General features: G+C 59.2%; 58 protein-coding genes (1 of these 58 cut by a window edge). 39 read left to right on the plus strand and 19 right to left on the minus strand.

Features of this window, described 5'->3' with window-relative positions; translation table 11 throughout:
* On the minus strand, positions 1-582 hold the 5' portion of the coding sequence (locus MMG91_RS12400; RefSeq protein ID WP_310659747.1) for an NAD(P)-dependent oxidoreductase. Its footprint begins 315 nt before the window's first position; only the first 582 of its 897 coding nucleotides appear in the window; it begins with the start codon at positions 580-582; its stop codon lies off the left edge, out of view.
* Between the two features lie 197 nt (positions 583-779).
* On the opposite strand from MMG91_RS12400, the gene MMG91_RS12405 reads away from it, so the two are divergent.
* Complete coding sequence (locus MMG91_RS12405; protein WP_305504959.1) at positions 780-2,975, plus strand: hypothetical protein; 2,196 nt, start codon at positions 780-782, stop codon at positions 2,973-2,975.
* A 214-nt stretch (positions 2,976-3,189) separates the two neighbouring features.
* Here the strand turns inward: MMG91_RS12405 and MMG91_RS12410 are convergent, their stop codons facing one another.
* Entirely contained in the window at positions 3,190-3,495 is a 306-nt protein-coding gene (locus MMG91_RS12410) for a DUF2288 domain-containing protein (protein WP_310659783.1), read from the minus strand.
* A 350-nt stretch (positions 3,496-3,845) separates the two neighbouring features.
* Between MMG91_RS12410 and MMG91_RS12415 the strand changes: the two genes are divergently transcribed.
* The 9 genes from MMG91_RS12415 (at position 3,846) to MMG91_RS12455 (ending at position 11,572) form a co-directional block, all read left to right on the plus strand.
* The gene (locus MMG91_RS12415; protein WP_310659748.1) at positions 3,846-4,970 is read left to right on the plus strand and encodes a branched-chain amino acid ABC transporter substrate-binding protein; all 1,125 of its coding nucleotides are present in this window, start codon (positions 3,846-3,848) and stop codon (positions 4,968-4,970) included.
* Positions 4,971-5,203: 233 nt separating this feature from the next.
* Positions 5,204-6,127, plus strand: a complete 924-nt coding sequence (gene livH, locus MMG91_RS12420; RefSeq protein ID WP_030128345.1) for a high-affinity branched-chain amino acid ABC transporter permease LivH — start codon at positions 5,204-5,206, stop codon at positions 6,125-6,127.
* Positions 6,124-7,380, plus strand: coding sequence for a high-affinity branched-chain amino acid ABC transporter permease LivM (locus MMG91_RS12425; protein ID WP_310659749.1), 1,257 nt, complete (start codon positions 6,124-6,126; stop codon positions 7,378-7,380). Before livH ends, MMG91_RS12425 begins: the two co-directional genes overlap by 4 nt.
* Positions 7,377-8,144, plus strand: coding sequence for a high-affinity branched-chain amino acid ABC transporter ATP-binding protein LivG (livG, locus tag MMG91_RS12430; RefSeq protein ID WP_310659750.1), 768 nt, complete (start codon positions 7,377-7,379; stop codon positions 8,142-8,144). The genes MMG91_RS12425 and livG overlap by 4 nt, the downstream gene beginning before the upstream one ends.
* Complete coding sequence (locus tag MMG91_RS12435) at positions 8,145-8,846, plus strand: ABC transporter ATP-binding protein (RefSeq protein ID WP_095054074.1); 702 nt, start codon at positions 8,145-8,147, stop codon at positions 8,844-8,846.
* 300 nt (positions 8,847-9,146) lie between these two features.
* The gene (locus MMG91_RS12440; protein WP_305423084.1) at positions 9,147-9,452 is read left to right on the plus strand and encodes a DUF2282 domain-containing protein; all 306 of its coding nucleotides are present in this window, start codon (positions 9,147-9,149) and stop codon (positions 9,450-9,452) included.
* 25 nt (positions 9,453-9,477) lie between these two features.
* A complete protein-coding gene (locus MMG91_RS12445) occupies positions 9,478-10,332 on the plus strand; it encodes a DUF692 domain-containing protein (protein ID WP_310659751.1) in 855 nt (284 codons plus the stop codon).
* Positions 10,329-11,090, plus strand: coding sequence for a DNA-binding domain-containing protein (locus MMG91_RS12450; RefSeq protein WP_310659752.1), 762 nt, complete (start codon positions 10,329-10,331; stop codon positions 11,088-11,090). Before MMG91_RS12445 ends, MMG91_RS12450 begins: the two co-directional genes overlap by 4 nt.
* Positions 11,087-11,572: a DoxX family protein gene (locus MMG91_RS12455; protein WP_310659753.1), complete on the plus strand. Its 486-nt coding sequence runs from the start codon at positions 11,087-11,089 to the stop codon at positions 11,570-11,572. Before MMG91_RS12450 ends, MMG91_RS12455 begins: the two co-directional genes overlap by 4 nt.
* A 55-nt stretch (positions 11,573-11,627) precedes the next feature.
* Here the strand turns inward: MMG91_RS12455 and MMG91_RS12460 are convergent, their stop codons facing one another.
* Positions 11,628-12,542, minus strand: a complete 915-nt coding sequence (locus tag MMG91_RS12460) for a LysR family transcriptional regulator (protein WP_310659754.1) — start codon at positions 12,540-12,542, stop codon at positions 11,628-11,630.
* Positions 12,543-12,648: 106 nt separating this feature from the next.
* Between MMG91_RS12460 and MMG91_RS12465 the strand changes: the two genes are divergently transcribed.
* From MMG91_RS12465 to MMG91_RS12475, 3 genes are all read left to right on the plus strand, one after another.
* On the plus strand, positions 12,649-13,248 hold the full coding sequence (locus MMG91_RS12465; protein ID WP_038979242.1) for a short chain dehydrogenase: 600 nt from the start codon (positions 12,649-12,651) through the stop codon (positions 13,246-13,248).
* A 94-nt stretch (positions 13,249-13,342) separates the two neighbouring features.
* Positions 13,343-14,008, plus strand: coding sequence for a hypothetical protein (locus MMG91_RS12470; protein ID WP_310659755.1), 666 nt, complete (start codon positions 13,343-13,345; stop codon positions 14,006-14,008).
* A 95-nt stretch (positions 14,009-14,103) separates the two neighbouring features.
* A complete protein-coding gene (locus tag MMG91_RS12475) occupies positions 14,104-15,717 on the plus strand; it encodes an NAD(P)/FAD-dependent oxidoreductase (RefSeq protein WP_305448476.1) in 1,614 nt (537 codons plus the stop codon).
* A 119-nt stretch (positions 15,718-15,836) separates the two neighbouring features.
* Here MMG91_RS12475 and MMG91_RS12480 read toward each other — a convergent pair whose 3' ends face one another.
* A complete protein-coding gene (locus MMG91_RS12480) occupies positions 15,837-16,934 on the minus strand; it encodes a PLP-dependent cysteine synthase family protein (RefSeq protein ID WP_310659784.1) in 1,098 nt (365 codons plus the stop codon).
* Positions 16,935-17,182: 248 nt separating this feature from the next.
* Between MMG91_RS12480 and nhaA the strand changes: the two genes are divergently transcribed.
* From nhaA to MMG91_RS12510, 6 genes are all read left to right on the plus strand, one after another.
* Positions 17,183-18,370, plus strand: a complete 1,188-nt coding sequence (nhaA, locus tag MMG91_RS12485; RefSeq protein WP_310659756.1) for a Na+/H+ antiporter NhaA — start codon at positions 17,183-17,185, stop codon at positions 18,368-18,370.
* A gap of 121 nt (positions 18,371-18,491) precedes the next feature.
* Entirely contained in the window at positions 18,492-19,709 is a 1,218-nt protein-coding gene (locus MMG91_RS12490) for an S-type pyocin domain-containing protein (protein ID WP_310659757.1), read from the plus strand.
* A gap of 7 nt (positions 19,710-19,716) precedes the next feature.
* Positions 19,717-19,971: a colicin E3-like toxin immunity protein gene (locus MMG91_RS12495; protein ID WP_310659758.1), complete on the plus strand. Its 255-nt coding sequence runs from the start codon at positions 19,717-19,719 to the stop codon at positions 19,969-19,971.
* 27 nt (positions 19,972-19,998) lie between these two features.
* Positions 19,999-20,259: a pyocin S6 family toxin immunity protein gene (locus tag MMG91_RS12500; protein ID WP_405046534.1), complete on the plus strand. Its 261-nt coding sequence runs from the start codon at positions 19,999-20,001 to the stop codon at positions 20,257-20,259.
* 80 nt (positions 20,260-20,339) lie between these two features.
* Positions 20,340-20,738, plus strand: coding sequence for a hypothetical protein (locus tag MMG91_RS12505; protein WP_310659759.1), 399 nt, complete (start codon positions 20,340-20,342; stop codon positions 20,736-20,738).
* 218 nt (positions 20,739-20,956) lie between these two features.
* The gene (locus MMG91_RS12510; RefSeq protein WP_095632402.1) at positions 20,957-21,181 is read left to right on the plus strand and encodes a hypothetical protein; all 225 of its coding nucleotides are present in this window, start codon (positions 20,957-20,959) and stop codon (positions 21,179-21,181) included.
* A gap of 120 nt (positions 21,182-21,301) precedes the next feature.
* On the opposite strand, the gene MMG91_RS12515 is transcribed toward MMG91_RS12510, so the two are convergent.
* A complete protein-coding gene (locus MMG91_RS12515) occupies positions 21,302-21,766 on the minus strand; it encodes a glycine zipper 2TM domain-containing protein (protein ID WP_305448472.1) in 465 nt (154 codons plus the stop codon).
* A 169-nt stretch (positions 21,767-21,935) separates the two neighbouring features.
* Here MMG91_RS12515 and MMG91_RS12520 point away from each other — a divergent pair, with 169 nt between their 5' ends.
* Positions 21,936-22,172, plus strand: coding sequence for a hypothetical protein (locus MMG91_RS12520; RefSeq protein WP_310659760.1), 237 nt, complete (start codon positions 21,936-21,938; stop codon positions 22,170-22,172).
* Between the two features lie 5 nt (positions 22,173-22,177).
* Here the strand turns inward: MMG91_RS12520 and pdxH are convergent, their stop codons facing one another.
* From pdxH to dinG, 5 genes are all read right to left on the minus strand, one after another.
* Positions 22,178-22,825 carry a pyridoxamine 5'-phosphate oxidase gene (gene pdxH / locus MMG91_RS12525; RefSeq protein ID WP_123719781.1) on the minus strand — a complete coding sequence of 216 codons (648 nt, stop codon included), beginning with the start codon at positions 22,823-22,825 and terminating at the stop codon, positions 22,178-22,180.
* A gap of 24 nt (positions 22,826-22,849) precedes the next feature.
* The gene (locus MMG91_RS12530) at positions 22,850-23,947 is read right to left on the minus strand and encodes an OmpA family protein (RefSeq protein WP_310659761.1); all 1,098 of its coding nucleotides are present in this window, start codon (positions 23,945-23,947) and stop codon (positions 22,850-22,852) included.
* 112 nt (positions 23,948-24,059) lie between these two features.
* Positions 24,060-25,205, minus strand: a complete 1,146-nt coding sequence (locus MMG91_RS12535; protein ID WP_310659762.1) for a serine hydrolase domain-containing protein — start codon at positions 25,203-25,205, stop codon at positions 24,060-24,062.
* 226 nt (positions 25,206-25,431) lie between these two features.
* Positions 25,432-27,954, minus strand: coding sequence for a beta-agarase (locus MMG91_RS12540; protein ID WP_310659763.1), 2,523 nt, complete (start codon positions 27,952-27,954; stop codon positions 25,432-25,434).
* Between the two features lie 96 nt (positions 27,955-28,050).
* Positions 28,051-30,195, minus strand: coding sequence for an ATP-dependent DNA helicase DinG (dinG, locus tag MMG91_RS12545; protein WP_305504940.1), 2,145 nt, complete (start codon positions 30,193-30,195; stop codon positions 28,051-28,053).
* A 99-nt stretch (positions 30,196-30,294) separates the two neighbouring features.
* Here dinG and MMG91_RS12550 point away from each other — a divergent pair, with 99 nt between their 5' ends.
* Positions 30,295-30,753 carry a CopD family protein gene (locus tag MMG91_RS12550; protein ID WP_305448465.1) on the plus strand — a complete coding sequence of 153 codons (459 nt, stop codon included), beginning with the start codon at positions 30,295-30,297 and terminating at the stop codon, positions 30,751-30,753.
* A gap of 39 nt (positions 30,754-30,792) precedes the next feature.
* Here the strand turns inward: MMG91_RS12550 and MMG91_RS12555 are convergent, their stop codons facing one another.
* The 4 genes from MMG91_RS12555 to MMG91_RS12570 all read right to left on the minus strand — a co-directional run bounded on the left by MMG91_RS12555 (position 30,793) and on the right by MMG91_RS12570 (position 33,470).
* Positions 30,793-31,551 (minus strand): collagen-like protein, encoded by a 759-nt coding sequence (locus MMG91_RS12555; protein ID WP_310659764.1) that lies wholly within the window; start codon positions 31,549-31,551, stop codon positions 30,793-30,795.
* A complete protein-coding gene (locus MMG91_RS12560; RefSeq protein WP_310659765.1) occupies positions 31,544-31,822 on the minus strand; it encodes a DUF1145 domain-containing protein in 279 nt (92 codons plus the stop codon). The genes MMG91_RS12555 and MMG91_RS12560 overlap by 8 nt, the downstream gene beginning before the upstream one ends.
* 148 nt (positions 31,823-31,970) lie before the next feature.
* A complete protein-coding gene (locus MMG91_RS12565; RefSeq protein WP_310659766.1) occupies positions 31,971-32,684 on the minus strand; it encodes an OmpA family protein in 714 nt (237 codons plus the stop codon).
* Between the two features lie 90 nt (positions 32,685-32,774).
* Positions 32,775-33,470: an OmpA family protein gene (locus MMG91_RS12570; RefSeq protein ID WP_305504936.1), complete on the minus strand. Its 696-nt coding sequence runs from the start codon at positions 33,468-33,470 to the stop codon at positions 32,775-32,777.
* Between the two features lie 201 nt (positions 33,471-33,671).
* Here MMG91_RS12570 and MMG91_RS12575 point away from each other — a divergent pair, with 201 nt between their 5' ends.
* The 4 genes from MMG91_RS12575 (at position 33,672) to MMG91_RS12590 (ending at position 35,461) form a co-directional block, all read left to right on the plus strand.
* A complete protein-coding gene (locus tag MMG91_RS12575) occupies positions 33,672-34,169 on the plus strand; it encodes a DUF6231 family protein (protein WP_305504935.1) in 498 nt (165 codons plus the stop codon).
* 4 nt (positions 34,170-34,173) lie between these two features.
* Entirely contained in the window at positions 34,174-34,650 is a 477-nt protein-coding gene (locus MMG91_RS12580) for a YchJ family protein (protein WP_305448460.1), read from the plus strand.
* A gap of 110 nt (positions 34,651-34,760) precedes the next feature.
* Positions 34,761-35,246, plus strand: coding sequence for an LEA type 2 family protein (locus MMG91_RS12585; protein ID WP_310659767.1), 486 nt, complete (start codon positions 34,761-34,763; stop codon positions 35,244-35,246).
* Between the two features lie 5 nt (positions 35,247-35,251).
* Positions 35,252-35,461, plus strand: coding sequence for an SEC-C metal-binding domain-containing protein (locus MMG91_RS12590; protein WP_007906737.1), 210 nt, complete (start codon positions 35,252-35,254; stop codon positions 35,459-35,461).
* 200 nt (positions 35,462-35,661) lie between these two features.
* Here MMG91_RS12590 and MMG91_RS12595 read toward each other — a convergent pair whose 3' ends face one another.
* The gene (locus MMG91_RS12595; RefSeq protein WP_310659768.1) at positions 35,662-36,219 is read right to left on the minus strand and encodes a cysteine hydrolase family protein; all 558 of its coding nucleotides are present in this window, start codon (positions 36,217-36,219) and stop codon (positions 35,662-35,664) included.
* A gap of 147 nt (positions 36,220-36,366) precedes the next feature.
* On the opposite strand from MMG91_RS12595, the gene MMG91_RS12600 reads away from it, so the two are divergent.
* The 9 genes from MMG91_RS12600 to MMG91_RS12640 all read left to right on the plus strand — a co-directional run bounded on the left by MMG91_RS12600 (position 36,367) and on the right by MMG91_RS12640 (position 47,081).
* Entirely contained in the window at positions 36,367-37,011 is a 645-nt protein-coding gene (locus MMG91_RS12600; protein ID WP_305504933.1) for a glutathione binding-like protein, read from the plus strand.
* 219 nt (positions 37,012-37,230) lie between these two features.
* On the plus strand, positions 37,231-39,681 hold the full coding sequence (locus MMG91_RS12605; RefSeq protein ID WP_310659769.1) for a penicillin acylase family protein: 2,451 nt from the start codon (positions 37,231-37,233) through the stop codon (positions 39,679-39,681).
* A 191-nt stretch (positions 39,682-39,872) separates the two neighbouring features.
* The gene (locus MMG91_RS12610; protein WP_305504931.1) at positions 39,873-40,904 is read left to right on the plus strand and encodes a ligase-associated DNA damage response exonuclease; all 1,032 of its coding nucleotides are present in this window, start codon (positions 39,873-39,875) and stop codon (positions 40,902-40,904) included.
* Positions 40,901-42,589, plus strand: coding sequence for an ATP-dependent DNA ligase (locus MMG91_RS12615; RefSeq protein ID WP_310659770.1), 1,689 nt, complete (start codon positions 40,901-40,903; stop codon positions 42,587-42,589). Before MMG91_RS12610 ends, MMG91_RS12615 begins: the two co-directional genes overlap by 4 nt.
* A 308-nt stretch (positions 42,590-42,897) precedes the next feature.
* On the plus strand, positions 42,898-43,680 hold the full coding sequence (locus tag MMG91_RS12620) for a transporter substrate-binding domain-containing protein (RefSeq protein WP_310659771.1): 783 nt from the start codon (positions 42,898-42,900) through the stop codon (positions 43,678-43,680).
* A gap of 56 nt (positions 43,681-43,736) precedes the next feature.
* Complete coding sequence (locus MMG91_RS12625; RefSeq protein WP_305448454.1) at positions 43,737-44,465, plus strand: ABC transporter permease; 729 nt, start codon at positions 43,737-43,739, stop codon at positions 44,463-44,465.
* Positions 44,462-45,172 (plus strand): ABC transporter permease, encoded by a 711-nt coding sequence (locus tag MMG91_RS12630; protein ID WP_305448453.1) that lies wholly within the window; start codon positions 44,462-44,464, stop codon positions 45,170-45,172. The genes MMG91_RS12625 and MMG91_RS12630 overlap by 4 nt, the downstream gene beginning before the upstream one ends.
* 12 nt (positions 45,173-45,184) lie before the next feature.
* Complete coding sequence (locus MMG91_RS12635) at positions 45,185-46,303, plus strand: succinylglutamate desuccinylase/aspartoacylase family protein (protein ID WP_305448452.1); 1,119 nt, start codon at positions 45,185-45,187, stop codon at positions 46,301-46,303.
* A gap of 13 nt (positions 46,304-46,316) precedes the next feature.
* Positions 46,317-47,081 (plus strand): ATP-binding cassette domain-containing protein, encoded by a 765-nt coding sequence (locus MMG91_RS12640; RefSeq protein WP_310659772.1) that lies wholly within the window; start codon positions 46,317-46,319, stop codon positions 47,079-47,081.
* Positions 47,082-47,210: 129 nt separating this feature from the next.
* Here the strand turns inward: MMG91_RS12640 and MMG91_RS12645 are convergent, their stop codons facing one another.
* Both MMG91_RS12645 and dcd read right to left on the minus strand, forming a co-directional pair.
* Entirely contained in the window at positions 47,211-47,420 is a 210-nt protein-coding gene (locus MMG91_RS12645) for a hypothetical protein (protein ID WP_310659773.1), read from the minus strand.
* A gap of 107 nt (positions 47,421-47,527) precedes the next feature.
* Positions 47,528-48,094, minus strand: a complete 567-nt coding sequence (gene dcd / locus MMG91_RS12650) for a dCTP deaminase (protein ID WP_007904652.1) — start codon at positions 48,092-48,094, stop codon at positions 47,528-47,530.
* 354 nt (positions 48,095-48,448) lie between these two features.
* On the opposite strand from dcd, the gene MMG91_RS12655 reads away from it, so the two are divergent.
* The gene (locus tag MMG91_RS12655; RefSeq protein WP_002554837.1) at positions 48,449-48,658 is read left to right on the plus strand and encodes a cold-shock protein; all 210 of its coding nucleotides are present in this window, start codon (positions 48,449-48,451) and stop codon (positions 48,656-48,658) included.
* Between the two features lie 166 nt (positions 48,659-48,824).
* On the opposite strand, the gene MMG91_RS12660 is transcribed toward MMG91_RS12655, so the two are convergent.
* A complete protein-coding gene (locus MMG91_RS12660; RefSeq protein ID WP_310659774.1) occupies positions 48,825-49,832 on the minus strand; it encodes a DUF481 domain-containing protein in 1,008 nt (335 codons plus the stop codon).
* Positions 49,833-49,999: 167 nt separating this feature from the next.
* Between MMG91_RS12660 and MMG91_RS12665 the strand changes: the two genes are divergently transcribed.
* From MMG91_RS12665 to MMG91_RS12680, 4 genes are all read left to right on the plus strand, one after another.
* The gene (locus MMG91_RS12665; protein WP_310659775.1) at positions 50,000-50,353 is read left to right on the plus strand and encodes an MGMT family protein; all 354 of its coding nucleotides are present in this window, start codon (positions 50,000-50,002) and stop codon (positions 50,351-50,353) included.
* A gap of 44 nt (positions 50,354-50,397) precedes the next feature.
* On the plus strand, positions 50,398-51,957 hold the full coding sequence (locus tag MMG91_RS12670; protein ID WP_310659776.1) for an AmpG family muropeptide MFS transporter: 1,560 nt from the start codon (positions 50,398-50,400) through the stop codon (positions 51,955-51,957).
* Between the two features lie 142 nt (positions 51,958-52,099).
* Positions 52,100-53,815, plus strand: a complete 1,716-nt coding sequence (locus tag MMG91_RS12675; protein WP_305504924.1) for a proline--tRNA ligase — start codon at positions 52,100-52,102, stop codon at positions 53,813-53,815.
* A gap of 17 nt (positions 53,816-53,832) precedes the next feature.
* Entirely contained in the window at positions 53,833-54,786 is a 954-nt protein-coding gene (locus MMG91_RS12680) for a hypothetical protein (protein WP_305448446.1), read from the plus strand.
* A 130-nt stretch (positions 54,787-54,916) separates the two neighbouring features.
* Here MMG91_RS12680 and dinB read toward each other — a convergent pair whose 3' ends face one another.
* The gene (gene dinB / locus MMG91_RS12685; protein WP_305448445.1) at positions 54,917-55,978 is read right to left on the minus strand and encodes a DNA polymerase IV; all 1,062 of its coding nucleotides are present in this window, start codon (positions 55,976-55,978) and stop codon (positions 54,917-54,919) included.
* Positions 55,979-56,311 lie beyond the last annotated feature (333 nt).

Below are 56,311 nucleotides of genomic sequence, written 5' to 3' on the forward strand. Positions count from 1 at the left end.
CACCACTTCGGCAATGACCAAGGCATTGCACGCCACGATCATCTGATTGCAGGCCTTAGTCACCTGCCCCGCACCGACGGCGCCCATGTGGGTCACGCGCTGGCCAAGGGTCAACAACACCGGCCGCACGCGCGCAAGGTCTGCCGCTTCGCCACCGACCATGATCGCCAGGCTGCCGGCCTCGGCACCGACCACCCCGCCGGACACCGGCGCATCGAGCCAACTCATGCCGGCTTTACTCGCCAATGCAGTCGCCATTTCCCGCGTCGCGGTGGGTTCCAGGCTGGAAAAATCCACCAGCAGCTGGCTGCTTTTCGCACCCTCGGCAACGCCCGCCGCGCCAAACACCACCTCACGTACAACAGCCGTGTCAGCCAGACACAGCATCACCACATCAGCGTACTGACACAGTTCGGCCGGTGTCGCCACTTGCCGCGCGCCGGCCTCGACCAGCACTGCGCACTTGGCCGGGTTGCGGTTCCACACCGTCAATGGATAACCCGCCGCCAACAGGCGTCGGCACATTGGCAAACCCATCAGGCCGATTCCGGCAAACCCCAGCGAAGGTAATGCTGCCATCATTTAGCCTCCTTTTGATTAAAGATCATCGAATATTGGCCGATTCATCATGATTAAGGAAAGGATTCCCCCCAGCGACTCTCAGGCCCAGACCCTGACGCTTGGGCCACATTCGCGCAGCAAAAAGACGCGAGATCCCATTCCGTGATGACTCGATGACACTTGTCGCCGAGCCGACCAGTCCAGGTATATGGCGCACAATGACTTCTAAAAATAACCCGGCCACCGCGGTATCCGACCTGACCCTGAGCCCCGCGGCGAACAGCCCCTCATCGTCGAAGCCATTGACCCCGTCACGTCCGCTGGCGACTCAGCAATACCTGTACTTCACCGAAACCAATACCGACCGCATCCTCGACAACCTCGACGGCCTGCGCGATATGGTGTTCCCGCGCCCACCACACCTGGAAGGCGATAACGAACAGCACAGCGATCAGGAATTCCCGTCGGTGTGCCTGATCGGCTTGGGCCGCTGTGGTTCGAACATCGCGCTGGACGTGGCGGAACTGGTGTACAACGCCCGCAAGTTCTACCTCAACGAATTCAACAACGAAGACCGTCTGTCGCCGGACAAACGCTATGCCGAAAAGGGCTACAGCCCGGCGCAGTGGATTCGTAACAACCTGCGCCTGGGTTCGAACAAGGCCAGCAAACCGGTGTTCCTGGTCGAACCGCTGGTGATGCTCGGCGACCTGGACAAAGACATCGCCGGTCGCATCCGCTTCTCGCGCAAGGGCGAAAAAAGCGGCTTTTTGCGCGACTACAGCAAAATGAAAATCATGGACTTGTCGGAAGTCCACGCCGGTGGCGCCGGTAACGCGCCGATCCTCGGCCAATACCTGGCCAAGATCATCCTGAACAAGGACACCCAACGCTTCTCCAGCCCTGACTGGAAGATGATTCACTCGTACCTGATCGACAGCTGCGGGATAAAGGCCAACCAGTCGCGCCTGTATTTCTCGATCTTCAGTGCCGGCGGCGGTACCGGTTCGGGCATGGCCTCGGAATTCGGCCTGGCCCAGCAGCACTCGTACATGAACAAGACGTTCGACACCAAGCCGATGGATGAGCACGACGGCAAGAGCGGTCATTCCTTCGTCTTCGAGCCGATCTTCACCAGCGGCATCTGCGTACTGCCGAACATTTCCGATCACCGCAGCGAAATGTCCGAGGCGCTGCACATCAACGCCGGTCGCCTGCTGTGCAAATACCTGTCGGAAGAGTGGGACTTCTCCTACAACTTCGCCAACGAAGACAGCAGCGAAGCCAGTGTCATGGGCCGTATCCGCCCATGGAACGCGATGATGCTGATCTCCAACGACATCATGCGTTATGCCGAAGAGAGCGATGACGGCAACATCCAGAACATCGATGTCAACGCGATGGAAAAGCACGCCAACCAGTACATCTCACAGCAAATCTTCAACATTCTGACGGCGCAGGCGGTGACTACCGACTACGACCAGAATTATTTCCGTCGTGCCGGCATCGACATCGGCGAAACCATTCGCCTGGACGCCAACGACCTGTTCATGAGCCTGGCCGGCCCGGTGGCGATTGCCTACGCCGAGTCCGTGGTGCCGGAAACCCCGCCGCCGAGCAGCGACAAATTCAAGGTGTTCGAAAAAGAGCCGCAGCGCCTGAACATCGACGACCTGTTTTTCCGCTCCATCGACCTGCCGCACTTCAACAAGGTCACCCAGGCGATCGAAGGCATCAGCCTGTTGCCGATCGAGTCCAAGCGCTATCGCGCCTCGCTGGAGCAGTACAAGAATTCGGGCTATGACGCGGCCGCGTTGCACGACCTGCACTTCTTCAAGAATTGCTCGTCGGTGGTGTCGATTGTTTCATTGCCCAAAGACTACAAGCTGTCCTACATGGACCTGAACCGGTTGAAGACCCACCTCAACAGCCTGTTCCCCAACACCACGCTCAAGCGTTATGCGCTGGTGATCGGCGCCTCGGCCAACCTGTCGCTGACCACCCTCATCGCCAAGAGCCCGTGCCTGTCGGACGACTTTCTGACGCTGATTGTGGCGTTCATCAAGCGCTGCTTTGCGAAAAACCCGTACCGCTTCGACGAGACGCTGGACAACTCGATCCTGGACTTCATCATCAATGAAGACTTCGACGAAGACCGCATCGACGAACTGCTCAACGAATTCGAAAACCCGGCGAAGATCCTCGATACCAATTGGTACGCGATCAAACCGATGTACGAGAAGAAGTACCGCGAGCTGATCAACGACAAGGACAAGTTTGTCTCGATCAATGACATTCGTTTGTCTCGGGATTGCGTGAAGAAATCGATCAAGTATTTGCGCGAGATTTACCGTCACCGCATTGGCAAGACCAAGGTTATTTCTTTGAATAACCATACCGGCAAGAGCTTCTAAGGATCGGTCCAGATCGTTCCCACGCAGCGCGTGGGAACGATCACATCCAGAAACAATTAAGCAGCCCATCGGCTGCTCAATAAACTGTTCCCGTTACGTTTACGTCACCCTCGCCAAGACCCTTCTGTGGCCTTTCTCTACGGCAACATGCCATCACGCTACTCGGCTACACACTTTTAACCGGCAAAGCTGTGCACAAAATAAGTGCAATCACTCAGCTCGTCGCCCTTTCCTGGATCAGAATCCATGGTGAAACCACCACCGCCCACAGCTCCGGATCGCGCTCGAAAAGATCCAGCGCCCGCGTTTCAGACAGCTTGGCGACCTTGTCGGCGGCCAGCCAGGCAGTGACTTTCTCGCCTTCATCGGTGGCCACTGCTTCCGCCGCAGCGATCAAATCCAGGCCTGGATCGACCCACAATAGGGCACCCTTGGCGAAGAACGGCTCCAACTCTTTCCAGGTAATAGATGCGGTTTCACCAAGCAGCTTGGCATAGAGGGTGCTAGGTTCTTGAGTCATGGGTTCCTGTCCGCAAAGAAAATCGACGTGAATGATAACGTCGGTATTGCGCCAGAAAAACCCGGATGCAATGGCGTTACCGATTGAAAAACGCAGGAAAGCCAAGGAATGCTGCTGAACCAAGTATTAGCCAGCTAACATCCCTCCGTGATTCTGTCTTTTTCTTTCAATAAAGCGACACCCTCAGGTTTTGCCCCCCGGCGCTGCCTTCCCAGGCTAACAATCGGCGCTCTACACTGTACCGGTACAGTTGCCGGGGGCATTTTCCGGAGGATATCAACGATATCTGACCCGGTTCTGCTGCTACGGCGCCAGGACTATAAAAACTACAACAGTAAGAGTGGAGCACTATGACTAAGGCTACTAAGCAGATTTCAAAACTGTTTGCCGCTATGGTTCTGGCCGGGGTTGCCAGCCATTCGTTCGCCGCTGACATCAAGATCGGCATCGCCGGCCCTAAAACCGGCCCTGTAGCCCAATACGGCGACATGCAGTTCAGTGGCGCCAAAATGGCCATCGAACAAATCAACGCCCAGGGCGGTGTCGACGGCAAGAAGCTCGTCGCTGTTGAATACGACGACGCCTGCGATCCAAAACAAGCGGTTGCTGTCGCGAACAAAGTCGTCAACGACGGCGTCAAGTTCGTGGTCGGCCACCTGTGCTCCAGCTCCACTCAACCGGCTTCGGACATCTACGAAGACGAAGGCGTGATCATGATCACTCCGGCTGCCACCAGCCCGGACATCACCTCCCGTGGTTACAAAATGGTGTTCCGCACCATCGGTCTGGACAGCGCCCAAGGCCCTGCCGCCGGTAACTACATCGCCGACCACGTCAAACCGAAAATCGTTGCTGTGCTGCACGACAAACAGCAATACGGCGAAGGCATCGCCAGCGCCGTTAAAACCACCCTCGAGAAGAAAGGCGTCAAGGTTGCCGTGTTCGAAGGCATCAACGCCGGCGACAAAGACTTCTCCTCGATGGTCTCCAAGCTCAAGCAAGCCAACGTCGACTTCGTCTACTACGGCGGCTACCACCCGGAGCTGGGTCTGCTCCTGCGTCAATCCCAGGAAAAAGGCCTGAAAGCCAGGTTCATGGGTCCGGAAGGCGTGGGTAACGACTCCATTTCGCAGATCGCCAAGGAAGCTTCCGAAGGCCTGCTGGTGACCCTGCCGAAATCCTTCGACCAGGATCCGGCCAACATCGCCTTGGCTGACGCATTCAAAGCCAAGAAAGAAGACCCGAGCGGTCCGTTCGTGTTCCCGGCCTACTCGGCTGTGCAAGTCATCGCCGAAGGCATCAAGGCCGCCAAGAGCGAAGACACCACCAAAGTGGCTGAAGCTATCCACAAGGGCACATTCAAAACCCCGACCGGCGACCTGTCTTTCGACGACAAGGGCGACCTGAAGGACTTCAAATTCGTGGTTTACCAGTGGCACTTCGGCAAACCTAAAACTGAAGTTTCGCCTCAGTAAGGCCTTGGCCTGACTGACTGCCAATAAAGCCCACGGCGTGCCGTGGGCTTTATTTTACGAACGTATTGGGCCGCGCTGGCGTGATCCGCCAGTCTCCCCACCTGAAAATCTCAAAACCGTCATCAGCGGTTCGCTGGCAAACCTCGAATTCGAAGTGGGTGCAGATCCACGGGGCTCGAGCGGGAAAATGACTCCACCAGTGAAATGCGTATCAGGTTTTTAGGAGCGCTGTAATGCCTGACATCTATCACTTCTTCCAACAGCTGGTTAACGGTCTGACCGTTGGCAGCACGTATGCCCTGATCGCCATCGGCTATACGATGGTTTACGGCATCATTGGAATGATCAACTTCGCCCATGGCGAGGTGTACATGATCGGCTCTTACGTGGCGTTCATCGCCATCGCCGGGCTGGCCATGATGGGACTCGACAGTGTCCCGCTGTTGATGACCGCGGCCTTCATCGCGACCATCGTCGTTACCAGTGCCTACGGCTACAGCATCGAACGGATCGCCTACCGCCCCCTGCGCGGCAGCAACCGTCTGATCCCGCTGATCTCCGCCATCGGCATGTCGATCTTCCTGCAGAACACCGTTCTGCTGGCGCAAGACTCCAAGGACAAATCCATCTCCAACCTGATCCCTGGCAACTTTGCCATCGGGCCAGGTGGCGCACATGAAGTGCTGATTTCCTATATGCAAATCGTGGTGTTCGTGGTGACCCTGGTCGCCATGCTCGGCCTGACGCTGTTCATCTCCCGTTCTCGCCTGGGTCGCGCCTGCCGCGCCTGTGCCGAAGACATCAAGATGGCCAACCTCCTGGGTATCAACACCAACAACATCATCGCCCTGACCTTCGTCATCGGTGCCGCACTGGCGGCCATCGCGGCTGTGCTGCTGAGCATGCAATACGGCGTGATCAACCCGAACGCCGGTTTCCTGGTCGGCCTCAAGGCCTTCACCGCCGCAGTATTGGGCGGTATCGGCAGCATCCCCGGCGCGATGCTCGGCGGGCTGGTGCTTGGGGTGGCGGAAGCCTTTGGTGCCGATATCTTCGGCGACCAGTACAAGGACGTCGTGGCGTTCGGTCTATTGGTTCTGGTGTTGTTGTTCCGGCCAACCGGCCTGTTGGGCCGCCCGGAGGTTGAGAAAGTATGACTAGGAATCTTAAACAGGCGTTGTTCAGCGCCTTGCTGGTATGGGCTGTTGCCTACCCGGTACTCGGTCTGAAACTGACCATTGTCGGCATCAACCTCGAAGTCCATGGCACCAGCACTGCAACGCTGATCACCATCGCCGTGTGCTCGGTGCTGATGTTTCTGCGGGTGCTGTTCGACCAGCAGATCAGCTCGGCCTGGAAAGCCTCGCCCAACCTGCCAGTGTTCCCGGCCAAGGCCAGTCATTTCCTGACCCTGCCGACCACCCAACGCTGGATCATCATCGCGTTAGTCGTGGGTGCACTGGTCTGGCCGTTCTTCGGCTCCCGCGGGGCGGTGGACATCGCCACCCTGGTGCTGATCTACGTGATGCTCGGCCTGGGCCTGAACATCGTGGTCGGCCTGGCCGGTCTGCTCGACCTCGGTTACGTCGGCTTCTACGCCGTGGGCGCCTACAGCTACGCGCTGCTGTCGCACTACTACGGCCTGAGCTTCTGGATCTGCCTGCCTATCGCCGGGATGATGGCGGCCACCTTCGGCTTCCTGCTCGGTTTCCCGGTGCTGCGTTTGCGCGGTGACTACCTGGCGATCGTGACCTTGGGCTTCGGTGAAATCATCCGTCTGTTCCTGCGTAACCTGACCGACCTCACCGGCGGCCCGAACGGCATCAGCAACATCGAGAAACCGACATTCTTCGGCCTGACCTTCGAGCGTAAAGCGGCGGAAGGCATGCAAACCTTCCACGAATATTTCGGCCTGGCCTACAACTCGATCAATAAGGTGATTTTCCTGTACCTGGTTGCCTTGTTCCTCGCGCTGGCCGCGCTGTTCGTCATCAACCGTCTGCTGCGCATGCCGTTGGGACGCGCTTGGGAAGCGTTGCGTGAAGATGAAATCGCGTGCCGTGCGCTGGGTCTCAATCCTACGGTCATCAAGTTGTCAGCCTTCACCCTGGGCGCCAGCTTCGCCGGTTTTGCCGGCAGTTTCTTCGCTGCGCGTCAGGGCCTGGTAACGCCGGAGTCCTTCACCTTCATCGAGTCGGCGATCATTCTCGCCATCGTGGTATTGGGTGGCATGGGCTCACAGCTGGGCGTGATCCTGGCCGCGGTGGTGATGATTCTGTTGCCTGAAATGATGCGTGAGTTCAGTGAGTACCGCATGTTGATGTTCGGCGCCCTGATGGTGCTGATGATGATCTGGCGTCCTCAAGGCCTGCTGCCCATGCAACGTCCTCACATGGAGCTGCGCAAATGAGCCGCGAGATCCTTAAAGTCGAAAATCTGAGCATGCGCTTCGGCGGCTTGCTGGCGGTCAACGGCGTCGCCCTGACCGTGAAAGAAAAACAGGTCGTGGCGCTGATCGGCCCCAACGGCGCCGGCAAGACTACCGTGTTCAACTGCCTGACCGGTTTCTACAAACCGAGCGGCGGCAGCATCCTGCTGGACGGCGAGCCGATCGAAGGCCTGCCCGGCCACAAGATCGCTCTCAAAGGCGTGGTGCGGACCTTCCAGAACGTGCGGCTGTTCAAGGACATGACCGCGGTCGAGAACCTCTTGATCGCCCAGCACCGTCACCTGAACACCAACTTCCTGGCCGGTCTGTTCAAGACGCCGGGCTTTCGCAAAAGCGAACGCGAAGCCATGGAGTTCGCCGAGTACTGGCTGGACAAGGTCAACCTCAAGGCGTTTGCCAACCGTCCGGCCGGCACCCTGGCCTACGGTCAGCAACGTCGTCTGGAAATCGCTCGCTGCATGATGACCCGTCCGCGGATCCTCATGCTCGACGAACCGGCCGCCGGCCTGAACCCGAAGGAAACCGAAGACCTCAAAGCGCTGATCAGCATGCTGCGCGAAGAGCACAACGTCACCGTGCTGTTGATCGAACATGACATGAAACTGGTCATGAGCATTTCCGACCACATCGTCGTGATCAACCAGGGCACGCCCCTGGCCGACGGCACGCCGGAACAGATCCGCGACAATCCTGAAGTGATCAAAGCCTACCTGGGGGAAGCGTAAATGCTGCAGTTCGAAAACGTTTCCACCTTCTACGGCAAGATCCAGGCACTGCACAGTGTCAACGTCGAAGTCCGCCAGGGCGAGATCGTGACCCTGATCGGCGCCAACGGTGCCGGCAAATCGACCCTGCTGATGACCCTCTGCGGTTCGCCGCAAGCCCACAGCGGCAGCATCCGCTACATGGGCGAAGAGCTTGTCGGCCAGGACTCGTCGCACATCATGCGTAAAAGCATCGCCGTGGTTCCGGAAGGTCGTCGGGTGTTTGCCCGCCTTACCGTGGAAGAAAACCTCGCCATGGGCGGATTCTTCACCGACAAGGGCGATTATCAGGAACAGATGGACAAGGTCCTCGGACTTTTCCCACGCCTGAAAGAACGCTTCGCCCAACGCGGCGGCACCATGTCTGGCGGCGAACAGCAAATGCTCGCCATCGGCCGCGCGCTGATGAGCAAGCCCAAGCTGTTGCTGCTCGACGAGCCTTCACTGGGCCTGGCACCGATCATCATCCAGCAGATCTTCGACATCATCGAACAACTGCGCAAGGACGGTGTGACGGTGTTTCTGGTGGAGCAGAACGCCAACCAGGCCCTGAAAATCGCTGACCGTGCCTACGTTCTTGAGAACGGCCGGGTGGTGATGCAGGGGACAGGTGAAGCGCTGCTGACCGACCCGAAAGTGCGCGAAGCGTATCTCGGCGGTTGAGCCTTGGCGGTAAACAAAAAAACGGCCTTCGGGTCGTTTTTTTATGCCTGCCACAAACCTGACAACAACAAAGATCCAATGTAGGAGCGGGCTTGCTCGCGAAAGCGGTGGGTCAGTCACGCCCATTGTTGAATGTCAGATTACATTCGCGAGCAAGCCCGCTCCCACAGGGAATTCGTGTGTTTTGAGAGTTTCTGAAAAAATTTTGGAGTGAGCTGTAACGCATCGCCCTTTCGTCTCTCTAGAGCAGCAAGCAAGCACAAACGCTTGCCAATCCAAGCTCAATTTCGGAGAAACATCATGACTGCTACCACCCGCACCCTGTCCGCCACCGCCCTGGTTCTGGCCCTCGGTTCTGCCCTGAGCATCGCCGCTGTCTCCACTGCCCATGCCGCTGACGACAACATGGAAAAATGCTTCGGCGTGGCCATGAAAGGCAAAAACGATTGCGCCGCGGGCGCTGGCACCACCTGCGCCGGTACCGCCAAAATGGATCATCAGGCCAATGCCTGGAAACTCGTCCCTAAAGGCACCTGCACCACCACAATGAGCAAAACCTCGCCAACCGGTTTCGGTCAGCTGGAAGCTTACAAAGCCAAGTCGTAATCAGAACCCAGCCTGAGTGTCGACCATGAACCCTTCATCTTCCGGGCTCCCGCCCCGCTCCGGGCTGGGGCTCAAGACCGAGCACTTTAGTGAAGTGCTCGGTGCACAACCGGACATCGGCTTCTTCGAAGTCCACGCCGAAAACTACATGGTGGCCGGCGGCCCGTTTCATCATTTCCTGGGGTTGATCCGCGAGCAGTATCCACTGTCGCTGCACGGCGTTGGCCTGTCCATTGGTGCCGAAGGCCCGCTGGATGGTGAACATCTGCAAAGGCTTGCCGCGCTGATCGAACGCTATCAACCCCAGTCCTTTTCCGAACACCTGGCCTGGTCCAGCCATGGCCCGGTGTTTCTCAATGACCTGCTACCCCTGGCCTACGATGCGCCGACGCTAAACCGCGTCTGCGAGCACATCGATCAGGTGCAGAGCACCCTCAAACGCCCAATGCTGCTGGAGAACCCGGCGACGTATCTGGCGTTCCAGCGCTCGACAATCGATGAAGCCAACTTCATCAGCGAAGTCATTCGCCGCACTGGCTGCGGCCTGCTGCTGGACGTCAACAACGTCTACGTCTCCTGCATCAATCACCAAAGGGATCCGCTGGCCTATATCGACGCGCTGCCGCTGCATGCGGTGGGAGAGATTCATCTGGCCGGGTTTGCCGAAGACACCGACAGCCTCGGCGACCGTTTGCTGATCGACGATCACGGTGCGCCCATCGATAACGCGGTGTGGTCACTGTATCGGCAAGTGCTGGAACGGGTTGGCCCGATTGCCACGTTGATCGAGCGCGACAACCAGTTACCCGCCTTCAGCGTGCTGCATGCCGAAGCCCGTCAGGCCGATGAGTTGCTGCATTGCGCGGGGGGCCGATCATGAGCACTCAAGCTGCGTTTGCCGCCGCCCTGCTCGATCCGCAACGACCCTGCCCCGAGGGTTTGTTCAGCGCCAATGGTGCCGATCCCGCCAGCCGTTTCGCGGTGTATCGCAACAATGTGCAGAGCTCGCTGATAAACGCCCTGGTCGACAGTTATCCCGTGGTTTCGCAGTTGGTGGGCGATGAGTTCTTTCAGGCGATGGCGGGGCTGTATGTGCAGAGTTGCCCGCCTCAAGGCCCACTCATCAACGACTACGGCAAGGACTTCGCCGAGTTCATCGACAACTTTGAACCGGCAGCCGGTGTGCCGTATCTGGCCGACGTGGCGCGGTTGGAGCGGTTGCGCGTTCAGGCCTATCACGCCGCCGATGCGCAGCCCTTGCGCCATGAACAGATCGCCGCCGCGCTATCAGACCCGCAGGCGCTGAGCGAGCTGACGGTGGGGTTCCATCCCTCCCTGAATCTGCTGACTTCAGCCTTTGCCGTGGTTGCGATCTGGGCCGCGCATCAACAGGACGCGACGCTGGCCGGGATCGACCTCGACCACGGGCAAAACGCGCTGGTGTTGCGCAATGGTCTGGAGGTTGAGGTCTTTGCCATCGACCACGGCGCCAGCACTTTCATTCAGAACCTGCGAAATGGCCAATCCCTGACCCAAGCGCTAGAGACAGCGCCCGCCTTCGACCTCAGCCAAACCCTCGCGCTGCTGATCAGCCACCACGTCATCACCCATTTACACCACAATCAGGTATCGCCATGAACAGTCGCCAGAACCCCATCGCCCGCGCCATCGCGCTGCTGGAAAAAATCCCCCACAGCCTGATCGCCTTTATCGCGCGTTTTTCCATTGCCGCAGTGTTCTGGAAGTCCGGGCAAACCAAGGTGGAAGGTCTGGCCATCGACTTGATCGACGGCACGTTTCAACTCGGCATACCAAGGCTGGCGGACTCGACTATTCCGTTGTTCGAGAGCGAATATCACCTGCCGCTGCTATCCCCGGAACTGGCGGCGTATCTGGCAGCCTTCGCTGAGCATTTCTTTCCGGTGCTGATCCTGATCGGCTTCGCCACACGTTTTTCGGCTTTGGCACTGTTGGGTATGACGCTGACTATTCAGCTGTTCGTGTACCCCGATGCCTATCCGACTCACGGCACCTGGGCGGCGGTGCTGCTGTATTTGATGGCGAGGGGACCGGGCAAGTTGTCGATTGATCATCTGATTGCCCGACGTTACGCCCGCTAATCCCTACCTCAGAATTCCAGACGATATAGAACCAATGTGGGAGCGTGGTGAGACGTTACCGCTGAAGCCGATCCAGTGCCTCACCACTGCGCTTGAACCAGCCAATCAAATAATCCGCCAGCACTTGGGTACGCTTCGGCAAACCGCCCTGATACGGATGCACCAGGTACATCGGCATGCTGCGGGTCTGATAATCGCGCAGGAGCCAGCGCAAACGCCCGTCAGCCAATTCCTCTTGCAGCAAGTACGACGGCAAACGCGCAATGCCCGCATCCGCCAGTGCGGCCTTCTTCAAGAGGTTGTAGTGGTTGCTGGCGAACGGCCCTGACACTCGCACCCGCAGTAACTCGTGCTGTTGGTGATAGAGCCATTCTTCGCGACCGCTGTAATGGCTGTTGAGCAGGCAGCGGTGCTCGGCCAGAGCCTGAGGCGTCAGCGGTTCACCGAATCGCTCAAGGTATGCGGGGCTGGCACAGGTCATCTCGTGCCAGGCCAGTAGCGGACGGGCGACCAGGCGTTCGTCGTGGGCCACCTCCGAGCGGATCGCCAGATCGAACCCGTCCCGGGACAGGTCGCGGTAGTTATTGTTGAGCTCCAGCTCGATCTGCACTTCGGGGTACTGCCGGGAAAACTCCAGCAGTGCGCCATCAAAGACGGTTTCCCCCAATGACACCGGAACCGTCATTCGCACCGGGCCGGCCATGTCGTCTTTCAACCGGGCCAAGGCCTGACGCGCTCGCTCGACTTGAATCACCAGCGCCTGGGCTTGCGGCAACAGCGCCGCGCCCGCCGCCGTCAGGCTCAAGCGGCGCGTGGTGCGTTGTAGCAACACCACGCAAAACCGCGTTTCCAGCAGGCTGATGCGCTTGGAAAGTTGCCCTTTGCTGCAACCCAGTTGCTGCGCCGCCAAGGTGAAACTGCCCGCCTCGATCAACACTGCGAACGCCGCCAGGTCGTCCATTTCGCTCATTGAATTGTTTCCATTTGAAAACCAAAGGTTGCCTATTAGCCCGCTTATCAATGGGAAAAACCACTCTAAACTTAAATTTAAATCCAACCCATTCAGGTACAGCACGATGAAAATTCTTTTGATTGGTGCCTCCGGCACCGTCGGTTCGGCCATTGACCATGAACTGTCTCAGCGCCACGAAATCATCCGTATCGGTCGTAAAAGCGGTGAGTTCCAGGTCGATATCAGTGACAGCGCCTCGATCCGCAAATTGTTCCAACAGACCGGCAACTTTGATGCGCTGATCTGCGCCGCCGGCAGTGTCAACTTCGTGCCGCTGGCGACCATGACCGAACAGGACTTCGAACTCGGCTTGCGGGACAAGCTGATGGGCCAGGTCAACCTGCTGCTGATCGGCCGGGAATTCGCCAATGACGGTGCGTCATTCACCTTCACTACAGGCATCCTCAGCCACGATCCGATTCGTACCGGCAGCTCTGCCTCCATGGTCAACGGCGCCCTGGACAGCTTCGTCCGTGCAGCGGCGATCGAACTGCCGCGCGGCTTGCGCATCAACTCGGTCAGCCCGAATGTGCTGGTCGAAGCCATGGGCAGCTACGCTCCGTACTTCCGCGGTTTCAAACCGGTCCCCGCCGCCGAAGTGGCGCTGGCCTACGCCAAAAGCGTGGAAGGCTTACAGACCGGCCAGACCTACCGCGTCGGCTAAACCGAACGCGCCCCGTAGGAAAACAAGGACATTGCAGGGTTGTGATGAACGGTCAGGCTGAGTAACGTGGCGGCACTTGTCAGGAGACTCAAAGATGCGTGCTGCCCGTTCCTTAATGCTTGTTGCCCTGCTTCCGCTGTTCGCCGCCTGCCAGTTGCTTGATGGCCCGCGCGAAAGTGCTTCCCATGTGGGCCAGACCCGCATGCAGGGCCAGTTGACGGCGGCCGACGGCAAGCTGCTGTTCCAGCCGTGCAATGAGCAGCGCAGTTTTGTGGTCAACGACACCGGCGGCACCAGCGTCCTGCAAGAGGCCGCGACCCTGGCCGATGATCAAGGCAAGTTATTTGCCGACGTGCGTGGCCGAATCGTTGCCAGTGGGGCCGATAGCCGGCTCGATCTGGCGCAGTTGTACCGCGTCGAGCGCTCCGGCACGGCGTGCGACGATCCCAATTTCAAACAGCTGACTCTGCGCGCCGCCGGCCATGGCCCTGAATGGAACGTCAAAGTCAGCGGCAAGGGCATGGTCATCGACCGCGCCGGCCAGCCGCCCTTGGCCCTGCCGTATGTTGAAGAGCAACTGGGCGATGGCCGCTTCAACCTCAGCACCGAAGCCAATAACCAGCGCATCGAGCTGTGGGTCGCGCCGCAACGCTGCGTCGACAGCAGCACCGACAGCGTGCAGCACATGAGCGCCGAGCTGCGCATCGATGGCCAGGTGCAACGCGGCTGCGGGTATTTTGGCGGATCGCGTAACGACTGATCGTTTTTGCCTCACGGGAATCATCCTTTGAGGCTTATAATCGCGGGCTTCAAACGCCTTGGCGCAGTTGTGCGCCCCGCGAACCGGATCCCGTCATGTTACGAATCACCGAACTCAAGCTGCCGATCGACCATCCCGAAGAAGACCTGCGCCCTGCCATCGTGCAGCGCCTGGGCATCGCCAGTGATGACCTGCTCGACTTCACCTTGTTCAAGCGCAGCTACGATGCGCGCAAAAAGTCCTCCGAACTGTGCTTCATCTACACCATTGACCTCAACGTTCGCGATGAGGCGTCGGTGCTGCACAAATTCGCCGATGACCGTAACGTCAACGTGGCGCCGGATGTCAGCTACAAAGTGGTCGGCCAGGCGCCGGCCGACCTGAGCCAACGTCCGATCGTGGTCGGGTTCGGCCCCTGCGGGATCTTCGCCGGGCTGCTGCTGGCGCAGATGGGCTTCAAGCCGATCATTCTCGAGCGCGGCACTGAAGTTCGCCAGCGCACCAAGGACACCTGGGGCCTGTGGCGCAAAAGCGTGCTCAACCCCGAATCCAACGTGCAGTTTGGTGAAGGCGGCGCGGGGACGTTCTCCGACGGCAAGCTCTACAGCCAGATCAAGGACCCGAAATTCATCGGTCGCAAAGTCTTGCACGAGTTCGTCAAGGCCGGCGCGCCGGAAGAAATCCTTTACGTCAGCAAGCCGCACATCGGTACGTTCCGTCTGACCGGTGTAGTGGAAAACATGCGTGAGCAGATTCGCGCCATGGGCGGCGAAGTGCGCTTCCAGCAGCGCGTCACCGATGTGTTGATCGAGGACGGCCAACTGGTCGGCGTCGAGCTCAATGGCGGCGAGCAGATCCATTCGAAACACGTGATTCTGGCCCTCGGCCACAGCGCCCGGGACACCTTCCGCATGTTGCACAGCCGCGGCGTGTACATGGAAGCCAAGCCGTTTTCGGTGGGTTTCCGCATCGAACACCCGCAATCACTGATCGACCGCGCGCGCCTGGGCAAATACGCCGGGCACCCGAAACTCGGCGCCGCCGATTACAAACTGGTGCACCACGCCAGCAACGGTCGTTCGGTCTACAGCTTCTGCATGTGCCCGGGCGGCACCGTGGTGGCGGCGACCTCCGAGCCGAATCGCGTGGTCACCAATGGCATGAGCCAGTACTCGCGTAACGAGCGCAACGCCAACTCCGGAATCGTCGTCGGGATCACCCCGGAAGTCGATTACCCGGGCGGCCCGCTGGCTGGCATCGAGTTGCAGGAACGCCTGGAATCCCACGCCTTTGTGCTGGGCGGCAGCAATTACGAAGCACCAGCGCAATTGGTCGGCGACTTTATCGCAGGCAAGCCATCCACTGAATTGGGCAGCGTCGAGCCCTCCTACAAGCCGGGCGTTGCCTTGGGCGATTTGGCCCTGGCTTTGCCGGCATTCGCTATCGAAGCGATTCGCGAAGCCTTGCCGGCGTTCGAAAAGCAGATTCGTGGCTACTCGTTGCACGACGCGGTATTGACCGGGATCGAGACGCGCACGTCATCGCCGCTGCGGATTACCCGTAACGAGTCGATGCAAAGCCTGAACGTGAAGGGCTTGTTCCCGGCCGGTGAAGGCGCAGGTTATGCGGGCGGGATCCTGTCGGCGGGCGTCGACGGGATTCGGATTGCCGAAGCCGTGGCCCGAGACATCCTTGGCCTCGAGGCCTGACCCAGATGATCGTTCCCACGCTCCGCGTGGGATGCAGCCAGAGACGCTCCGCGTCCCAAAAGCGGACGCAGAGCGTCCGGTGAGACATTCCCACGCAGAGCGTGGGAACGATCATCGGGTCAGATATTTGCGCGCAACACGCTAGTCGGCAATGGCTCGCCGCGCTCGACACTCGCCGCCACGGCATCCATCAAACCACTCAACTCATACCCCTGGGCTTTGAGCCAGGCCTGATCGTAATAGGTGGTGGCATAGCGCTCGCCGCCATCGCACAGAATCGCCACGATCGACCCCGACTCCCCCGCCGCCACCATCTGCTGGGCGGCCATCAAGGCGCCGATCAGGTTGGTCCCGCTCGACCCGCCAACCCGTCGCCCCAAACGCTGCGCCAGGTAATGCATGGCCGCCAGCGACAACGCGTCCGGCACTTTGACCATCGCATCGATCACCTTGGGCAGGAACGACGCCTCCACCCGTGGCCGGCCAATGCCTTCAATCCGTGACCCGCAATCCAGGCGCAGACTGGCATCGCCGGTCTGGTAATAATCGAAGAACACCGAACGCTCGGCATCGGCGCACAGCACGCGGGTGCAGTGCTGGCGATAGCGCACGTAACGACCGAGCGTGGCGGTGGTGCCGCCGGTGCCGGGGCTGGAAATCAGCCAGCTCGGTTCCGGGTGTTGTTCGAAACGCATCTGCTGGAAGATCGATTCGGCGATGTTGTTGTTCGCCCGCCAGTCGGTGGCGCGTTCGGCGTAGGTAAATTGGTCGATAAAGTGCCCATCGTGTTCGCAAGCCAAGCGCTCGGATTCGGCGTAGATCTGCGTCGGATCGTCCACCAGATGGCTCTTGCCCCCATAGAAAGCGATCTGAGCAATCTTTTCCTTGGACGTGGTCGCGGGCATCACTGCAATGAACGGTAACCCCAGCAACCGGGCGAAGTACGCCTCGGAAATCGCCGTCGAACCGCTGGAAGCTTCAATCACAGGCGCACCGGGTTTGAGCCAGCCGTTACACAGGGCGTAGAGAAATAACGAGCGCGCCAACCGATGCTTCAGGCTACCGGTGGGGTGGCTCGACTCATCCTTGAAATACAACTCGATGCCCGGCAACCCCGGCAGCGGCAAGGGGATCAGGTGGGTGTCGGCGCTGCGCTGGAAGTCGGCTTCGATGATCCGGATGGCTTCGCGGGCCCACTGTCGGTTGTCGCTCATGATGGTTTTCTCGTTGAATCAGGCGAAGAGTCGGCCTTGTCGCAAGGCTCAGCCCACAAGCTTAGGAAAGAACCTACATCATGCACAGATACAGCTGAGGTCCAATACGTCCGGCAACTGCTAGGCTCAGGCCTTTGCTGACCGTCCGCGTTGTAACGACATATAACAAAAAAGAATATAACTTTTGTTTTAACAACTAACGGTACGGGTTAGGGTATGCCACCTTTTGAATTCATCGATGGAGAGCGACCTTGCCTCTGCGTAGCACGTTCACGCGTTTCTTTCAGTTGGAGGCTGCCAGCGGTCTGTTATTGATCGCCGCCGCTGTCCTCGCCCTGATCATCAACAATTCATCGCTGTCGTGGCTGTATAGCGGCCTGCTGGACACCCCCGTGGTGGCGCAGATCGGCGCGCTGAAAATCGCCAAGCCACTACTGCTGTGGATCAACGACGGCCTGATGGCCCTGTTCTTCCTGTTGATCGGCCTGGAAGTGAAACGCGAAGTCCTCGACGGCCAACTGTCTAAACCGTCGCAAATCGTCCTGCCCGGCGCGGCGGCGATTGGCGGCATGGTGGTGCCGGCGCTGATCTACTGGTTCCTCAACCGCGACAACCCGTCCGCCCTGAGTGGCTGGGCCATTCCGACCGCCACCGACATTGCCTTCGCCCTCGGCGTACTGGCCCTGCTGGGTAAACGCGTGCCGGTGTCGCTGAAACTGTTCCTGATGACCCTGGCGATCATCGACGACCTGGGCGCGATTATCATCATCGCGATCTTCTATTCCGGAGCGCTGTCGACCTTGTCCCTGGCACTGGCCGCTGCCTGCATCGCGGCCTTGATCGGGATGAATCGACTCGGCGTGGTCAAGCTCGGGCCGTATATGATCATCGGGCTGATCCTCTGGGTCTGCGTGCTCAAGAGCGGCGTGCACGCCACGCTGGCCGGCGTGACCCTGGCCTTCTGCATTCCACTGCGCACGAAAAACGCCGAGCCTTCGCCGCTGCTGACCCTGGAACATGCTCTGCATCCGTGGGTGGCCTACGGCATTCTGCCGCTGTTTGCCTTCGCCAACGCCGGCCTGTCACTGAGTGGCGTGACCGTCGAAAGCTTCACCCACGACGTGCCAATGGGCATCGCCGTCGGCCTGCTGCTGGGCAAGACCATCGGTGTCTACGGTCTGACCTGGCTGGCGGTAAAAATCGGCATCGCCCCCCTGCCCCAAGGCGCCAACTGGGGCCAGGTGCTGGGCGTGGCGATCCTTTGCGGTATCGGTTTCACCATGAGCCTGTTTGTCGGCTCCCTGGCCTTCGTGCCCGGTGCCAGTGAATTCGCCGGAATGGACCGGATGGGGATTCTCACCGGTTCGATTCTGGCGGCATTGATCGGTTATGCGGTGACGGCGGCGGCAAGTCGCAAGAGCACTGCACTGCAGTCCTGAACGATAGAGAACACTCTTAGCGACATTCAGGATTCGTCCTACAGCCACGATCAGCCACGTTCGTTAACGTCGCGCAGCCCCTCTTTCGGGGGTTGCCGATGGACGAACGAAAGGACAATCAGTGGCTGGCAACAAGGACATCCCCCGGGTTAAAAACCCACCGTCAGGCGACGGACATCACGTCACTCACCGGTTCATGACGGCCACCGAACTGGCCGAGCGGGACGCCAGGCAAAACGCCTACGACGCTATGCTGGCGAGGCAGCAGGCCTTCGAAGACAGCCTGCAAGTCGCTGCGAAAAAGGACGACGTTGCCCGCGCGGGCTGCGTATTCGCCAAGTCCTGCAAGCTGCCCGACGCAATCATCGACTACACGAATCCCTCCGGCGTTGTTCCCACCGACAGCCTGAAAGACTACGGCGAGCTGGTTCTGCTCGGTGCTCGCGAAGCCGATGAAAGCGGTCCCGTGCCGCTCAAGAAAATCAGTGGCACTGCGATTCCGGTGAGTTTCGGCAGCCTTGCGCTAGCCGGCTCGGCATTCGCCGCACTGCCCGCAGTCGCCGCCAGCACCGCTGCTGCCACCTTGGCAGGCTTGGTGGCCCTGGTCATACCGTCGAGCCTTGGCGACAGCTCGCTCTACACCGAAGACCAACTGCGATCCCTCAAACAGGCCCGCACCCGCGTGCGCCTGCGGGTCGAGCAACAGGCTGACGGCAGTCTCAAGGGATACGGTTTCTACACCGGCAAAAACCGTGACTGGGAAATGGTCGATGTCGTGCAATTCACCTTGCGCGGCAGTCAGCAAGTGGCTGACCTTGGGGACGGCATCGAGCTGATCTGGACGCCGGTCGAGGACGGCTCAAACACCCTCGGCATCCCCGCGCTGGAAGCCGCACCGCAAGCACCGCACATCTGGGTTTATCCGCCGACCAAGGCGGCTGACAGCATCATCGTGAATCCGGTGTACCCGCCTGAGTACAAGGATTTCATTCTGGTGTTTCCGGCGGATTCGGGGGTGTTGCCGGTTTATATTGTGGTGAGTGTCCGCCGCAAAGGTACGGCCGAAGCAGGTCATACATACCACCCAGCTCCCGAAACCAAGGACATCACTGCATTTCCTGACCTAACGAGAGTAAAAAAGAAAACCCCGTACAAGGGAGGCCTCCGGGATCGCTGGATGGATGCAAAGGGTAGAACAATCTACGAGTGGGACTTTCTACACGGTGAGCTTGAGGCGTATCGCTCAAGTGATGGCAGTCACCTAGGTTCATTCGACCATAAAACTGGTGAACAACTAGATCCACCCAAGAAGAACCGCAGCATCAAAAAATATTTATGAGGACTCTATGGGACTGAAAATAAGACTTGAATGGTATGACAAAAAAACTGAAATAGGCCAAGGAGAGGAGTTATCGAAAGATTTTGGTGATGATGGCTCGGTGATTGAAGCGTTGGGAATGCCGATCGAAAACAATATTAACAACGGTGGGTTTGACGTTGCTTCCAACTGGGTCAGTACTCTTCAGCCACACTTCCATCACGTCATTAACTTATCCTCTTATGACTACCAGGTCGCATTTGTCTATCGTGACAATTGGTAGATTTCACACGACTAAGGACTGTCAAACATGACTAGCATGCGACGCTTGGAAATCACCGGTTTCTACCCAGACGAAAAACAAGATGACTCCTTACAGTTTGAACTGGACATCGAAGGATCGGAGCTCAACGAAACCGTGGCGCAATTGATCGAATCAAAGCCACTGGCAGACCTTGAACCCGGTGAGTTGGAGCTGAGCGAAAAGCAAGTTATCGCGCTGAAACAATTGCTCGGCGTCGACTTTCCCGAAGGTCTGGAGTACTTCATCGGTACCCGCGCGGTACCGTGAACGAACCCAAGCCCCGACCAGTCACCTCATTGGTTTCTTTCCCAACTTAATGAGTCGCAAACAAAATGGAGGAATCATCGTTGAAAACATGGATAGTACTAATCGGACTGGTAGCGGCTCTGGGATGTGGTCAGGCGATGGCAGCAACATACTACCGATGCACTATCGAAAGGACGGTTGTTGCGTCCAAAAGCTCGCTGAGCCACATTTTCATCGGCAAACAGTTCACCGTCGAAAGGCAGACCGGGGTAATGGCGGGCACTCTGAAAAACACCTATGTGACCGCCCCTCAAGTTATTGACTACGGCTCAACAGAGAACAGCTTCAAGGCTGTCACCATCATGAGGAAGGAACAAGGCGCCGGAGCTGGATCAGCTATCTACGCCCTGACAATCAACGAGTACCAAGACGGCACCAGAAAGAATTTCATCTTCCTGCAAAACGATGAAGTGTTCCTAGGCTGGTGCGAGCACTTCTGAGCGGGGCGCTCCAAGGCCGATATCTTCAGGATCTGGCCCAAGAATGCGCTTCGATATTTGATCGTCCCCACGCTCCGCGTGGGAGTGCCGCAGGGGACGCTCTGCGTTCCGCTCGCGACGCTAGGCTCGAGTCCTGCGCAATGGTGACGCGGAGCGTCACGAGATGCATTCCCACGCGGAGCGTGGGAACGATCAGATCCAACAAGGAAGGTAGAGCCATGAAGCATTTAATTATGGGGGTTCCGAAAGGCGAGGATTTTCCTTCATTTGAGAAGCAGATCCCTATTTCCACCATCGAACTCAAACTGATTATGGGATGGGAGAAAGACGAAGACTCATTACATGACTATCGCCTTACCGAACAGCAAATCATCGGTATAGAAAAAGCATGCTCACTCGATCTGCCTAAAAATCTCGAATTATTTCTGACATCACACGACTAACGAGTTATCGAAAACAACTTGCATACGACGTCTGTCAGTACCCGCGCCATCCATAACAATCCCCAAAAACAAAACCCCGACCAGTCCACCTGATCGGGGTTTTGTTTTACCCGCTTCCGCTTAGTGCGTAACGCGGCTGGTGCCATCAACCGTAGCGATCCGCACCCGCTCACCCACGCGGAACACTTCGTTTGGCTGAACTTGCTGCACGTAGGCGCGCATGCTGCCATCGTCTTCGCGCACGGTGATTTCAACACCTTGCGTACGGGTCAGGCCTTCTTCGGCAGCCGAGCCCACCAGGCCGCCGGCGACAGCGCCGATGACCGCTGCGACGATGCTGCCACGACCGCCGCCGATGGCGCTACCGCCGACACCACCCACGACTGCACCGGCGGCGCTGCCGATCGGGGTTTTGGTGCCTTCGATTTTCACCGGACGCAGGGCTTCGATGGTACCCATGCGAATCGTCTGCACACGACGCGCTTCGTCACGGGAGTAGGAGTCACCGGTCAGGCTCGATTGGCAACCGGAGAGCAACATCGCCATCGTGGAAAAGGAAGCAACCAGCAGAACAGACTTACGCATAGCATCAAACTCCATAGGACAGGTATCCATTAAACTCCGCAGCTTGACGCCTGTCACGGCATTGCCCGGATAAAATTGGTTTCATTCAGGCCCGATACAGGCGCTTTTTCGAACTCAGCACACAGTAGCGTCAAATTACAAAATCTGCGCCGCTGACCCAAGGATTTTCATGGATTACTTCATCATTGTCGTCACGACGGTCGCCGGCTTGTACTTCCATGGGTGGCTTTACGTGCGGATCAAACGCTGGATGGACCGAGATCTGGCGTTATCACTGGCGGGTAAAGACGAACAAAAAAGAGCCTTTATGCTCCAGCAACTGGCGAACGCTCAAACGCAGAAGATCAAGCGGCGGGACCTGCCTCAGTGGCTGGAGGCCGCTGCGGCAAGGTATCCCGATCGGTAGACTGTTTACGGCGCCAGGCGTTCACGAACCCAGTCGGCGCCCTGCAAGCGGTAGTTGAGGCGATCGTGCAGACGGCTCGGACGGCCCTGCCAGAATTCGATGCGCTCGGGTAGCAAGCGATAACCGCCCCAGTGCTCGGGGCAATGGGGCTGAGTGTCGCTGAAACGTTGCTCAGTGTTCTTGAGTAACGCTTCCAGTTCGGCACGGTCGGCGATCACCCGGCTCTGGGGCGAGGCCCAGGCACCGAGGCGGCTGCCCAGAGGGCGAACCTGATAGTAGGCGTCGGACTCTTCAGGCGTGACCTTCACCACCCGCCCTTCGATGCGCACCTGGCGCTCCAGGGCTGGCCAGAAGAACGTCATGGCCGCAAATGGATTGGCTGCCAGTTGCTGACCCTTGTCGCTTTCGTAGTTGGTGAAGAAGGTGAAGCCCTGCTCGTCCAGCCCCTTGAGCAGCAGAATGCGGCAGTGCGGCCGACCGTCCTGATCGACGGTGGCCAGCGTCATGGCATTCGCCTCCACCGGCACCTGCTCGGTTTTAACCGCATCGGCAAACCACTGATGGAACAGCGCGAACGGCTCTGCCGGGGCTTGCGCCTCGGTCAGGCCATCTCGGGTGTAGTCGCGACGCATATCTGCCAAGGGCCGGGTCATGGCGCATTCCTTTTGGTTAACGAATCACTTCTTTGTGTCATCGGCGACAGCGACTTTCTTGGTGTCGGCAGCAGCTTTGGCCGGCGCAGTCTTTTTCACGACGGCTTTTTTGGCTGGTGCCTTGGCAGCCGCTTTCTTGGCCGGTGCCTTTTTCGTCGCCGGCACAGCCGCTTTCTTCGCAGCAGGCGCCGGGGTCACAGGCTTGGCCACTGGCTTGATGTCTTGCGCAGCGACCATCGTTTTCACCGGTGCCGGAGCCGGCATGTTGTACTTGCTCAGCAACGCGACCATGGTATTTGCCGGCGTCACCAACAGCTCGACGCGACGGTTCAAGGCACGACCTTCAGAACTGTCGTTGGCGGCACGCGGAGCCTCACCACCCATGCCGCGCAGCATCAGGCGATCACGCTGCAGACCGCTGAGGCGGAAGATCGCCGCCACGGCCTGGGCGCGTTCCTGGCTCAGCTTGACGTTGGCCGGTGCGGCGCCCGACGTATCACTGTGACCGAGTACCAGCACGGCAGTTTTTGGATCGACTTCGAGGATTTTCGCGACACGGGTGAACGGGCCGAGGGTCACCGGCAGCAGCATGGCCGGACGGTCAGGGTTGAACGAGCCTTCTACCGGTGCCGTGACGACCAGCACGTTTTCGCGGCGCTCAAGTTTCAGGTTGCTGTCCTTGATCGCCTCGCGCAGGCGCGGTTCGTAGTCGTCGAGCCAGGCCTGGGTGACTTTCGGGTCGGGCATCGGCACGGCTTTGGCGGTGCTCTGCTCCTTGCCGCCGAACGGCCACCACCAATTGCCACTGGCATTGGCTTCAGCCTTGGCTGCAACGGCCGGCTTGGTTTCAGGTTTAACTTCCGGTTTCACGTCCAGTTTGGCCACTTTGTCGGCAGCGTCATCGGAACCGAACGGCCAGTACCAAGGGGATGCACTGTCAGCCTTGGCGACGGGTGCTGTTGCAGCAGGTTTCAGTGTGGCCGGGGCCGGGTCTTTGGTCGCAACCTTGTCGGAAGAGCCGAACGGCCACCAGCTGCCGCCGTCTGCGTCATTTTGTGGGGTTTGTGCGCAACCGGTAATAGCGAAGCACAGGGCCAGGGCAAGAGTTTTATTGGATGACATGGGATATCCACAAAATGAAATAATGAAAAATCAGACCGGGCTGCCCCGGATAAACAGCGCTTTGAAACCACAAAGGCTTTCGGGTTCCGGCCCTGGCCCCCTTAAGCGTGATTTACAGACAAGTGGCCAGTACTCGCACAAGCTTTTGCGCTCGTGGATCCATCAGGACGTACGGCCCCAAGGTATTTGTCACAAAGCCGAAGGCCACATCGTATTCTGGGTCAGCAAAACCGATGGAGCCGCCGGCGCCCGGGTGACCGAATGCCCGTGGGCCGAGGCCGTAGGTGGCGTTGGGTACGTCCGGTTGATCGAGCATGCAACCCAGGCCGAATCGGGTCCGGGTCAATAAAGTCTTGTCTTCGCCGACGCTGTGTTCGCGGGTCAGCTCCTCGAGCATTTCGCTTTCCAGCAGGCTGCCGTCGAGCAACCCGGCGTAGAACCCGGCCAGGCTGCGGGCATTGCCATGGCCATTGGCGGCCGGCTGCTGCATGCGCCGCCATTCCGGTTTGTTGGTGCTGGTCATTATAGACGGCGGGTTGGTGAAGGCCCGGGTGGTCATGGCTGTCGGTTCGCGCATGGTCACTTGCAGCAAGTGCTGGGCCGCGGCATCGCCGAGGTTGCCCTTGCTACGGGCAATGTGCGCCACACGATGGAACTCTTTGTCGGCAAGGCCGACGTGAAAGTCCAGCCCCAACGGCTTCGCGACTCGCGCCACGATGGACTCGCCCGGCCCACGACCGTCGGCGCGACGCAGTAACTCACCGACCAGCCAGCCGTAAGTGATCGCCGCATAACCGTGACCTTCTCCCGGCGTCCACCAGGGTGCTTCGGCGGCCAGGGCATCGACCATGGTCTGCCAGTCGTAAAGTGCTTCTGGCGCCAGCAATTCGCGCAGCGCAGGCAGACCGGCCTGATGGCAGAGCAAGTGGCGCAGGGTCACGGATTCTTTGCCGGCGGCAGCGAACTCGGGCCAGTAGCTGGCGACCGGAGCATCCAGTTGCAGCTTGCCTTCGGCCACCAGTTGCAGCGCGGTTACGGCGGTGAAGGTCTTGGTGCAGGAAAACAGGTTGGCGATGGTGTCGCTGTGCCAGGCCTCAAGGCCGTCCTTGTCGGCGGTACCGCCCCAGAGGTCGAGAACGGTTTCACCGCCGATCCGGATACACAACGCCGCGCCACGTTCCTGAGGATCGTCGAACAGCGCCGCAAACGCTTCGCGCACCGCTTCGAACTTAAGCTCGTAATGACCCTGAATCTGCACCCGCAACTCTCCCGGATAAACGCTCTACAAAGTGGCCCGCATTGTTCCAGCCCTTGAGGGTTTTGGGAACAGGGTCGGGGCGGGCGGTCAGTCGCCCATGGATTGGATCAGAAATTAACGGCGTCTTTGTGGACGCCTTCGCGGGCAAGCCTCGCGCCTACAGGGATTGCGCAATCCCTGTAGGCGCGAGGCTTGCCCGCGAAGAACGATAACGCGCTCTCAGCGGTTAATGACCATTACCTGAATGCCCGCCCGCATGGCCTGCGCCCTGCTTCGCATCTTTGGCGGTAGCGCCTTGCTTGCTACCCTCGCCCTCATGGTTCTCGGTGGCTTTTTCCGCCTCGGCTTTGGCCTTCTCGGCCTCTTTGCCGAGTTGATCGAGAGTCTGCAAGTTGCTTTTGCGCACAGCGTCGACAAAGCCCTGGAACGGCAGATCAGTAATACCCACCAGCCCGAAGTGACCGTTCTCGCCATCCAGCAGGCGACCGGTCACCGGTTGATCGAGGTACTGGAACCAGTGCACCCCGACAATCGACGGTTCGCTCATCGCTTGTTTCAGGAAGTTGGCGTAGGCCGGGCCGCGGTCTTCTTCTTTCGCCAGTTGCGTCACGCCGCCCCAGAACGGGCCGCGATCCGTCGAGCCGAAGTTGAACTCAGTGATCAGCACCGGTTTGTCCAGGCTGCGCAGTCTGGCGAAGTCGTAACCGTCCTGGGGTTGCAGGGTGTACATGTTGAAGCTCAACACGTCGCAGTATTGCGCGCAGGACTCGACGGCTTCAGGGGTGCTGACGGCAAAACGGCCACCCAGCAACAACTGGTTCGGCGCATGCCATTTGAGCGAATCTGAAACGGTTTTGAAGTACGTGTCGGCGAACACTTTCTGGAAGTATTTGAAGTCGGCTTCGATCTCCGGGTATTCGGCGCTCGGCTGCGGCGGTACGAAGCCCGGGTCTTCCATCAACTCCCAGGCCGGCAGATCAATGCCCCAGGCTTTGGAAAGGCCCGCCTGGTTGCGGTACTTGTCACGCAGTTGTTTGAGGAAGGCACGTTTGGCCGGCACATCGGTGGTCATTTTCAAAGTGCCGTAGGCCAGCGCGTAACGGGCCTTCGGGTCATCGCCGGGACCGGCCCAGGCCAGTTCATTGTCGGCGAAGTAACCGATCAGCCACGGATCGTCGCGATGGTCGCGGGCGGCAATGGCCACGGCGCGCTCGGTGGCCATGGCGAAACGCGGATCGAACGGGTCGGGCATGCCGCCCCACCAATCGGTACCGGTGCTGATGCTGGCGTAATCGCCGACGATCGACAGCGGCAAGGTGTATGGCACTCGGTCGGCGTTGCCAAACACCGGTGCGCTCCAGTTACCGAGGGTGTTGAAACCCCAGGCTTGCAGGCGATCCAGGGTATGACTGGCCCAGCGTTGTTCGTCGAAAACCACTTTGCAGGGTTCGGCGGCCGTTTGCTCGGCCGCTTTTTCGACTGATGCTTCAACGGCGCCGGTCTTGGCCGCTTCGGCAACCCCGGCCGCGGATTCGGTCTGCGCAGGAGCGACTGATTGCTCGGCGGCCTTATCGGCCGTCGCCTCGACCGCATCAGCCTTGGCCGCTTCGGCGACACCGGCCTTGGTGTCGCTGCCCGGTGCGCAAGGTTTGCCATACAGACGCTGCAGGTTGGCACCATAGAAATCGTACCAGCGACCGGCGTTGTAGGCTCGGCCCTGATCGGCGCCATTGCCGCCACGGTTGTCGCCTTCGCCATAATAGCTGGCAAGGGGCTCGTCGGGTTTTGGCAGGGACTCGAACATCCACTCGCGACCGGCGACGTAGGTCTGGTTGACGCTCGGGTTCACGCTGTTGACGCCGAGTGAATAGAACGGATGCCCTTCCGGGGTCACCAGGTACCAGCGGCCGTCACGCTTTTCGGTGCGGAAAAAGCCGCTGGCCTTGAACGCCGGGCCTTTGGTCCAGCCGCCGAACGTGTCCAGGGACTGCTTCTCGCGCTCGGCCAGCCAGGTTTTCAGTTGTTGCTGTTCTTTGGCGGCGGCGGATTTCAGTTGCTCGTCGCTGCTGACCTTCTCCGGCCATTTGGCCCGGGTCGATTGACCGTAGGCGTCCACCAATCCGCCATAAACAGCCTTGGTGACAGCCTCGCCGTCCTGCACGCCGAAGCGTTCGAGCAGGATGCTTTGGGCGACTTTCGGCTGATCCATCGACAAAGTGACCGACACCACCTGGCTGCGGTCCAGCTCACCGGCGCTGCTGGCCAGCAATACACGCTGGCCTTCGAAGTTGATCGGCATCGGCGGGCCGGCTTTCATGCCCTGGCTCAAAGGTGAACTCGGCTGCAGTGGCACCAGCAGGGTTTGCGCAGGACCGGCCGGCAGATCGACACGACTGACCAGGGTCTTGCCGTCATTGCTCTGGATTTTCACGTACAGGGTCACGGCCCAGTTCATCGCGCTCTGGATCCGCAAGCTCATGACGCCCGACTGCGACCAGTCCCAGGCACCGGTCTGCGGCGTCAGGCGCAAGGTCGGCTGGGCGACCGGGTTGAAGGTCACACGGCGCAGCACTTCGCCTTCGGCTGTTTGCTCCGCATTGGATTGCGGCAGGCTGGCGTCCTGGGTCGCCACCTGAACCACGTCGGCGGGACGCACAAAGTTGAACAGCGTTTGCTGGCCGGCAGGGGCCGCCAGCAAAGGCGCTGCGAACATCAAGGCAAAAACAGCAGGCAACGAACGGCGAATCATAGGAACGTGGTTCTCTCAAGCGACCATCAATGGGCCAGTGGAACAGCGGTGGCAGTGAGGTAGACAACGCGGTGGGCCTGTTTGCCCACCGGTGCATCAGGAAATTTCACGACGAAATGGCGGCAATGCATTGAGAATAGCTTTGCCGTAGCGCTGCGTGACCAGACGACGGTCGAGCAAGGTGATGGTGCCGCGGTCTTCTTCAGTCCGCAGCAAGCGACCGCAGGCCTGGACCAGTTTCAGCGAGGCGTCCGGCACGGAGATTTCCATGAACGGATTGCCACCGCGGGCCTCGATCCATTCCGCCAGCGCCGCTTCGACCGGATCGTCAGGTACCGAGAACGGAATCTTGGCGATTACCACGTGCTCGCAGTAGGCACCGGGCAAATCCACGCCTTCGGCGAAACTCGCCAGACCGAACAGCACGCTGGAATCCCCGCCATCAACCCTCGCCTTGTGCTTGTTCAGGGTTTCCTGCTTCGACAGGTTGCCTTGAATAAACACTTGCTTGCGCCAGTCGCGGTCCAGACCGTCGAACACGTCCTGCATCTGCTTGCGAGACGAGAACAGCACCAGGGTGCCACGTGAACCTTCTACCAGTTGCGGCAGGTCGCGAATGATCGCCGCAGTGTGGGCCGGCGCGTCACGCGGGTCGGCTTTCAGGTCCGGCACCCGCAGCACGCCGGCGTCGGCGTGATGAAACGGACTCGGGACCACCGCGGTGACGGCTGTTTTAGGCAGGCCGGCACGCATGCGGAAGCGGTCGAAGGTGCCGAGAGCGGTCAGGGTCGCCGATGTCACCAGCGCCCCGTATGCCACGTTCCACAGATTGCGCCGGAGCATGTCCGCCGCAAGGATCGGGCTGGCATTGACCTCGATGTCGAACAGCGAACCGCTTTCGGCCAGGGTCAGCCAGCGGGCCATGGGCGGGTTGTCTTCCGGGTCTTCGACGGTGAAGGCCGTCCACAACTCCCAGTTGCCCGAAGATCGGGACAACAGGCTGCCGAACAGCGGATACCACTCTTCGGCCTGGTTGCTGGCGATGCCGATATTGACCTCGCCGTCCATGCCTTCCTTGAGCAGTTCGGTGAGCCGGGTGAACAGGTCGGTCAGCCGGGCAAAGCCCTTCTTCAGCTCGATGCCCATTTCGCGCATGTGCTCGGGAATCACCCCGCCGACAAAACGGTGGCGTGGCCGCTCGCGACCTTCGACGTCTTCGCCGGGCTTGAAGTCGGCGGCTTGCTCGCAGGCGCTGAACATGAACTGCTGCTGGGTCTTGATCTCCCGCGCCAGTTCCGGCACCTGCTCGATCAACTTGCCCAGATCGCCCGGCAGCGGGTGCTGGGCCAGCAGTTTGGTGAGGTTCTTGGCGGTGGTTTCCAGCCAGTCGGCGGTGGAACGCAAACGCGTGTAGTGAGCGAAGTGACCGATGGCCTTGTCCGGCAGGTGATGGCCTTCGTCGAACACGTAGATGGTGTCACGCGGGTCGGGCAGTACCGCGCCGCCGCCCAGAGCGAGGTCGGCCAGGACCATGTCGTGGTTGGTGACAATAACGTCGACCTTGCCCATGCCTTCGCGGGCCTTGTAGAAGGCGCACTGGCCGAAGTTCGGGCAATGACGGTTGGTGCACTGGCTGTGATCGGTGGTCAGGCGCGCCCAATCGGCGTCTTCCAGCGCCGTCGACCAACTGTCGCGGTCGCCGTCCCACTTATTGCCGGCGAGCTTCTCGATCATGCTGGTGAACAGCTTTTGACTGGCCTCATCGACCTCGATCTTGAAGCCTTCCTCTTCGAACAGCTGCGCGGTGGCAGTCTGCGCGTGACCTTCCTGGAGCAACATATCCAGCTTGGACAGGCACATGTAGCGCCCCCGGCCCTTGGCCAGGGCGAAGCTGAAATTCAGCCCGCTGTTGCGCATCAGGTCGGGCAAATCCTTGTAGACGATCTGTTCTTGCAGCGCCACGGTGGCCGTGGCGATCACCAGACGCTTGCCGGCGGCCTTGGCGGCGGGGATGGCTGCCAGGCTGTAGGCCACGGTTTTGCCGGTACCGGTGCCGGCTTCCACCGCGACAATCGCGGGGTCGCCATTGCGCCGGCCTTCGTCGTCGGTGTCGATGTCACCGAGGACCTTGGCAATTTCGGCGATCATCAGGCGTTGGCCGTAGCGCGGCTTGAGGCTCTTGGCTTCGAGAAAACGCGAGTAGGCGCCCTGGATCGTGGTTTTGAGTTCGGTGCTGATCATGGATTGTCGGGCGCAAAAAAGGCTGGATAAATTTTCAGTAGTTCGGTTCGGCCGCTATCATACCCCGCTAATTAATCCCGCGCAGAACGGAGTACCTCAATGACACCTTTTGGCATCGTTTATACCCTGCATGTCCTGGCCGCCCTAGTGTGGGTCGGCGGCATGTTTTTCGCCTGGATGGTCTTGCGCCCCGCGGCGATGAAGGCGCTGGAAGGCCCTGCCCGGTTGAAGCTGTGGGTGGAAGTGTTTCAAGGTTTTTTCCGCTGGGTCTGGATCGCGGTGGTGCTTTTGCCGATCAGCGGCGTGGGCATGATTCATCTGCAGTTCGCCGGATTTGAAGCGGCGCCGCGGTATGTGCAGGTGATGATGGGATTGTATGTGGTGATGACGGCGCTGTTTATCCGGATTCAGGCGTTGTTGCTGCCGGAACTGCGCACGGCGGTGACGGCTCAGGACTGGCCGACAGGTGCGGCGGTGCTGGGCAGGATTCGTCGGTTGGTGGGGATTAATTTGGTGGTCGGATTGGTGCTGGTGGCGATTGCTGCAGCTCGGCCGTGATCGTTCCCACGCTCTGCGTGGGAACGCTCGCTTGAGGGCTTACAACCGCTGAATCGTCACCGAACCCGCCACTCCCGCAGGCCCCGGCTGGCCATCGGCACCGGGACGGCCACTCTTGCCGCCATCGGCTTTATAGACGAAACAGCCCTTGGCCTTGCCGCCCGCCCCTGGTTTTCCACCGGGCCCTGCCGCACCACCCTCCCCACCCGCAATCTCCACCTTGATCTGCTCAGCGGGGTAATCACGCGGCACTTGCAGTCGAACCAGCGCCCCTGGCGCACCCGGCAGGCCATCACTGCCATCACTGCCATCGGCGCCGCGACCGGCCTGGCCCCAGGTGCAACCCGGTGCTTGACCGTTGGCGCCGTCGAGGCCGACAAACCCCGGGGCGCCCGCGCCACCGCGAGCGTCTACCGACAATTGCGGCGCGTTCAACGCGTTGATCTGCAAATCCAGATTGCGCCCGGAGCGAGCGGCCTTGAGGTAAGTCCCCGGCGCGCCCCGTGCAGTGATCTGGCTGCCTTCGGCCAACTCGGCTCGGCTGACCTTCAACGCCAGAGCCTGCTCGCTCGGCACAATGGCAATCCGCGCGTCACGTCCCAGGTGCAGCTCACCGACCGTCACTTCGGTCACGTTCGAGGGAATCAGCAAGGTGCCGTAATCGGCGACTTCCAGGCGTTCCAGTTGCAAGGTACTGGCCGTGTTGGGCAAGCGCATCAGCGAGTTGGTTTCGACGCTCACCACCTGCGCGCAGGCCAATGGGCTGATAAATGCAGCGAGCAGACAGAGTTTACGCATGGGAGGCCTTCAAAGCGGCCGGGGCCGGAATGGTTTGCAGGTGGAAAACGCCGAAAAAGACAATCTTCAGGCGATCACGCCAAGGGTGGGCTCGACCTTTGAGGCTGCGATTGCAGAACACCAGCTCCAGAAGATGGAGCCCTGCCAACACACTGCCTGCAAAATTGATCAGCAGGTGAAACGGATGAATAAACGGTATGAGCAGATTGACCAGCGCCACCAACCAGAACAGCAGGGTCAACAACTTCCCCAGCCCCCAAAACACCTTCATACGCAGCCCCGTTGAGAATTATTCTTTGCGCGCACAGTAACGGCTTACGCGCGGGATAAGCCAGAGGGCAACAAAAAATTCTTCCCGAAGGTCGCGAATTGGCCGCCGGAACAACCTGAATCGTCGTCCGACGGCTCTATAACACGGTTCAGCGATTGATGTGCAATTCCACGCGGCGGTTTTGCGCCCGTCCTTCTTCCGTGTCGTTATCGGCCACCGGCTGGCTTTCGCCCCGGCCTTCGCTGGTGAGTTTGTTCGGCGCCAGCCCCTGGCTCAACAGGTAGGCCGCCACGCTGCTGGCACGGCGTTCCGACAGTTTCTGGTTATAGGCATCCGAACCCTGGCTATCGGTATGGCCGATGACTTTGACGCTCACCACATCGGTGTTCTGCAATTTGGCCATCAGCGAATCCAGCTCACTGCGCGCTTCGGGCATCAGCTCGGATTGGTTGTAAGCGAACAGCACGTTGCCGTTCAGGGTGATGACTTCGGATACCGGAGGTTCAACAGGCTTCACGCTGGCCGGGTATTGCGGCAGTGGGCAGCCGTGATGTTCGACTGGCGTATCGGCGGGCGTATCGGGGCAGCGATCACGTCGATCGAAGACGCCATCATCGTCTTCATCGCCATCCTGGGCATAACAGATCAGGCCACCGGTCAGAATCCCGAGCGCCGTGCCACCCGCTGCCCAGGCACTACTTTCTATTGCGCCCAAACCGCCGCCGACCAGTCCGCCAATGACGCTGCAGATCGGCCAGGTACGTTGATTGAGGGGGGCGGTGCCATCGCTGTGAGTCGCACAACCGGTCACTAGACTGCCGAGCAGCAGAACCGGCAAGACGGTCCTTGTGAGAACGCTCATTGTGAATGCTCCTGTGTCACCGGCCCATACCGGTCACACAGGAGTAAAGACCCGCATCCGCGACTGTACAAGCCGCGGAATGCGAGAGGTTTAGCGGTTGATTTTGATTTCCGTGCGCCGGTTCATCGCGCGGCCATCAGCGGTTTTGTTATCGGCCACCGGTTGGCTTTCACCGGCACCAGTCACAGACACGAAACTGCTGCGTGGCACGCCTTGGGAAATCAGGTACTCCACCACCGAATGGGCGCGTCTATCCGACAGTTTCTGGTTGTAGGCATCACTGCCGACGCTGTCGGTATGACCGGTCACGGTCAGTTGGGCGCTGGAGGATTCCTGTTTCAGGCGCGTGGCAATGGTGTTGAGTACGTCTTTATCGGCAGGGGTGAGTTTGGCCGAGTCGAACTGGAAGTGAACATCGCGGATAACGATGACTTCTTCCTTGACCACCGCCGTCTCTTCGACCACCGGCGCAGGCGCCGGTGGAGGGCAGCCGTCGGCATCGACCCGCACGCCTTTAGGTGTTCCCGGGCACTTGTCGCGGCTGTCCGGTACGCCATCACCGTCTTCGTCGCCATCGCCGTGCACCCAGCAGTAAGCCGCAGCCATGCTACCGAGAAACAATGCACCACCGCCGGCCCAGGCCGTGCTTTCAGTTGCACCGAGGCCGGCACCGATGACACCACCGACCGCTGCACAGGTCGGCCAATCGGTTTTCTGCAAACCTGCACAACCAGTCAACACACTGGTTAGCAGAACCAAGGGTAATGCTGTCCGAATTATGCTCATCTAGTTCTTCTCCTGAGGGATCGGCTTAAAACCGATTCTAGGGAGTAAAGACCCGAGTTTTAATCTCCGCCAGCAATAGGCCACTGCTGTTTTGCCCCGTGTTCACGGAAGATCGGCGCTTTTTGGCTAAACCCGCGAGAAGGAACACTAGGCCCGGACGTTGGGGCAAGCTAGTCTTGGTGCTCTGATTGAGGATCTTCGATGATTGCAGGTATTTCTTCGCGCACGCCCCAGCAGGCGCTGGCTGCGTTGCTTGATCGTTACGCCCCGTCGCGTCTGTTGCTGATTGGCGCCAGCGAGTTCCCCGCGCTCGAGGCGTTCAAACTCGCGCATCCCGACGGCATCGTCGCCCTCGCGGCGCCCGGGCCATTGCCGGCCGAGCTGGCGGCACAGAGATTTGATCTGGCGCTGGTGGTCGATTGCCTCGAACACTTGCCCAAGCGCGACGGCCTGAACCTGCTCGGCGGGATACGCAACCTCAATGCCAGTCGCATTGCGGTGTTGGCCGACTTGCCGGCATGCGGTTGGCAGGAGACGGACTTTTTCTCCCTGGCGCTGCAAGCCAGCGAACGCTTCCAGCGCGATGATCAAGTGCTGACCCTGTTTACCTATGATCTGCTTGACTACAAACAGGTGCCCGACTGGCTTAACTCACGCTTCTGGGCCAATCCGGAAAATTTCGGGAAATATTGGTGGTAACGCAATGAGTACATCCATTTGCCCTTGCGGCAGCGGCACACTGCTCGATGCCTGCTGTGGTCATTACCATGCCGGCCATCCGGCCCCTAGCGCCGAAGTGCTGATGCGTTCGCGCTACAGCGCCTATGTACTGGGGCTGATCGACTATCTGGTGGCGACCACCCTGCCCGCACAACAGGCCGGCCTGGACCGCCAGTCGATCAGCGACTGGAGCGCCCAAAGCACATGGCTGGGCCTGGAGGTCGAAAGCGCCGAGGTTTTCGGCGGTCAGCCGGAGCACGCTTTCGTCACCTTCACCGCTCGCTGGCACGACAGCAGCGGCGAACACAGCCACCGCGAACGTTCGTCATTCGTACAGAACGCCGGCCACTGGTATTTCATCGACCCCACCGTACCACTCAAGGCCGGACGCAACGATGCGTGCCCGTGCGCCAGCGGGCAGAAGTTCAAGAAGTGTTGCGCGAGTTATTTCAGCGCTTGAGTTGACCAACAGCACAACGATCGCAGCCTTCGGCAGCTCCCGCCTGTGGACGCTGCCGAAGGCTGCGATCTTTTTAAGGCTAGACTGGGTCTCAAGGGAGATACCTCACCATGACCCGTCAACGGCGCGCATTACAGCTGCTCACCCTGCTCCTGTTTCTGGGGCTCGGCGGCTGTGCGTCGTGGTTCAGCAACGACCTGCCGGAGCCGCAGGTGCATCTGGTCAAGGTCGAGGTGGTCCGGGCCAAACTACTGGAGCAGAAGTTCCTGCTGCATTTTCGCGTCGACAATCCCAATGACCAGGATCTGACGGTGCGAGCCCTGGAATATCGCATTCACTTGGGGGACATACTGCTAGCCGAAGGTGAGCACGAACACTGGTTCACGGTCGGCCCCAAACGCAGCGTTTATTTTAAAGTGCCGATCCGCACCAACTTGTGGCCCAAAGCCCGGGAGCTGGTGAAACTGCTGAAAAAACCCGACCAACCCATTCCCTATCGTCTGGAAGGTGAATTGGAAACCGGTTTATTCATCGCGCACTACGTGCACCTGGCGCGCAATGGCGTGATAATCGCCGCCGATTTAATTCCGGAGTAACCCCGATGACCCAGCAACCTCATGTCCATGGCCCTGACTGCAACCACGATCATGACCATCACGACCACCATGATCACGACCATGGCCATGTCCACGGCCCGAACTGCGGCCACGCCCACCAGGAGCCGGTGCGCAACGCCCTGAAAGACGTCGGCCGCAACGATCCTTGCCCATGCGGCAATGGCAAGAAATTCAAGAAGTGCCACGGCGCTTGATGCTTCGGGCGGATATCTTTTTCGCCTGTTGAATCGCTATCGCGAGCAAGCCCGCTCCCACAGGGTTATCGTCGTACATGGATTATGCGTACGACACAAATCTACTGTGGGAGCGGGCTTGCCCGCGATGACGTCGGAACATTCAATACAACTGTTTCAGTTAGATCCTCATCGCGGGCAAGCCCGCTCCCACAGTTTTTTTAGTCGGCCTGCAGAATTCTTGCGGTACTGACGACCGTCGCATACTCCCCATGCAAATTACCCAGCGACATCGCATGCACTTCTTCGGCTGAATGGGCGTTACCAAAAAAATCCGCCTTATCGAAGGTAAAGCACGCATCCTCCACAACCCACGCCTCAAACCCCAGGTTGCCAGCCGTTCGCGCTGTGGATTCGACCGAGTTGTGGGTCGCCACGCCAACGATGATCAACTGATCGATCCCCGCCTCGCGCAAACGCACTTCCAGCCCCGTCGAACAAAAGGCATCCGGCACCTGCTTCTGAATCAGCCACTCACCCATCGATGGTTGAAAACGCTCCTGAAATTCCACCCCTGACTGCTGCGGCCAGAACACTGAGTCCTCTGAGCGGGACAGGTGCTGCACATGAATCACCGGCCGCCCGGTTCGACGCCAATGCCCCAACAATTCCAGGATGCACTCTTCGGCATGAGGGTTGTTTCGACGACCCAGTTTGGGGTGCAGGATGCCTTTTTGTTGATCGATGATGATCAGCGCCGCGTTTGTCTTGAGCTCCATGCCGACTTTTCTCCTGCCGGGGCATTGAATTTCCCGCACTTCAGCATCACCTCTTGCTACTGGCAAGCCATCAAACGCAAACAGGACGACCTGATGCCGACGGTCGCTGTCCGTACCTGACGATGTCTCTTGAAAATGGAGTACTTAATGATCGACTTGTATTACTGGACCACCCCCAACGGCCACAAGATTTCGATATTCCTGGAAGAAGCCGGCCTGCCGTACAACGTTTATCCGATTAACATCAGCCAGAACGACCAGTTCAAACCCGAGTTCCTGAAGATTTCGCCGAACAATAAAATCCCGGCTATCGTCGATCATGAGCCGGCCGATGGCGGCGCCGCGCTGTCGCTGTTCGAGTCTGGGGCGATTCTGCTGTACCTGGCAGAGAAAACCGGCAAGTTCCTGCCCAAGGATCTACGCGGGCGCCAGCAAACACTGCAATGGCTGTTCTGGCAGATGGGTGGCCTGGGGCCGATGGCTGGGCAGAATCATCACTTCAGCCAGTTCGCACCGGAAAAAATCCCCTACGCGATCAAACGCTACATCGACGAAACAGCCCGCCTGTATGGGGTGCTCGACAAGCAACTGGCCAACAATGACTTTGTCGCTGGCGGCGAATACAGCATTGCCGACATGGCGATCTACCCGTGGATCGTGTCTCACAAGTGGCAGAGCCAGAACCTGGAAGACTTCCCCAACGTCCTGCGCTGGTTCAACCACATCCAGAACCGCCCGGCGACGGTGAAGGCGTATGCGCTGGTGGCCAAGGTCAATCCGCCTAAACCCTGACGCCTTGTACTCTGATCCTTCCCATGCTCCGCGTGGGAATGCCTCAACGGACGCTCCGCGTTCGGCTCTAGATGTGACGCAGAGCGTCACGGGCTGCATTCCCACGCAGAGCGTGGGAACGATCACCATAAAGAAATAAACCACCGCCGCTTGCGCGGCCACCTCCTGCTCACTAACGTAGCGCCTTTATTGCGCCTCTACCCCCGCAGGAGCTTTGCCATGGCCTCGCCAGCCCTCACACATTTTCTTCCCCGGTTCGGCGTTGCCGCAGCAGTGGCCGGTGTTTTAAGCCTGACCGGTTGTCAGACCTGGAACACTCAAGACACCCTCCCGCCGACCTCCGGCGTGCAACCGCTCAAGGGCCTGGCGCAGAACGTTTCGATTCGCCGCAACGCCATGGGCATGCCGCTGATCGAGAGCAATAGCTTCCACGATGCGCTGTTCACCCTCGGCTACGTGCACGCCAGCGACCGCATCACCCAGATGGTCACTCTGCGCTTGCTGGCCCAGGGCCGTCTGGCGGAGATGTCCGGTGCGGACCTGCTCGATGCCGACCGCTACATGCGTGCGGTCAATCTGAAGAAAAGCGCGGGTGAGCTGTACAAGGCCTCCTCGCCGCGCCTCAAGCGGTTCTTCGAAGTCTATGCCCGCGGGGTCAACGCCTACCTGTTCCGCTACCGCGACAAACTGCCTGCAGACCTCGCAGCCACTGGCTACAAGCCGGAATACTGGAAACCGGAAGATTCGGCGCTGATTTTCTGCCTGCTGAACTTCAGCCAGTCGGCAAACCTGCCGGAAGAAATTTCCTCATTGATGCTGGCCCAGACCGTCAGTGCCGACAAACTGGCATGGCTCACGCCGTCCGCCCCCGACGAAAAACTGCCAGTCGCAGAAGCGGAAAAACTCCAGGGCATCAAACTCAACGGACAAATCCCGGGGCTGAGCGAAATCAGCAAAGCCACCGGCCAACTGTCGGATCTGAACCTGCTGGGCGCCACGTCTTCGAACAACTGGGCGATCGCCCCGCAACGCAGCCGCAGCGGCAAAAGCCTGCTGGCCAGCGACAGCCATGGGCCGCTGGGCGTGCCAGCGCTGTTCAGTTACGTGCAGATTCGCGCGCCGAAATACCAGGCCTCTGGCGTGACCATTGCCGGGTTACCGATGGTGCTTGGCGGTTTCAACGGGAAAGTGGCGTGGAGCATGACCACGGTCATGGGCGACAACCAGGACCTGTTCCTGGAAAAAATCAAACGCCAGGGCAACGGCCTTTCCTACGAAGTGGGCGGCAAATGGCAGCCCGCGATCGTGCGCAACGAAACCTACTTCGTCAAAGGCCAGAAGCCGATTCGCGAAGCGGTGTACGAAACCCGTCACGGGCCACTGCTCAACAGCGCCCAAGGCACCGCGTTGGCGAATGGTTTCGGCCTGGCCTTGCAGACGCCGAACTTCACCGATGACAAAACCCTGGACGCGTTTTTCGACCTGTCCCGAGCGCAGAGCGTCGAGAAAGCTTCGGACGCCAGCCGTGAAATACGCGCCATCGCCCTGAATCTGGTGTTTGCCGATGCCAGCAATATTGGCTGGCAAGTTACCGGTCGCTACCCGAACCGTCGAGAAGGTGAAGGCTTGCTGCCGTCACCGGGCTGGGAAGGTCGCTACGACTGGGACGGTTACGCCGACCCGATGCTCCATCCGTATGACCAGGACCCGGCTCAAGGCTGGCTCGGCACCGCCAACCAGCGGGTCATTCCCCATGGCTACGGCATGCAGCTGTCCAATTCCTGGTCGGCGCCGGAGCGCGGCGAACGCATGGCCGAACTGGCGGGCGTGGGCAAGCACGACACTCGCAGCGTGATTGCCATGCAATACGATCAGACCACCACCTTCGCCGCCAAACTGAAGAAGGTGTTTGAAGCGCCGGGCATGGCTCAGCCACTCAAACAGGCCATCGAAGCGCTGCCTGAGGCTGATCGCGGCAAGGCGCGCGAGGCTTACACGCGCTTGATGGCTTTCGACGGCAAACTCAGCCCGACCTCCGCCGACGCGGCGATCTACGAACTGTTCCTGCAGGAAAGCACTAAACAGATTTTCCTCGACGAACTGGGCCCGGAAAGCAGCCCGGCGTGGAAAGCTTTTATCGGCAACGGCAAGTTGTCTTACGCGGCTCAGGCCGATCATCTGCTGAGCCGTGAGGACAGTCCGTTCTGGGACGACCTGCGCACCCCGCAGAAAGAAGACAAACCGGCGATCCTCGCCCGCAGCCTGGCGGCCGCGATCAGCGCGGGGGACCGCCAGTTGGGTGGCGATCACAAAGCCTGGCAGTGGGGCAAACTGCATCGCTACGAGTGGAAGAACACCAGCGGCCAGACCGTGCGCGGTCCACTGGCGGCCGGCGGCGACCACAGCACACTCAACACCGCCGCGTTCACCTGGGGTCAGGACTTCAACACCACGCTGGCGCCGGCCATGCGCTTTATCGTCGATTTCGGCCAGGCCGAACCGCTGATGGGCCAGAACGGTACCGGCCAATCCGGCAACCCGGCCAGCGCGCATTATCTCGACAGCATCGATCCATGGCTCAAGGGGCAATACATGAGCCTGCCGATGCAACCGCAGAACTTTGACAAGGTGTATGGCAAGACACGGCTGACCCTGACGCCTGGCAAGTAACCCCGAGAGGGACCGGACCTGCTCGCCCCCACATTTGATCGCATTCTTTCTGAGAGAACCCGATTAAATGTGGGAGCGAGCCTGCTTGCGAAAGCGGCCTGTTCACACCTCCATTCTTCCCCGAAAATAAATAGAACTTCTCGTCTCGCGCAAACCTCCTAGCTAGCAGGCCACTCCATTTGGGTAACAATATGGACCTTGTTATCGCGCGTCCTGAAGGTTTGTACTGCCCGCTCGGGGATTTCTATATCGATCCATGGCAGGCGGTCGAACGGTCGGTCATCACCCACGCCCATGGCGACCATGCTCGCCGTGGCAATCAACATTATCTGGCGGCAGCACCGGGAGCAGGCATTCTGCGCGCGCGTCTGGGCCAGGACATCAACCTGCAAACCTTGCCCTATGGCGAGCCATTGCTGCACCGCGGCGTAAAACTGAGTTTTCACCCCGCGGGCCATGTGCTCGGCTCGGCCCAGGTGCGCCTGGAATACGGCGGGGAAGTCTGGGTCGCCTCGGGGGATTACAAGACCGAGCCCGACGGCACCTGTGCGCCGTTCGAACCGGTGCGCTGCCACACGTTCATCACGGAATCGACGTTCGGTCTGCCGATTTACCGCTGGCAACCCCAGGCGCAGATCTTTGCCGAGATCAATCAGTGGTGGCGGGCCAATGCTAATGCTGACAAGGCCAGCATGCTGTTCTGCTATTCCTTCGGCAAGGCTCAGCGGATTCTCCACGGCATCGATGCCAGCCTCGGCCCCATTCTGGTACATGGCGCGGTTGAACCCATCAATCGGATTTATCGCGAGAGCGGCGTTTATTTACCGCCAACGATCTATGCCAGTGAAGTTAAAAAGCATGACCCGATGATGCGCAAGGCCTTGGTCCTCGCGCCGCCTTCGGCGGGTGCCAGCTCTTGGGTACGGCGTTTCGGTGATTACAGCGATGGATTCGCCAGCGGCTGGATGCGCTTGCGCGGTACACGGCGGCGGCGCGGCGTGGACCGCGGTTTCGTGCTGTCCGATCACGCTGACTGGCCCGGCCTGCTCTGGGCCATCGAACAAACCGGAGCCGAGCGAGTGATCGTCACCCATGGATCGATCGGGGTACTGGTGCGCCATCTACGCGAACTAGGGCTCGATGCCATGAGTTTCAGCACCGAATACGGCGATGATGAAGACACCACAATCCTCGAACCCGAGGGTGCCGAGGTGCTGGCATGAAAGCCTTCGCCGACTTGTATGCCGAACTCGATGCCACCACCTCGAGCAACGCCAAACTGACGGCAATGCAGAACTATTTCGCCCAAGCCGCGCCTGAAGATGCCGCCTGGGCGGTGTACTTTCTGTCCGGTGGACGACCTCGGCAATTGGTACCGGTACGAATGCTGCGGGAAATGGCTACAGCGTTTTCCGGGCTCTCTCCCTGGTTGTTCGAAGAAAGCTATCAGGCTGTCGGTGATCTGGCGGAAACCATTTCACTGGTGCTGCCCGAAACGCTCTACACCTCTACCGACGGGTTGGCGGTGTGGATTGAAGACAAACTGCTGCCGCTGCGTAACGCCGCCCCGCAGACCCTCGCCGAATGCTTGCCGGCCCTGTGGGCACAACTGGATCGGCAGAGTCTGATGCTGTGCATCAAACTGATCACCGGCAGTTTCCGTGTCGGAGTCTCCAAATTGCTGGTCACCCGCGCGCTGGCGGCGATGGCCGGGCTCGACAGCAAACGCGTGGCCCAGCGGCTGGTGGGTTACACCGATCTATCCAACCGACCAAGCGCCGCCAGTTACCTGAAGCTGATCGCCCCCGAATCACCCAATGAGCATGCCCAACGGGGTGGCCAGCCGTACCCGTTTTTCCTCGCCCATGCGTTATCGCACCCGGTCGAGCGGTTTGAAACCCTGCTCGGACCGGCCAGTCATTGGCAAGTGGAATGGAAGTGGGACGGCATCCGCGCTCAAGTGGTCAAGCGCGATAGGCGCTTGTGGATCTGGTCACGAGGTGAAGAGCTGGTAAGCGAACATTTCCCCGAACTGGACAGCCTGGTTCACTGTTTGCCCGATGGCACGGTGATCGACGGTGAAATCGTCGCCTGGAAAGCTGCACAACCGGGCATCAACGATACCTTCGACCCGCAAGCGCCGTCGTCATCCGCTGTGCAGCCCTTCGCCCTGTTGCAACAGCGGATCGGCCGTAGAACGCTGAGCAAGAAAATCCTCGATGAGGTGCCCGTGGTCATCCAGGCCTACGACTTACTGGAATGGCAGGGAGAGGATTGGCGTAACCAGACTCAAGTCACGCGCCGTACTCAACTGGAACAACTCATCAAAACCTGCGCAAACCCGGTGTTACTGAGCTCGCCCGTGCTGACCGGTGAAGACTGGTTCGACCTCGCCCGCCAACGAGAGGCCTCCCGAAAATTAGGCGTCGAAGGCATGATGCTCAAGGCCTGCGATGCGCTGTATGGCGTCGGGCGGACCAAGGACATGGGCGTGTGGTGGAAATGGAAAGTCGACCCGTTCAGTGTCGATGCGGTGCTGATCTATGCCCAGCAGGGCCATGGCCGCCGGGCCAGTCTCTACACTGATTACACCTTCGCTGTGTGGGACGGCCCACCCTCTGCCCGCGAGCGAACGCTGGTGCCTTTCGCCAAGGCCTACTCCGGGTTGACTGACGAAGAAATGCGTCAAGTCGACAGCATCGTGCGCAAGACCACGGTGGAAAAGTTCGGACCGGTGAGTAGCGTGAAGCCGACCCTGGTGTTTGAGCTGGGGTTCGAGGGCATTGCCCTGTCGAAACGACACAAGAGCGGGATTGCTGTGCGGTTTCCGAGGATGTTGCGTTGGCGACAGGACAAGTCGGTGGAAGAAGCTGACAGCTTGGCGACGTTGCAGGATTTGCTCGCCTGAGCTGATTTCTGTGGACTGATCTTTGTAGCAGCTGGCGAAGCCTGCGTTCGGCTGTAGCAGCTGTCGAGCCTGCGAGGCTGCGTTCGACAGCTGCTACAACGGGCAAGCCCCCTGCGCACCACCCTGGCGCAGTAATCTGGCGATGCCCGTTTTCGTGCACAGATCGCGCTTTGCCACTTCTTGTATTACCTTTTAAACGCTTGTTCGGGACTCTGGTTCGGAAATTGCTACTTTTAATAGGTCTTACGCTTTCCAGTAACAGTACTTCTGCGCCACAAGCGCTCATATTGGTTCTTAGGGATTGAATAATGAAAAAAGCATTGCTGACCCTTTCTGCACTGGCGTTGTGCATGGCTACCGGCTCCGCGCTGGCCAAGGAATACAAAGAATTGCGTTTTGGCGTTGACCCTTCCTATGCGCCGTTCGAGTCCAAAGCAGCCGACGGCAGCCTGGTAGGCTTCGACATCGATCTGGGCAATGCGATCTGCGCCGAGCTGAAGGTCAAGTGCAAATGGGTCGAAAGCGATTTCGACGGCATGATTCCAGGCTTGAAAGCCAATAAATTCGACGGTGTGATCTCTTCGATGACCGTCACCCCGGCCCGCGAAAAAGTCATCGACTTCTCTGACGAGCTGTTTTCCGGCCCAACCGCTTATGTATTCAAAAAAGGTTCCGGCCTGAGCGAAGATGTCGCTTCGCTGAAGGGCAAGACCGTTGGCTATGAGCAAGGCACCATCCAGGAAGCCTACGCCAAGGCCGTGCTGGACAAGGCTGGCGTGAAAACCCAGGCCTATCAGAACCAGGATCAGGTGTATTCGGACCTGATGTCCGGTCGCCTCGACGCGGCAATCCAGGACATGCTGCAAGCCGAACTGGGCTTCTTGAAGTCTCCAAAAGGCGAAGGCTACGAAGTCAGCAAGCCGGTCGACAGCGAATTGCTGCCGTCGAAAACAGCTATCGGTATCTCTAAAGGTAACAAAGACCTCAAAGAGCTTTTGAATAAAGGTATCAAAGCGTTACACGACGATGGCACCTACGCCACCATTCAGAAGAAACACTTTGGCGATCTGAATCTGTACAGCGGCAAATAATGCCCGGCGCCCATCTCGCGATGGGCGCTTTTTTTACCCGATCAGGTTGCTGATTTATGTTCGAAAACCTATTACAAAGCCTGGGGCTTTCTGCCTTCAGCCTCAAGGGCTTCGGTCCGTTGCTGATGGAAGGCACCTGGATGACCATCAAATTATCGGTGTTGTCACTTTTGTTGGCCGTATTGCTCGGTCTGCTCGGTGCCAGTGCCAAGCTGTCAAAAGTCAAACTGGTGCGTGTACCGGCTCAGCTCTACACCACGCTGATTCGCGGGGTGCCCGACCTGGTACTGATGCTGCTGATCTTCTACAGCCTGCAAACCTGGCTGACCTCGTTTACCGATTTCATGGAATGGGAATACATCGAGATCAACCCGTTCAGCGCCGGGGTCATCACCCTGGGCTTCATTTATGGCGCGTACTTCACTGAAACGTTTCGCGGAGCGATCCTCGCCGTACCGCGGGGCCAGGTCGAAGCCGCCACTGCCTATGGCCTCAAACGCGGTCAGCGTTTTCGTATCGTGGTGTTCCCGCAAATGATGCGCTTCGCCCTGCCGGGTATCGGTAACAACTGGATGGTGATGCTCAAGGCCACCGCGCTGGTCTCGATCATCGGCCTCGCCGACCTGGTCAAGGCCGCGCAGGACGCCGGTAAAAGCACTTATCAACTGTTCTACTTCCTGGTGCTTGCCGCATTGATTTACCTGCTGATCACCAGTGCCTCCAATGTCGTCTTGCGCTGGCTCGAACGCCGCTACGCCGCCGGTTCCCGGGAGGCCGTACGATGATCGAACTCTTGCAGGAATACTGGAGAGCCTTCCTTTATACCGACGGCTACAACGTCACTGGCCTGGCCATGACCATGTGGCTGCTCAGCGCGTCGATCTTCATCGGTTTTGTGGTGTCGATCCCGCTGTCCATCGCCAGGGTTTCGCCCAAGTTCTACGTCCGCTGGCCGGTGCAGTTCTACACTTATCTGTTTCGGGGTACGCCGCTCTATATACAGCTGCTGATCTGTTACACCGGCATCTACAGCCTGGCCGCCGTGCGTGCCCAGCCAATCCTCGATGCGTTCTTTCGCGATGCGATGAACTGCACGATCCTGGCCTTCGCCCTGAACACCTGCGCCTACACCACGGAAATCTTCGCCGGGGCGATTCGCAGCATGGCCCACGGTGAAGTCGAAGCCGCCAAGGCCTACGGTCTGACAGGCTGGAAGCTCTATGCCTACGTGATCATGCCGTCGGCCCTGCGTCGCTCGTTGCCTTATTACAGCAACGAAGTGATTCTGATGCTGCACTCGACCACCGTGGCATTCACCGCGACTATCCCGGATGTATTGAAAGTCGCTCGTGATGCGAACTCGGCGACCTTCCTGACATTCCAGTCGTTCGGCATCGCCGCGCTGATCTACCTGACCGTTACCTTTGCGCTGGTCGGCCTGTTTCGCCTTGCCGAACGCCGATGGCTGGCCTTCCTCGGGCCGACTCACTAGGACAATTCGTACATGCGCCACCAGATTCATGACCTGCTGGCCCCGCTGCCGGGGACCGTGCGACAGATTCACAGCTTCCACTTCGGCTCGCCGTCGGCCAAAGGCAAGATTTACATCCAGTCCTCCCTGCATGCCGATGAATTGCCCGGCATGTTAGTGGCCTGGCACCTCAAGCAACGTCTGGCGGAGCTGGAAGCCGCCGGCCGGCTGCGTAGCGAAATCGTACTGGTGCCCGTGGCCAACCCGGTCGGCCTGGAACAGGTGTTGATGGACGTTCCACTGGGCCGCTACGAGCTGGAAAGCGGGCAGAACTTCAATCGCTGGTTTGTCGATTTAAGTGAAGAAGTCGGCAACGAAATCGAAGGCTTGCTCGGCGATGATCCGCAACGCAACCTTGAATTGATCCGCGGCTGCCTGCGAAAAGCGTTGGCGCGGCAGACCGCAGGCACTCAACTGCAATCCCAACGCCTGACCCTGCAACGGCTCGCCTGCGATGCAGACATGGTGCTGGATCTGCATTGCGACTTCGAAGCCGTGGCGCACCTTTACACCACGCCCGAGGCCTGGCCGCAGGTCGAGCCGCTGGCGCGCTACATCGGTTCCGAAGCCAGCCTGCTGGCCACCGACTCTGGCGGCCAATCGTTCGATGAATGTTTCACCCTGCTCTGGTGGCAGTTGAAAGAGCGCTTCGGCGAGCAATTCGAGATTCCGCTGGGCAGTTTTTCAGTCACCGTCGAATTGCGCGGCCAGGGTGACGTCAATCACCCGCTGGCCAGCCTGGACAGCCAGGCGCTGATCGATTATCTGATTCATTTCGGCGCGATTGCCGGTGAGCCGGCGCCATTACCGGAACTGCCCTACCCGGCCACACCACTGGCCGGCGTTGAACCGGTGGCGACACCGGTGGGCGGGCTTCTGGTGTTCACGGCCCTGCCCGGGGAATACCTGGAGGCCGGGCAACTGATTGCCGAAGTGATCGACCCGATCAATGATCGTGTCACCCCTGTTCATTGCACTGCCGCCGGGCTGATGTACGCCCGTTCGCTGCGGCGCATGGCCACTGCCGGCATGGTGATCGCCCACGTCGCGGGCACCGAAGCCTATCGCAGCGGCTACCTACTTTCGCCTTGAGGATGCATGCCCCATGTACAAACTGACCATTGAAGGCCTGCATAAAAGCTATGGCGATCATCAGGTGCTCAAAGGCGTTTCGCTCAAGGCCAAAACCGGCGACGTCATCAGCCTGATCGGCGCCAGCGGCTCGGGCAAAAGCACCTTTTTGCGCTGCATCAACTTTCTCGAACAACCCAACGACGGCGCCATGAGCCTGGACGGCCAGAACATCCGCATGATCAAGGATCGCCACGGCATCCACGTGGCCGATGCAGATGAATTGCAGCGGATCCGCACCCGCCTGGCCATGGTGTTCCAGCACTTCAACCTGTGGAGCCACATGACGGTGCTGGAAAACATCACCATGGCCCCGCGCCGGGTACTCGGTTGCAGCAAGAAAGAGGCCGAAGACCGTGCCCGACGTTACCTCGACAAGGTTGGCCTGGCGGAACGCGTGGCAGATCAGTACCCGGCGTTTCTTTCGGGCGGCCAGCAACAACGGGTAGCCATTGCCCGCGCACTGGCCATGGAACCGGAAGTCATGCTGTTCGACGAACCGACCTCCGCGCTGGACCCGGAACTGGTGGGCGAAGTGCTCAAGGTCATCCAGGGCCTGGCCGAAGAAGGCCGGACCATGATCATGGTCACCCACGAAATGAGCTTCGCCCGCAAGGTATCGAGCCAGGTGCTGTTCCTGCACCAGGGGTTGGTGGAAGAAGAAGGTGCGCCGGAGGATGTTCTGGGTAATCCGAAGAGTGAGCGACTGAAGCAGTTCCTCAGCGGCAACCTCAAATAACCCACCAGCATCAATGTCACTGACGGACCGCTTTCGCGGGCGATCTTTGTCATAGACGAACGAAATATGGCCAGTCAGCTGAAATCTTTTACAGATATCAGCTGACTGGCCATTCATTTCGGCAACAGGTCAGGCGACTGGCGCGGGTGGTGGTTCGTCCGGAAGAGTCGGCTCTCCGGGCTCTGTCGGTTGTTCGTTGGGGGTATCGGGATCAGGCTGGCCGGGGATGCCCCCTGCCATGCTGACTGGCGGATGTGCCAACAAGGACCAGGCCAGCACGCCAACCTGATTGGGCTCAAGACTTGCCAGTTCGGCACTTATTCGTGGATCGATCTTCATGAAGCACTCCTGAGCGATGGCCCGATCCGCCTTGCGCGAATCGGAGCAGTACATTCCATAGAGTGTACGCCCGCTCAGGAATTCCAACGGTTTGTCAGACGGCTGACTCAGGTACGCGGCAGGGTCACGCCACGCTGGCCCTGATACTTGCCGCCACGGTCCTTGTAGGAGACTTCGCACTCTTCGTCCGACTCAAGGAACAACATCTGCGCTACGCCTTCGTTCGCGTAGATTTTCGCCGGCAGATTGGTGGTGTTGGAGAACTCCAGGGTCACGTGACCTTCCCACTCAGGCTCGAGCGGCGTGACGTTGACGATGATGCCGCAACGCGCGTAGGTGCTTTTACCCAGGCAAATGGTCAATACGTTACGCGGGATGCGGAAGTATTCGACGGTGCTGGCCAGAGCGAAGGAGTTCGGCGGAATGATGCACACGTCGCTGTGGATGTCGACGAAGCTGCCAGCATCGAAGTTTTTCGGGTCGACGATCGCCGAATTGATGTTGGTAAACACCTTGAAGTGATTGGTGCAACGCACATCGTAGCCGTAGCTGGACACGCCGTAGGAGATCACACGGCTATCGTCGCTGCCGCGCACCTGGCGCTCGACGAAGGGCTCGATCATGCCGTGCTCTTGCGCCATGCGGCGAATCCACTTGTCCGATTTGATGCTCATGGCGGGTGTCCTGAATAGCGAGGTGGAAAAATTCTGTCCGGCATCTTACCGGGCAGGCGCTCCGGGTTCAAAGTCCGGGAAACAATTCTCGCCGATCGCCCGTGAATCCTGGGCCTTCACCGCCATTCGATGCACCGTCAGTCATGAAAACAGAGAAACCTTCGCAAGAACCATTGGCACGTTCCGGAAAAAGGGTTAAGGTGGCGCCACTGTGCTGCTTGTGTCACTGAGAATCTCTACACGATATGTTGAATTTCGATCCAACCATCTACAAGAATTTTTCCTGCTCTTTGCACTCAGTCTCGGCCAGGGTTCTTCCTGCGTCGCAGTTATCTTTGTTCAAGGAGTTACACCATGTCTAATCGCCAAACCGGTACCGTTAAGTGGTTCAACGATGAAAAAGGCTTCGGCTTCATCACTCCACAATCCGGTGACGACCTGTTCGTTCACTTCAAAGCTATCCAATCCGACGGCTTCAAAAGCCTGAAAGAAGGCCAACAGGTTTCTTTCATCGCTACCCGCGGTCAGAAAGGCATGCAAGCTGAAGAAGTTCAAGTTATCTAACTTGTAACTTGCTTTAGTAAAAAGCCCCGCCCTCAAAAGCGGGGCTTTTTTGTGCCTGTGTGTTTTGTGTGGCAAAAAAAGATCGCAGCCTTAGACAGCTCCTACAGGATGTACCTCAACCCTGTGTAGGAGCTGCCGAAGGCTGCGATCTTTAGATCTTTCAGTCTTACCAGGTCACGCCAAACCCTGCGGTGTAACGGGTCTTGCTCAGGTCAGCCTCATCGCTACCACTGATGATGTCTTTCTCGGCCTTCAGGTTCAACGACGCCCAATCGGTGACTTTGTAGCGCAGGCCGACTTCGGCATCAAGGGCGTAATCCGCCACGCCCGACAGCGGCTTGCCGACCTCACCGTTGGTGAAGAACTCGACCTTCTTGCCGACCAGGTAACGGTTGTAGTCCCACTTCATCGCCAAGGAGTAGAAGTTTTCCTTGTTGCCGTTGGAATACTCATAGTCCGTATTGTTCAGCAGCGAGCCCAAGGAGAAGGCGCCCAGTTCGTTATCCCAGAACTGATAACCGGGGCCGGTACCGATGGTGCGCTGACGAGCGAGTTCTTCGACCTGGTCTCGCTTGTAATTCACACGCCCCTGCCAGAACCACTTCTCGGTGAGGAATCGGTCGAGAGAATATTCGGCACGCCAGTTATCAGTGGTGACGACGTCATCCTGGAACTCGCGGTTGTACTCACCTTCCGCCGTATGACGCCACCGACCATGACGTGCGGTGGTTTTGAAACCAACGTCATAATCATCAGTATCTTTTTCCGCACGCTGATAATCCAGCGCCATGTCGACATTACCTTTCCACACCAAATCCTCAACCACCGGTTTGGGCTTGAGCATCTGCTGGATACTGGCCAGTTCCACGGTCTTGGGGCCATCGCCATTGGCCAGGGTGACTTTGCCATCCTCTGCCGCGTGCAGCGCCTTGGCCTTCTCACCGGTGTAGGCATCCTGTTTGACCAACAGCTGCTGATCACTTTCCAGGGTTTTGACCTGTTTCCAGTCGATCGGGACCGCGCCAGCGTACTCGGTCTGAATCAACAGTTTGCCACCATCAAAGACGGTGATTTTGCCGCTCAACTTGTCACCGTTCTTCAACCAGACGGTATCGGCGAGCAAGGGAGTGGAAGCACTGACGACAGCGAGGCACAGCAAGGTTCTGGACAACATAAGCGAATCGAAAGCTCAACTTTGCGAAAAAAAGTCGGCATTATCCTCATGAATAAGGCCCTGACAAGGACTGACCCGACTATTTCTATTGAGTTCATTTCTCAATAGGCAATTCAGGATTTACTCTACAGACGGTCAATTGCGCATTTTTTCAGGAAGCCCGGGACGTGATCGACTCAAATGCAGAAACCGAAAGCGCGGCGCAAATCCGACGCACGGCGCTCTACCTGACCCTGGCACAAGTACCCAAGGGCAAAGTCGTAAGCTACGGCCAGCTCGCCGAGCTGGCGGGACTAGGTCGGGCTGCCCGTTGGGTCGGACGAACACTGAGCCAATTGCCCGGCGACACCAAACTACCTTGGCACCGGGTACTGGGTGCCGGCGGTCGGATCAGCCTGCCCGTGGGCAGCCCGTCAGGGGATGAACAACGGGCCCGATTGCGCATGGAAGGCATCAGTGTCCTGAACAATCGTGTTGATATTCAGCGTCATGGGTGGCGCCCGGTAGAGCACAGCGGTTAGAGTGCGCGCTTTGTTTTCGTATTTCTTGAGGCAGACTCCAGCCCATGCCCCGTAAAACCTGGCGCGCCGCGCTCGCCGCCTATGCCAGCCCCTCGACGCTCGTGCTGTTGCTGCTTGGTTTCGCCGCCGGCCTGCCCTACATGCTGGTGTTTTCGACGCTTTCAGTCTGGCTGCGCGAGGCCGGTGTTGCCCGCGAAACCATCGGCTACGCAAGCCTGATCGGCCTGGCCTACGCCTTTAAATGGGTCTGGTCCCCGCTGCTCGACCAATGGCGCCTGCCATTTCTTGGCAAGCTCGGTCGACGACGCTCCTGGCTGGTGCTGGCCCAGGCACTCGTAATCCTTGGCCTGATCGGCATGGGCTTCTGCGATCCGCAAAAACACCTGTCCTGGCTGATCGCCATCGCCGTGGTCGTCGCCTTTGCCTCGGCGACGCAAGACATCGCCGTCGATGCCTATCGCCTGGAAATCGCCGACGAAAGCCGTCAGGCCGCGTTGGCAGCCAGCTATATGGCCGGCTATCGGGTCGCGGCCCTGCTGGCGACGGCCGGCGCGCTGTTCTTCGCCGAGGGCTTCGGCTCCACTGGTTTCAACTATAAGCATGCGGCGTGGACGGGCACCTACGTGCTGTTCGGCGTCTTGATGATCCCGGCGCTGCTGACCTCCCTGTTCATGCGCGAGCCGCCGGTACCTCTACGTACTCAGTTGCAGGCCGGACGCTACAGCTTCGTACACCAACTGGCATCGGTGTTCGTGCTGATCGTGCTGCTGGTGTCCGTACCGGCCTTGTTCACCCAGCTCTACAACACTGACTTCGCCAGCGTATTGTTCGAAGGCGCCAGCGTGCTCGACCTGCTGCTCGAAGACCGCGCGTTCCTGCGGGCAATCCTCTATATCACGCTGACCGGCCTGTGCTTGTCGGCCATGGGCCGCCGTGGCCTGGCCCCGGTGCTTACCCCTGTCAACGACTTTATTCTGCGTTACCGCTGGCAAGCCCTGCTGCTGCTCGGGCTGATCGCCACCTATCGAATGTCCGATACGGTCATGGGCGTGATGGCCAACGTGTTCTACATCGACCAAGGGTTCACCAAGGATCAGATTGCCAGCGTCAGCAAGATATTCGGCCTGATCATGACGTTGGTCGGCGCCGGCATGGGCGGCCTGTTGATCGTGCGCTTCGGCATCCTGCCTATCCTGTTCATTGGCGGCGTTGCATCGGCTGGCACCAACCTGCTGTTCCTGATGCTTGCGGATATGGGTGCCGATCTGCAGATGCTGATCGCCACCATCTCACTGGATAACTTCAGCTCGGGCCTGGCAACTTCGGCATTTGTCGCTTACCTGTCGAGCCTGACCAATCTCAAATTCTCCGCCACCCAGTACGCCCTGCTCAGCTCGATCATGCTCTTGCTGCCCCGCCTGATCGGCGGTTACTCAGGGGTCATGGTGGAGAAATTCGGTTATCACAACTTCTTCCTGATCACCGCCCTGCTGGGCGTTCCGACCTTGTTGTTGATCGCCTTGCACTGGTTCCAGGAAAACCGCAGAGCCGGTCCGACACCGACGCCGGAACCGGTTCCAACCCAGGTCGCGGAAGAATCGTAGGCTCTTTACGCAGGAAACATCGCAGAGGGCGGGCAGATTCCCGCCCTAGGCCACACAGCCGGCCGCACTCCTGTACGCCAGCAGATCTCGCCCGTACAATGTTCCGTCATTTCTCGTCATCAGCAACCGACAACGGCCAACCATGCGCACCAGTCAATTTTTGCTCGCCACACAGAAAGAAACGCCTTCCGACGCGGTCGTCATCAGCCATCAGCTGATGCTGCGCGCCGGCATGATCCGCAAACTAGCCTCGGGCCTGTACACTTGGCTGCCGATGGGCTTGCGAGTGATGCGCAAGGTCGAAGCCATCGTGCGTGAAGAAATGAACGCCGCCGGCTCTCTCGAAGTGTTGATGCCGAGCACTCAACCGGCTGAGCTGTGGCAGGAATCCGGTCGCTGGGAAGAATATGGCCCTGAATTGCTGCGCTTCAAGGATCGCCACGGTCGCGATTTCTGCGCCGGCCCGACTCACGAAGAAGTCATCACCGACCTGATGCGTAACGAGTTGAGCAGCTACAAGCAGCTGCCGATCAACCTGTATCAGATCCAGACCAAATTCCGTGATGAAATCCGCCCACGCTTCGGTTTGATGCGCGGCCGCGAATTCATCATGAAGGACGCCTACTCGTTCCACGCCGACCAGGCATCGCTGCAGGTCACCTACGACCGCATGCACCAGGCGTACTGCAACGTGTTCACCCGCCTGGGCCTGAAATTCCGTCCGGTTGAAGCTGACAACGGCTCCATCGGTGGCGCCGGTTCCCACGAGTTCCACGTGCTGGCCGAATCCGGCGAAGACGACATCGTCTTCAGCAACGGTTCCGACTACGCCGCGAACATCGAGAAAGCCGAAGCCGTACCGCGGGAAACCTCTCGCGCTGCGCCGACTGAAGAGCTGCGCCTGGTCGACACGCCGAATGCCAAGACCATCGCGCAACTGGTGGAAGGCTTCAACCTGCCGATCGAAAAAACCATCAAGACCCTGGTGGTGCACGCTGAAGAAAAAGGCAAGCTGATTGCCCTGATCATCCGTGGCGACCACGAGCTGAACGAAATCAAGGCCGCCAACCAGCCTGGCGTTGCCAGCCCGCTGGTCATGGCTTCCGAAGCCGAACTGCGCGACGCCATTGGTGCCGGCGCCGGTTCCCTTGGCCCGTTGAACCTGCCACTGCCGATCATCATCGACCGTTCCGTCGAGCTGATGAGCGACTTCGGCATCGGTGCCAACATCGACGACAAGCACTACTTCGGCGTGAACTGGGAGCGTGATCTGCCGGTTCCGACCGTTGCCGACCTGCGCAACGTCGTGGCGGGCGATCCAAGCCCTGACGGCAAAGGCACCCTGGAAATCAAGCGCGGCATCGAAGTCGGGCACATTTTCCAGCTGGGCAACAAGTACAGCAAAGCGATGAAGTGCGAAGTGCTGGGCGAGAACGGCAAGCCGGTCACCCTGGAAATGGGCTGCTATGGCATCGGCGTGTCTCGCGTGGTGGCTGCCGCCATCGAACAGAACAACGACGAGAACGGGATTATCTGGAGCGACGCTCTGGCCCCGTTCCAGGTTGCCCTGGTACCGCTGCGCTACGAAACCGAACAGGTTCGCGAAGCCACCGACAAGCTCTACGCAGAACTGACTGCCGCCGGCTTCGAAGTGCTGCTGGACGACCGCGACAAGAAAACCAGCCCGGGCATCAAGTTCGCGGACATGGAGCTGATTGGCATTCCACACCGTATCGTGGTCAGTGACCGCGGCCTCGCCGACGGCAATCTGGAATACAAGAGCCGCACAGAGGCCGAGGCGCAAGCGCTGCCGGTCGCTGACGTGTTGTCTTTCCTCCAGGCCCGTATCCGCCGCTGACACCAGATAGAGACGTCATGTTCAAGCGAAACACCTTAGGCCTCGGTAGCGCCGCCTTGTGCGGCGCGCTGCTGGTCAGCGGCTGTGCCAACCAGATGTCACAACGCAGCGAGCACGAGGAACGGGTCGAGCGCAAATTGCTCGATCACAGCCTGCAGATTGATGTCGGCGAGCCCAAAGTGCTTGAGCTACCGCAACGTCGGGTGAAAATCCACGAGCAGAAAACCTTCGAAGTCACCGAGTTCGAAGTCACGCGCCGCTATGATCGCTATACGCCTTACCAACCCTGGCGGGAGGTCTACGAGATCCCGCTGGGCGCGGTGGCTGTGGTGGCCGGTGTCGGTGCGAACGTGGTCAACGTGTTCGCCCTCGGCAATCTGCCGGACAGCGTGACGAAGGACTGGCTCGGCTATGGTTTCGCCGGGCTCAACCCGTTCATGAACGTGCAGTCTCACGGTCGCGCACAGCAGAACCTGGCGGGCATCGACGAAGTCCAGCGCGACAAGCGCACGGAATATTCGAGCCTGCCATGGAGCGAACGTCCGGTGCAGGTCAAGGCTGGCAAGAACACCTTCGAACTGACCACCGACCGTAACGGCGTGTTGCGCCTGAACCTGCTGGACAGCCCGTTCGCTGAACATGACCTCAATCATCTGGGCAAGCTGCAAATCAGTGTCGAGGACAACAAGGACGATGTGCACACCGACTCGTCCCTGGCGATCAGCAGCAACTTGCGCGGCAAGCTGCTCGAAGCGCATGGGCTGATTTACGACGACCTCGAAGACGACGAAGTGAGCCAGTGGGTACACCGGGTCAAACGTCTGTCGGAACTGGGTCTGGAAGAAGAAGCCAGTGAGCTGGAACAGAGCCTGATCGAACTGACCCGCAACGATCCCGAGTTGCAGACCGAATTCCTCAAGTCATTGACCAAGGATGCCGGGCGACTGGTGGCGGATCCGGGACCGAATTAAACGCTTAAAAGCCTCGCGGGCAAGTCGGATCGCCGCACCGCCGCTCCCACAAGGACGATGCAGTACCTGTGGGAGCGGCGGTGCGGCGATCCGACTTGCCCGCGATGACGCCATTACATTCATTGCAAAACTACCGCTCAAACAACTCCATCTGCTCAAACCCGCCCCGCAAATCCTCCAGCCTCACCCCAATCCCCAACAACCGCACCGGTTTCCCACCACGGTTAAACGCCTGAGTCAGCAACAACTGATAACTCCCCAGATCCCGCCCTGCCCCGGCCTGCTCCAAAGTCGTCTGGGTAAAATCATGAAACTTCACTTTGACGAACGGCTTGCCCGGTCGATAGCTGCTGTCGATCCGCGCCATGCGGCCATTCAGGGACTCCAGCAACTCGGGCAATTTATCCAGGCAACTCACCAGGTCCGGCAGGTCCACGTCGTAAGTGTTTTCGACGCTGATCGACTGCCGCCGACTGTCGTTGTGCACCAACCGCTCATCGATCCCCCGGGCCAGGCTCCAGAGTCGCTCGCCGAAGCTGCCGAATTCACGCACCAGCGCCAACTTGTCCCATTCGCGCAAATGCGAGCAATCGACGATGCCGAGCTTGCCCAGCTTGTCGGCGGTCACTTTGCCAACCCCGTGCAGCTTGCTCACTGGCAAACCACTGACGAAGTCTTCCACCTGATCCGGGGTGATCACGAACAAGCCGTTAGGCTTCTTCCAGTCACTGGCGATCTTGGCGAGAAACTTGTTCGGCGCCACACCGGCCGACACGGTGATGTGCAACTGATTGGAGACCCGGCGGCGAATATCCTGGGCGATTCGCGTGGCACTGCCGCCGAAATGCGCGCTGTCCGACACGTCGAGGTAGGCCTCATCCAGGGAAAGCGGCTCGATCAGGTCGGTGTAATCGCGAAAGATCGTATGAATTTCCTTTGACGCTTCTCTATAGGCATCCATTCGTGGCTTGACGATGGTCAGGTCCGGACAGAGTTTCAGGGCATGTCCGGAAGACATCGCCGAGCGTACGCCATAAGCCCGCGCTTCATAGTTACAGGTGGCAATCACCCCACGCCGATCCGCCGAGCCGCCCACCGCCAATGGCTTACCGGCCAGGCGCGGGTCATCACGCATCTCGATGGCGGCGTAGAAACAGTCACAATCGACGTGGATGATTTTTCGCTGCGTCATATAAAAGCAGTGTTCATGGCGAAGAAATGATGTGTGGGTGAGTCGTACCGGCAGTATCTCACTGACACCTGTATATAGCACCAGTACTCTGAATGTTCTTTTTCCTTTGTAGGAAAAGCACGTATGAATTTATTTTCTCAATCGAAAGATCCCTCTCGATAGAGCCACAAGCCTTGCCCTGCCTGCGTTCCAGACCGGTAAGCGGGTGCTTTTTTCACCTAAGCGATTGAACAGGAACAGGTTTTACCGAGATTGAAGGTTGACAACCCTGCGATCCTCTGTAGAATGCCGACACACAGACGCGGGATGGAGCAGTCTGGTAGCTCGTCGGGC

This window comes from Pseudomonas sp. JL3 (genome assembly GCF_031570575.1).
Taxonomy (GTDB): Bacteria; Pseudomonadota; Gammaproteobacteria; order Pseudomonadales; family Pseudomonadaceae; genus Aquipseudomonas; species Aquipseudomonas cucumis.

Bases quoted from the DNA above. Each gene is read 5' to 3' on its own strand.
- MMG91_RS12405 (WP_305504959.1), top strand. From the start codon at position 780: ATGACTTCTAAAAATAACCCGGCCACCGCGGTATCCGACCTGACCCTG.
- MMG91_RS12410 (WP_310659783.1), bottom strand. From the start codon at position 3,495: ATGACTCAAGAACCTAGCACCCTCTATGCCAAGCTGCTTGGTGAAACC.
- MMG91_RS12415 (WP_310659748.1), top strand. From the start codon at position 3,846: ATGACTAAGGCTACTAAGCAGATTTCAAAACTGTTTGCCGCTATGGTT.
- livH (WP_030128345.1), top strand. From the start codon at position 5,204: ATGCCTGACATCTATCACTTCTTCCAACAGCTGGTTAACGGTCTGACC.
- MMG91_RS12425 (WP_310659749.1), top strand. From the start codon at position 6,124: ATGACTAGGAATCTTAAACAGGCGTTGTTCAGCGCCTTGCTGGTATGG.
- livG (WP_310659750.1), top strand. From the start codon at position 7,377: ATGAGCCGCGAGATCCTTAAAGTCGAAAATCTGAGCATGCGCTTCGGC.
- MMG91_RS12435 (WP_095054074.1), top strand. From the start codon at position 8,145: ATGCTGCAGTTCGAAAACGTTTCCACCTTCTACGGCAAGATCCAGGCA.
- MMG91_RS12440 (WP_305423084.1), top strand. From the start codon at position 9,147: ATGACTGCTACCACCCGCACCCTGTCCGCCACCGCCCTGGTTCTGGCC.
- MMG91_RS12445 (WP_310659751.1), top strand. From the start codon at position 9,478: ATGAACCCTTCATCTTCCGGGCTCCCGCCCCGCTCCGGGCTGGGGCTC.
- MMG91_RS12450 (WP_310659752.1), top strand. From the start codon at position 10,329: ATGAGCACTCAAGCTGCGTTTGCCGCCGCCCTGCTCGATCCGCAACGA.
- MMG91_RS12455 (WP_310659753.1), top strand. From the start codon at position 11,087: ATGAACAGTCGCCAGAACCCCATCGCCCGCGCCATCGCGCTGCTGGAA.
- MMG91_RS12460 (WP_310659754.1), bottom strand. From the start codon at position 12,542: ATGAGCGAAATGGACGACCTGGCGGCGTTCGCAGTGTTGATCGAGGCG.
- MMG91_RS12465 (WP_038979242.1), top strand. From the start codon at position 12,649: ATGAAAATTCTTTTGATTGGTGCCTCCGGCACCGTCGGTTCGGCCATT.
- MMG91_RS12470 (WP_310659755.1), top strand. From the start codon at position 13,343: ATGCGTGCTGCCCGTTCCTTAATGCTTGTTGCCCTGCTTCCGCTGTTC.
- MMG91_RS12475 (WP_305448476.1), top strand. From the start codon at position 14,104: ATGTTACGAATCACCGAACTCAAGCTGCCGATCGACCATCCCGAAGAA.
- MMG91_RS12495 (WP_310659758.1), top strand. From the start codon at position 19,717: ATGGGACTGAAAATAAGACTTGAATGGTATGACAAAAAAACTGAAATA.
- MMG91_RS12500 (WP_405046534.1), top strand. From the start codon at position 19,999: ATGACTAGCATGCGACGCTTGGAAATCACCGGTTTCTACCCAGACGAA.
- MMG91_RS12510 (WP_095632402.1), top strand. From the start codon at position 20,957: ATGAAGCATTTAATTATGGGGGTTCCGAAAGGCGAGGATTTTCCTTCA.
- MMG91_RS12515 (WP_305448472.1), bottom strand. From the start codon at position 21,766: ATGCGTAAGTCTGTTCTGCTGGTTGCTTCCTTTTCCACGATGGCGATG.
- MMG91_RS12520 (WP_310659760.1), top strand. From the start codon at position 21,936: ATGGATTACTTCATCATTGTCGTCACGACGGTCGCCGGCTTGTACTTC.
- pdxH (WP_123719781.1), bottom strand. From the start codon at position 22,825: ATGACCCGGCCCTTGGCAGATATGCGTCGCGACTACACCCGAGATGGC.
- MMG91_RS12530 (WP_310659761.1), bottom strand. From the start codon at position 23,947: ATGTCATCCAATAAAACTCTTGCCCTGGCCCTGTGCTTCGCTATTACC.
- MMG91_RS12540 (WP_310659763.1), bottom strand. From the start codon at position 27,954: ATGATTCGCCGTTCGTTGCCTGCTGTTTTTGCCTTGATGTTCGCAGCG.
- dinG (WP_305504940.1), bottom strand. From the start codon at position 30,195: ATGATCAGCACCGAACTCAAAACCACGATCCAGGGCGCCTACTCGCGT.
- MMG91_RS12550 (WP_305448465.1), top strand. From the start codon at position 30,295: ATGACACCTTTTGGCATCGTTTATACCCTGCATGTCCTGGCCGCCCTA.
- MMG91_RS12555 (WP_310659764.1), bottom strand. From the start codon at position 31,551: ATGCGTAAACTCTGTCTGCTCGCTGCATTTATCAGCCCATTGGCCTGC.
- MMG91_RS12560 (WP_310659765.1), bottom strand. From the start codon at position 31,822: ATGAAGGTGTTTTGGGGGCTGGGGAAGTTGTTGACCCTGCTGTTCTGG.
- MMG91_RS12565 (WP_310659766.1), bottom strand. From the start codon at position 32,684: ATGAGCGTTCTCACAAGGACCGTCTTGCCGGTTCTGCTGCTCGGCAGT.
- MMG91_RS12570 (WP_305504936.1), bottom strand. From the start codon at position 33,470: ATGAGCATAATTCGGACAGCATTACCCTTGGTTCTGCTAACCAGTGTG.
- MMG91_RS12575 (WP_305504935.1), top strand. From the start codon at position 33,672: ATGATTGCAGGTATTTCTTCGCGCACGCCCCAGCAGGCGCTGGCTGCG.
- MMG91_RS12580 (WP_305448460.1), top strand. From the start codon at position 34,174: ATGAGTACATCCATTTGCCCTTGCGGCAGCGGCACACTGCTCGATGCC.
- MMG91_RS12585 (WP_310659767.1), top strand. From the start codon at position 34,761: ATGACCCGTCAACGGCGCGCATTACAGCTGCTCACCCTGCTCCTGTTT.
- MMG91_RS12590 (WP_007906737.1), top strand. From the start codon at position 35,252: ATGACCCAGCAACCTCATGTCCATGGCCCTGACTGCAACCACGATCAT.
- MMG91_RS12595 (WP_310659768.1), bottom strand. From the start codon at position 36,219: ATGGAGCTCAAGACAAACGCGGCGCTGATCATCATCGATCAACAAAAA.
- MMG91_RS12600 (WP_305504933.1), top strand. From the start codon at position 36,367: ATGATCGACTTGTATTACTGGACCACCCCCAACGGCCACAAGATTTCG.
- MMG91_RS12605 (WP_310659769.1), top strand. From the start codon at position 37,231: ATGGCCTCGCCAGCCCTCACACATTTTCTTCCCCGGTTCGGCGTTGCC.
- MMG91_RS12610 (WP_305504931.1), top strand. From the start codon at position 39,873: ATGGACCTTGTTATCGCGCGTCCTGAAGGTTTGTACTGCCCGCTCGGG.
- MMG91_RS12615 (WP_310659770.1), top strand. From the start codon at position 40,901: ATGAAAGCCTTCGCCGACTTGTATGCCGAACTCGATGCCACCACCTCG.
- MMG91_RS12620 (WP_310659771.1), top strand. From the start codon at position 42,898: ATGAAAAAAGCATTGCTGACCCTTTCTGCACTGGCGTTGTGCATGGCT.
- MMG91_RS12625 (WP_305448454.1), top strand. From the start codon at position 43,737: ATGTTCGAAAACCTATTACAAAGCCTGGGGCTTTCTGCCTTCAGCCTC.
- MMG91_RS12630 (WP_305448453.1), top strand. From the start codon at position 44,462: ATGATCGAACTCTTGCAGGAATACTGGAGAGCCTTCCTTTATACCGAC.
- MMG91_RS12635 (WP_305448452.1), top strand. From the start codon at position 45,185: ATGCGCCACCAGATTCATGACCTGCTGGCCCCGCTGCCGGGGACCGTG.
- MMG91_RS12640 (WP_310659772.1), top strand. From the start codon at position 46,317: ATGTACAAACTGACCATTGAAGGCCTGCATAAAAGCTATGGCGATCAT.
- MMG91_RS12645 (WP_310659773.1), bottom strand. From the start codon at position 47,420: ATGAAGATCGATCCACGAATAAGTGCCGAACTGGCAAGTCTTGAGCCC.
- dcd (WP_007904652.1), bottom strand. From the start codon at position 48,094: ATGAGCATCAAATCGGACAAGTGGATTCGCCGCATGGCGCAAGAGCAC.
- MMG91_RS12655 (WP_002554837.1), top strand. From the start codon at position 48,449: ATGTCTAATCGCCAAACCGGTACCGTTAAGTGGTTCAACGATGAAAAA.
- MMG91_RS12660 (WP_310659774.1), bottom strand. From the start codon at position 49,832: ATGTTGTCCAGAACCTTGCTGTGCCTCGCTGTCGTCAGTGCTTCCACT.
- MMG91_RS12670 (WP_310659776.1), top strand. From the start codon at position 50,398: ATGCCCCGTAAAACCTGGCGCGCCGCGCTCGCCGCCTATGCCAGCCCC.
- MMG91_RS12675 (WP_305504924.1), top strand. From the start codon at position 52,100: ATGCGCACCAGTCAATTTTTGCTCGCCACACAGAAAGAAACGCCTTCC.
- MMG91_RS12680 (WP_305448446.1), top strand. From the start codon at position 53,833: ATGTTCAAGCGAAACACCTTAGGCCTCGGTAGCGCCGCCTTGTGCGGC.
- dinB (WP_305448445.1), bottom strand. From the start codon at position 55,978: ATGACGCAGCGAAAAATCATCCACGTCGATTGTGACTGTTTCTACGCC.